The organism is Paraburkholderia sp. EG286B (assembly GCF_040965655.1).
Lineage (GTDB): Bacteria > Pseudomonadota > Gammaproteobacteria > Burkholderiales > Burkholderiaceae > Paraburkholderia.
The window spans coordinates 56,639-113,182 of the sequence record NZ_JBFRCF010000019.1 but is presented as its reverse complement, the minus strand read 5'-3'; the positions used below and the strand labels follow the sequence as shown (position 1 = coordinate 113,182).

The window sequence follows — 56,544 nt, the reverse complement described above, 5'->3', positions numbered from 1 at the left end:
GCCTACGCTGCCGCGCGAGCCGCCGTACAACGTGACCCTCACGCCGAGCCGCGCAAGCGCCTGGCCGAGTTCGAGACCGATCACGCCCGCGCCGACCACCGCCACGCTGCGCGGCAAGTCCTCCCAGGCGAACACGTCGTCGTTGACGATCAGCCGGTCGCCGAGTCCGCGGAGCGACTCGGGTACCGTGGGCGTCGAGCCCGTGGCGATCACGACGCTTTTCGCGCGCACCTGCGTGTGCTCGCCAACCTGAAGCAGGCCGTCGTCGATGAAGCGGGCGTGCCCAATGAGGCGGTCCGCTTCGGGCAAGGCGAGCGTGCTGTCCACGACGAAACCGACGAACCGGTCCCGCTCGCTGCGCACGCGCTCCATCACGGCCCGGCCGTCGATTTCCATGCCGAGAGGATTCACACCGAAACGCGGCGCCATGGTCACCGCGTGCGCCGCCTCGGCCGCCGCGATCAGCAGCTTCGAAGGCATACAACCCACGCGCGCACACGTCGTGCCGTAAGCGCCGCCTTCAATGATGATTGCGCTTGCACCTTCCGCCTTCGCGGCGCGGTAGGCGGAAAGTCCGGCCGTGCCGGCGCCGATGATGGCGACATCCGTTCGCAGGGTTTGCATCGCGTTTCCTTGAGGGGTTCATGCATTCGTTTCCACGAGCCAGTCTAGGAGGTCCACCCGCGCGGGGGAATGTCGGCGCTGCTCAAGTTCATGCCCGATCGTCTCACGGGCGGCGCGGCGCGCCACCGGTCACTCGGGCATGTGCTGCGCGAGCCAGTCGATCAACACGCGCACCTTCGGCGGCAAAAACCGGTTGGGCGGATAGAGCATCCACACGGGGCCGCTGTATGCGCGGGGCTCCAGCGACCACTCGGGGAGCACGCGCACGAGCAGGCCGTCGCGCAGCGCATCCGCCGCGGCGAATTCGGGCAGGCTCGCAATGCCCCAGTCCGCGAGCGCCGCATCGCGCCGCGCGCCCACGTCGTTGGCGATATAGCGGCCTTTCACCTCGACGGCATGCGTTTGCGCGCCGCGCCGGAAGGTCCAGCGGTTGTCGTCGGGCGTTTCGCCGAGATAGAGGCAGTCGTGGCTGGCGAGATCCTTCGGGTGCTTCGGCGTGCCGTGCGCGCGCAGATAGGCGGGGGACGCGCACGGCATCCACTGCAGCGTGCCGAGCCGCCGCGCCGCGAGCCCCGGCGGCGGCGTGGGCGTAGGGCGAATCACGATATCGACGCTGTCGCGCACGGGATCGACGTCGCGGTCGGTGAAGATGATCTGCACCGCGACCTCCTCATACGCGCGCAGGAAGCCGGAAATCAGCGGATGAATGACGCTTTGCGCAAACGAAATCGGCGCGCTGATGCTGACGCGGCCATGCGGGCGGCCGGTCAGGCGGCTGGCGGCTTGCGCCGCGCTCGCGGCGGCTTCGAGCATGTCGGTGCAGTGACGGTAGACCTCGGCACCGGATTCCGTGAGCCGCAGGCTGCGCGTGGAGCGCTCCAGCAGGCGTGTGCCGAGCGCGCGTTCGAGCCGCTGCATCTGGCGGCTCACGGTGGACGGCGTGCTGCCGAGCTGGCGCGCCGCGACCGAGAAATTACCGGCGTCGACCACGCGGGCGAAGGTGGCCAGATCGGGCAGCAGCGGCAGGAGGTCGGCGGGATTCATGGCAGGCAGGGCGAAGTCATCTGTGCATTTGGAGCATAAATGATGTTCCGTTGTAGCCGATTATCGCCGCGAAATCATTATCGGACAATGTGCCCGTTCCCGGCTCATCTGCAGGCTCGTTCCCCATGAATGCTCTGACCCGTTCTCGCACCGTCGATCTGCTGCTCGTGGCCGTCGCGCTCATCTGGGGCACGAGCTATGGCGTGGTGAAGGGCGCGTTGGTCGTCTACCCGGTGCTGGGTCTGCTCGCGCTGCGCTTTGGCATCACGTTCGTACTGTTGTCGCCCGCGTTGCGCGGTCTGCGTCATGTGACATGGCGCGAGCAGATCGGCGTGCTCATCGCGGGACTCCTGCTGCTCGGCATCTTTCTGGCCGAGACGTTTGGCGTGTCGCTCACGAACGCCTCGAGTGCCGCGTTTCTCATCAGCCTGTGCGTGGTCCTCACGCCGCTCGTGGAGTGGGCGTGGCTCAAGCGCGCGCCGCGTCCGGTGGAATGGGCAGCGGCCGGCGTGTCGCTGCTTGGCGCGCTGCTCCTGACGGGCGGCCATGTGGCGGCGAGCCCCGGCGATCTGCTGGTCGTGCTGGCCGCGCTGCTGCGCGCACTGGCGACCTGCGCGGTCAAGCGCGTGATGAAGTCGGGCGCCGTGCCGGCGCTCACGGTGACGGCGGTCCAGTCCGCCGTCGTGGCGATCGGCTGCGCCGCGCTCGCGATCACTGTCGCGCCCGAACAGTGGCAACTGCCGCCGCACTGGCAGGGGCACGGCGTGTTCTGGGGCAGCGTGATCTATCTCGTGGCGGGCTGCACGCTGTTCGCGTTCTTCGTGCAGAACTATGCCGTGAGCCGCAGCAGCCCCACGCGCGTGGCGTTGCTGATGGGCAGCGAGCCGGTGTTCGGCGCGCTCTTTGCGTGCGTGTGGCTGGGCGAGCGGCTCACTTTGCCCGCGTGGATCGGCGGCATGCTGATCGTTGCCGCTTCGCTTTTCGCGCTCAAGCGCGAACCCCAGGCCGAGGCGCAGGTTGAAGCGCAGGACGCCGTGAAAGCGTAGGTTCGGCTCACATCCGCAAAGCTGATATGCAATTGCGAATTAACTGGTAGGGGATCGAGACGCAGGCTGTTCCAATGGGCATTTGGACCTTCGATGCCGCAGGAGCGAGCCTTACGATGGCGAAGACGAACAAACCCATTTTGCTCAACGCGTTCAACATGAATTGCGTGGGGCACATCAATCACGGGCTGTGGACGCACCCGCGCGACCGCTCGACCGACTACCGCACGCTCGCGTACTGGACGAATCTCGCGCGCACGCTGGAGCGCGGGCTTTTCGACGGGCTTTTTCTAGCGGACATCGTGGGTGTCTACGACGTCTATCAGCGCAACGTGGATGTGACACTGCGCGAGTCGATCCAGTTGCCGGTGAACGACCCCACACTCGTCGTGCCGGCCATGGCCGCCGTGACCGGGCATCTCGGCTTTGGCGTGACGGTGAACCTCACTTACGAGCAGCCTTTTTTGCTGGCGCGGCGCTTTTCGACGCTCGATCACCTCACGCAAGGCCGCATCGGCTGGAACATCGTGACGGGCTATCTGGACAGCGCGGCGCGCGCCATGGGACTCGAGCAGCAGCTACCGCACGACGAGCGCTACGACCGTGCGGACGAGTACCTGGAAGTCCTCTATAAACTCTGGGAGGGTAGCTGGGAAGCGGACGCTGTGCGGCGGGACAAGGCCGCGCGTGTTTTCGCCGATCCTGCGAAACTGCATCGCGTGGAGCATGCCGGGCGTTACTACCGCGTCGACGGCTATCACCTGGCGGAGCCCTCGCCGCAGCGCACGCCGGTGCTGTTCCAGGCGGGCAGTTCGGGGCGCGGGCAGCGCTTTGCGGCACGTCACGCGGAATGCGTGTTCATTTCGCCGCCCGGACGCGCTGCTGCGCGCGAGACGGTGCGTGCGCTGCGCGAACAACTGGTGCAGGCGGGGCGCCGGCCCGACGACGTGAAAGTCTTCGTTGGCGCTGCGGTGGTGGTGGGCGCGACCGAGCGTGAAGCGCGCGAGAAGTATGCCGACTACCGCCAGTATGCGAGCCGCGAGGCGGGGTTGGCGCATTTCGCGTCGAGCACGGGCATCGATTACGCGCAATACGATCTCGACGCGCCCGTGGATTACGCGCCGGGCAACGCGATCGAATCTGCCACGCGCACGGCGAAGCAACATGGCTGGACGCGGCGCAAGCTGCTCGAGATGTTCGAACTGGGCGGGCGCTATCCGGCGATTGTTGGCAGCGCTTCGCAGGTGGCGGATGAGCTGCAGGCATGGATCGACGAGGCGGATGTGGATGGCTTCAACTTGAGCCGCACTGTCGTGCCCGAGAGCTATGAGGATTTCGTGGATCTCGTCGTGCCGGAGTTGCAGGCGCGCGGGCGGTATAAGACGGCTTATGCGCCGGGGACGTTGCGGGAGAAGTTGTTTGGTGGTGAGGCTACCTTGCCGCAGCGGCATGCTGGGGCGGGGTATCGGTGGGGGACCGAGGTGGTTTGATTGGGATTTTTTGTTGGAATCTTTGGTGCTTTTGGCCTTTCTTTGTGTTCGAGAAAACAAGGAAAGGCCAATGGGAGAGGCTAAAGCGCCGAGGAGCCGCGAACAAAAAACATGACGGCGCTCCGCGGCAAACCGCACCCACCCCCTTACTGCTGCGGAGCATCCTTCCAGGCAGGCAGCGTAGCCCCGTGATAGACAGCAATAATCTCGGAAGCGACATTAGGCTGCTGATAGCTCTCCACGAGCGCATGCACCCAAGCCGCGTTGGCATCCTTCTCATTCACGGCAATGAAGTTGCGGTAAGGATTGCCCGTCACCTTCTCCTGAGCAATCCGCTCCTGTGGAATCTTGATCCCCGATTTCACGGCCCAGTCCGTATTGACAACGGCCGCGTCCAGATCGCCAATCGCTCGCCCGACAATACCCGAATCGAGTTCCTTGATATGGATATTCTTCGGATTCTTCGCGATGTCGCGTGCGGTCGGCAGCAGGCCAACATTGTCGCGCAACGTAATGAGCCCCTGCGCCTGCAACAGCAGCAGCGAGCGGCCTTCGTTGCTCGGATCGTTCGGTACGCCAATGGTCGCGCCCTGCGGCAGGTCCGCCACCGACCTCACCTTGCGCGAATACAGCCCGATCGGCTGCACGTAGGTAAAGCCGACAGGCACGATCTTGTAGCCGCGCGCCTTGATCTGCGCGTCGAGATACGGCTTGTGCTGGAACGAATTGGCGTCGAGGTCGTGGCTCGAAAGCGCTTCGTTGGGCTGCGTGTATTCGGAGAACGTGGTCACCTTGATCGTGAGGCCGCGCTTCGCGGCGTTGGCGGCGACCACGCGCCAAACGTCCTCGTCTTCACCCGACATGATGCCCACGCGCAACGTCTGGTCGGCCGCGTGTGCGAGCGTCGCGCCCCCGAAACTTACGCCCAGCGCGAGCGAAGCCAGCATCGCGCCCAGCAATGTTCTTTTCTTCATAGGATCCATTATTCGAAGCGTTGTGGATAAGGCGATGCTAGAGAGCGCACGGCAAGCGGACAACCAATTTTCGGAGGATTGCTTAGCTATATTCGTCGTTTTGCGGCGCGCAGCGGCGTGGCTAGGATGCAGCGGTTCCATCCATCACGCGAGTCTCGTTCCATGTCCACTCTCGCCGTTCCCGCTTCTGAACTCGTCGAAGCCGCCGGGCTGGCGCAAGCCCCGCAACATGCCGTGATCCGTTCCGCTCGGGACGTCTCCCGCATCGTCAACGCCGGGGCCGCGCAGGGCAGCAACGCGCGCATCGTGATCGCCATCGCACTGGGCGGCGTGTTTCTCGATGCCTACGATCTCACCTCGCTCGCCTATGGCATCAAGGACATCGCGCGCGAATTCTCGCTGTCGCCCGTGCAGGTCGGCTTCGTTTCGGCGGCCATTACGTTCGGCGCGATTCTCGGCGCCCTGTTCGGCGGCTATCTCACGGACCGCATCGGACGCTACCGCGTATTCATGGCCGACATGCTGTTCTTCGTCGTGGCCGCGATCGCGGCCGGCCTCGCACCCAACGCCTGGGTGCTGGGCGGCGCCCGCTTTCTCATGGGCTTCGGGGTGGGGCTCGATCTGCCGGTCGCCATGGCGTTTCTCGCCGAGTTCTCGCGCGTGGCGGGCAAGGGCAACAAGGCGGCCAGCGTGGCGGCGTGGTGCCCCGCGTGGTACGCGGCCACGAGCACCTGCTATCTGCTCATTCTCGGCCTCTATGCGATCCTGCCCGAACATCAGCTTGGCTGGCTCTGGCGCATCACGCTCGCGTTCGGCGCGGTGCCGGCGCTCGTCATCATCGCTGTGCGCAGCCGCTATATCAGCGAATCGCCCGTGTGGGCCGCGAATCAGGGCGATCTGGAAGGCGCGGCGCGCATTCTCAAGCGCGCGTATGGCGTGGATGCCGTGGTCGAACGCGCTGACGCGCCCACGCGAGCGCCGCGTGCCGCCTCGTGGCGCAACTATGGCGTGCTTTTCAACGCCACGTATCGCCGCCGCACGATACTGGCCGCAACGATCGGCGCGGCGTCTTCGTTCGGCTACAACGCGATCATCTTCGGCCTGCCCGTGATCATCGCGAGCTTTCTCCAGCAGGGTCCGCTCACCACCATCGTCGCTTCGCTCACGCTCAACCTCTTGTTCGCATTCGTTGGCGGGTTGATCGGCGTGCGTACCGCGCCCACTGTCGGCGCGTGGAAAATGACCGTGCTCGGCCACACGCTGCAGTTCGTCTCGCTCATCGGTCTCGCACTGATCGGCCATCCGGGCAGCGGCGTTTTCGTCGTGCTCGCCATACTGCTGCTGGGCGGCTATCTGTTCGGGCAGGGGTTCGGTCCCGGTTCGCATTGCATGACCTATGCATCGCTCAGTTATCCGACCTCGCTGCGCGGCATTGGCGTGGGTTTCAATCAGACGCTCGTGCGCTCCGCCTCCACGGTGTCGCTATTCCTGTTTCCCGTGCTCGCCGCGGCGCTCGGCACGAAGGTCTTCTGGGTGATCGCCATCGCGCCGCTCGCTTCGCTGCTCGTGCTGCTCGCGATCCGGTGGGAACCCTCGGGCTACGACATCGATAGCGAAGACTACGCGGATGCGCCTGACGTTGCGGCTCAACGCAGCTCGGTATAACCCTGTTGGGCGGCGGTGTTTTCGAACGCCTCGATCTCGGCGTACGCCTCGCCAGTGAGCCTGGCGAACCCGCGCAGCCGCAGCTTGTGCGCACGTTCGGGGTCGGCCGCAAGTGCGGCGTCGAGCGCATTACGCAGCGCTTGCGCCTGATCCTCGCCGAGCGCGCGTGAGGCGATCAGCGGAAGGCCGGGGGCGCTGGCTGTCATGCCGATGGTTTGCACGCCGTCGAACCGTTCGGGGTGCGAATCGTGCAGCAATGCGAACGTGACGCAGTCGATGGCGCCCACGTCGGCCGCGCCGCTCGCCAGCGCGCGTAAGGTGGCCGCGTGCGAGCCTGTCCAGCGCACCGAGGCGAAGAAGCGGCCGTCGCGTGCGAGCGGCGCCACTGCGTGGCGAAACGCGTTCATGCCACTGTGCGAATCCGCGCTGTTGCATGCGGCGCGCAGGCCGCGGCACGCTTCGAGCATTTGCGCGCCGCGCTCCCACGCCTGCGCCGAAACGGCGAGCACGCTTCGATAGCGCGGGCCTTCGCAACCGGGTGCGTCGAATATCGGGGTCGCAATCAGACGGACGTCGTTGGCGAGTCCGAGCATGCGGTACGGATACCCGCAGGTCTGCGAGAGCAGCAAGTCCTCGCGGCGCCAGTGAGGCATGAGTTCGCCCTCCGGCGCGTTCTCGATCGCGATGTCGCCCATGTCGAACGAGCGCGCAACGATGGCCAGACTGTCGCTCAATAGCGAGCGCCATGCCGCCGCATGTTGCGGCGTCACGTTGTACATCGGCAGGGAGGCGATCCAGCGGGTCATCGGCGCATTCTACGCCGCACGCACGTGGCGCGTCGCGCAGCGCGGTGAGATAAGCAAATGGCAATTCGTTGGTTGGTGAAGCGCCGCGCGTTCGGTAGGGTGAGGACCTGCGTTGCTTTGCTCTCCGTATGGAGTGGCACCATCCTTCATCGCGGGAGCTGGCGAACATGGCCGAATACTTCGACGCAGACCACGCGCGGGAAGTCGCCGCGCTCGCCACCGGGTTCACAGCACGCACGGAATGGCCCACGTGGCTGCTGATCGCCGTGATCTACGGCGGCTGGTTCGCGTTGCTGGCGTTCGTGCGTGCAGGTCTGCTCACCCTCGTGGCCGCCACGCCATGCCTCATCGTGCTGTGCGCCTGGCATATGTCGCTCCAGCACGAATTGCTGCACGGTCATCCCACCCGGTTCGCCTGGCTGAACATGGCGCTGGGCTGGCCGCCGCTTGCTATATGGTTTCCCTATGCGGTGTACCGCGAGAGCCATATGGCGCATCATCGCGACGAAGCGTTGACCGTGCCCGGCATCGACCCCGAAACGAACTACGTGCAGCACGCGCAGTGGGCCCGCCTGCCGCGCTGGCATCGCGTGCTATGGCACGCACGCAAGAGCTTCGTGGGCCGGGTGGTGATCGGGCCGCCGATGAGCGTGGCCGCCATGCTCGCCGGCGCGGCGAAAGCGCTGCGAAGCGGCGACTGGCGAGACGTGCCGATGTGGCTCGCGCACTGCGCAGCTGCCGTGCTGCTGCTCGCGTGGGTGCAGCGTTACGCGGGCGTGCCCTGGTGGTGGTATCTCGTCGCTATCAGCTGGCCCGCGCTCGGGCTCGCGATGGTCCGCTCGCTGTACGAGCATCGCGCGGCGTCGCATCCCAAGGCGCGCATCGCCATCAACGAGGCCGGGCTCGTCATGCGCTTTCTGTATCTGAACAACAACTATCACCTCGTGCACCACGATCTGCCGCGCTTGCCGTGGTTTCAGCTGGCGCGCGCCTACCGCATGCGGCGCGACGACTATCGGCACAAATGCGGCGGTTTCGTGATCGAAGGCTACGCCGCGCTGCTCAGGCGTTACGCGTGGCGCGCGACGGATGCCCCCGCGCACCCGTTCGGCGACAACACCGCGCAGTGACGTTCACTCGCGGAACCGTTTGAAAAAGCGGCGAATGTCCGCCGCGAGCAGATCGGGCTCTTCCATGGCGGCGAAATGGCCGCCGCGCGGCATCTCGGTCCATTGCGCGACATCGAACACGCGCTCGAGCCACGACCGCGGCGGGTGATTGATCTCCCTGGGAAAGCGCGCGAAGGCGACGGGCGGCGCCACGCGTTGCCCGGCCGCGAAGCGAAACGGCTGGAGACGATTTTCCCAGTACATCTGCATGGACGTGCCGATGCTGCCCGTGAACCAGTACAGCGAAAGGTCCGTCAGCAAGGTGTCCTTCGAGAACCGGCGCTCGATGTCGCCGTCGCAGTCGCTCCATGCGCGAAACTTCTCGCCGATCCACGCGGCCAGCCCCGCGGGCGAGTCGTTGAGCGATGCTGCCGCCGTTTGCGGCTTCGTGCTGTGCATATGCGCGTAGCCGCCCTCCAGCGCTGCCCAGTCGGCCTTTTCGCGCAGATAGTCCTGTTCCGCCTCAGTGAGCGGGGCCTGCGCGGCATCGATTGCAGGCTCGTACGAGCTGGGCAGGAAGTTCAGGTGGATGCCCTCCACGGCCTGGCTGTGCCGCGCGGCGAGCGCGATGGACACGCCCGCGCCGAGGTCGCCGCCCTGCGCGCCGAAGCGCTCGTAGCCGAGACCGCGCATCAGCGCGGCCCACAGGTCTGCGATCTGGAACGCGGAGGTGCCGGGTGTCGCCGGCGCGGGTGAAAAGGCAAAGCCCGGTAGCGACGGGGCGACGACATCGAACGCATCGGCCGGGTCCGCGCCGAATGCGGCGGGGTCGCAGAGCCGGTCGAGCAGCGCATGGAATTCGACGAACGAGCCCGGCCAGCCATGCGTGACGACGAGCGGGTAGGGCTTCGGGCCCGCGCCGCGCCGATGCACGAAGTGCACGCGCTGGCCGCCTGCGCCACCCGCACCCCCCACTTCGGCCATGAACTGCGGCAACTGGTTCAGCGCGCGTTCCGCGGCGCGCCAGTCGTATTCATCTGCCCAATACGCGACGAGCTCGCGCAGCCACGCATTATCGGCCCCTTGTTGCCACGCCGGCGACGGCGTAGCGTTGGCCCAGCGTGTGGCGCGCAAACGCCGGCGCAGGTCGTCGAGTGCCTCTTCGGGTACGCGAATTTCAAATCGGTCGATATGCATGGTGGTTCATCCGCACGCTGGCAGGCCGGGGAGCTGACCATTATGAGCGAATTCGCCGCCGCGCATCGGCCGCCCCCAGCGACCCTTCGAATTCCATCCATCGCTTACCAGATGTTTATCGAGGCATCCATTTCATTTATCGGCGTTTGGGCAGCGCGGCGGGGCCGCGCGACGCCTCATCGGGGCGGCGCGGCGCGGCGTAAACCCCACGGCATCCGTGGTTTCCGCTATTTTCAGCCGTCGGCTGCCGCACCCGCTTATTGGCATGAGCGGTATTTTTTGCGCAATCTAGGTAATAGCCCTGGCTACTAGCGCGGTGGGGCCAATTCGTACCGTAGCGCAACGATTCGAATCAGCAGCAGAGGTCCCAATGATCATCGACATTCACGGCCACTACACGACGGCGCCCGCAGCGCTGGAAGCGTGGCGCAAACGCCAGATAGCGGGCATCGCCCATCCGTCGGAGATGCCGAAGGTATCGGAGCTGAAGATCAGCGACGACGAATTGCGCGCATCCATCGAACTCAATCAGCTCAAGCTGATGCGCGAGCGCGGTCTCGACCTGACGATTTTCAGCCCGCGTGCAAGTTTCATGGCCCATCACATTGGCGACTTCGAGGTGTCGAGCACCTGGGCGGCGATCTGCAACGAGTTGTGCCACCGCGTGAGCGAGCTTTTTCCCGACCATTTCGTGCCGGCCGCGATGCTGCCGCAAAGCCCGGGCGTCGATCCCGCCACGTGCGTGGCGGAACTCGTCAAATGCGTGGAGCAGTACGGCAACGTGGCGGTCAACCTGAATCCCGATCCCTCGGGCGGCCACTGGACGAGCCCGCCGCTTTCCGATCGCCACTGGTACCCGATCTACGAGAAGCTCGTCGAATACGACATTCCCGCGATGATCCACGTGAGCACGAGTTGCAACGCGTGCTTCCATACCACGGGCGCGCACTACCTGAACGCGGACACGACCGCATTCATGCAGTGCCTGACGTCGGACCTGTTCCGCGACTTCCCCACGCTGCGCTTCGTGATTCCGCACGGCGGCGGCGCGGTGCCTTACCATTGGGGGCGCTTCCGGGGCCTCGCGCAGGAGCTGAAGAAGCCGCCGCTCAGCGAGCATCTGCTGAACAACGTGTTCTTCGACACTTGCGTGTATCACCAGCCCGGCATCGACCTGCTCACGCGCGTGATTCCCGTGGACAACATTCTGTTCGCGAGCGAGATGATCGGTGCGGTGCGCGGCATCGATCCCGAGACGGGGCACAACTACGACGACACGAAACGCTATATCGAAGCTGCGCATGTCGATGCCGCGGATCGCTACAAGATCTACGAAGGCAACGCGCGCCGCGTGTATCCGCGCCTCGACGCGCGGCTGAAGGCAAAGGGGCTGTGAGCGCGCACGCTGCGGCTCGCAAGCCGTGCAATACCAGCGAAGCGCAAGACAAGGCAGCCTCGCTCACTCTCGACTGAAACGGAAGTCAATGACAAAGGACGATGTGAAAAGCAACGCCGCGCTGGCGGGGGTCGGGTCCATGGCGACGCGCCTCCTGCTCGCCGGTCTCGCCGAGCAATACGAGCGCGAAACGGGGCAGCGGCTGACTGTTGCCGCGATAGGCGGCGTGGAAGCCGCGCGGCGCGTGCAGGCCGGCGCGGCGTTCGATTTTGCCGTGCTGGCGTCGGCGGCGATCGACCGCCTGGCGGCGGGCGGGCACCTCATTGGCGCGCGCACGGACGTCGTGCGCTCCGGCATGGCGGCGGCCGTCGCCGCGGGTGCGGCGCACCCGGATATCGGCACTGAAGACGCACTGCGCGAGACGATGCTGCGCGCGGCGCGCATCGGCTACTCGACGGGGCCTAGCGGCGACCATCTGCTGCGGCTGCTCGATCGCTGGGGCGTGGCAGAAACGCTCGGCCCGCGCCTCGTGATGGCGCAGCCGGGCGTGCCGGTGGCCAGCCTGATCGCGCAAGGCGAGGTCGAGATCGGGTTTCAGCAATTGAGCGAGCTAAAGGATGTGCCGGGCGTTGACGTGATCGGGCCGCTGCCGGCCGGGGCGCAACTCGTCACGGTCTTTTCCGCGGCGATCTGTGCGGTGTCACAGCAGCGGCACGCGGCGGCGGATTTCCTCGCGTTCCTCGGTTCGGCACGGGCCGAGGCGACCAAGCGGGCGTTCGGCATGGAGCCGGCCGGCAACGCGGCGTACGGGCTGTAGCAGGGCAGCACGGCGCCAGCAGGACGGCAATAAGAGCAATAGAAGGAGCAATAAGGCGATTGGATTGGACATCTCATGTCGCACGGTCCACGTATCCAAATTAATTAGGCTTACTAATCAGAAAAAACAGAATCGGAGGCGTGAAAAGTGAATCAGAAGAACACCAGGACGGACAACCCCAGGAGGCAAGCATGAGAACCCTGCATACCCGGCGGCTCTTCACGAGCGTGCGCGCTCGTGCCGCCTCGCTGCTCTCGCTGTGCGCCCTCTTCGCGGCGGCCACGCTCGTGGCCGCGTGCGGCAGCGGTGGCAGTGGCAGCAGTAGCGCCGATGCCTCGAAAGCGCCGCTCGCGGTCGTCGCGCCCGTGGTGGATTGCTCGAAGCTGGCTTCGGTCGACATCACCGATATTGGCGGCACGGGCAGCGCGATTACTTCGGCCAGCGTGACCACGGCGACCATCAACGGCGCTTCGGTCAACTTCTGTACCGTGAAGGGCACGCTTGCGCCTTCGAATACGTTCGAAGTAGCGCTGCCGGTGAACACGTGGACGCAGCGCTTTGCGGCGCTGGGCTGCGGGGGCCTGTGCGGCAACCTGAGCAACCCGACGCAGCAGTCGTCGTTCAGCTTCAGCTACACGTGCCCGCTCGTGCAGGAAGGCGGCTTCGTGACCGCGGCGACCGACATGGGCCACTCGGGCAACGACACGACGTGGACCACGGACCCGCAAAAACAGGCCGATTTCGCCTATCGCGGGCAGCACATCACGACGCTCACGGCGGAGAAGCTCATCAAGGCCTATTACGGGCAGACGCAGAAGTACGCGTACTTCATCGGCTGCTCGGACGGCGGCCGCGAAGCGCTGATGGCCGCGCAACGCTACCCGAACGACTATAACGGCATCATCGCGGGCGCGCCGGCGGCGCACTTCCAGATCCAGAACTCGCTGTATCACGGCTGGAGCGTGGAGTCGCAAAGCACGACCGGCGACAGCACCGGCAACGCGACGCTCTACGCCGACAAGGCGCTCGTGCTGCACAAGGCCGTCGTCGCGGCATGCGGCGGCCAGGTGGGCGTGCCCGATGGCCTGATCGCCGATCCGCGCACCTGCAACTTCGATCCCGCCTCGATTCAGTGTGCGCAGGGCGCGACGAACACGAGCAGCTGCCTGACCGCAACCGAAGTCGCCACCGCGAGCAAGATCTATGGCGGACCGGTAGACGCGACAACGGGCGAGCGCATGCTGGCGGGCTCCCCGCAGATGGGTTCGGAGGAGAACTGGGTCGGCGTGGAAGTGCCGACGACGAATTCGACGGCCACGCCGGTTTCGGTGAAGAGCCTGTTCAGCTACATGATCGTGACGGGTGCCTACAACCTGATCTTCACGGGCTCGCCCAGCATGCCGACCATCGACACCTTCGGCTACACGGATGCGAGCTTCTACCGGACCTACCTGCAGGCCAACCATCCGCTGATGGACGCGACGAACCCCGACCTGTCGGCGTTCAGGAAAGCGGGCGGCAAGCTGATCCTGTGGCACGGCTGGGCGGATCAGCACATTTCGCCGCTCTTCACGATCCAGTACTACGAAGCGATGCAGAACACGATGGGCGCTTCGAACGTGAGCGATTTCGCGCGAATGTACCTCGTGCCCGGCGTGGCCCACTGCGGCGGCGGTGAAGGCTTCCCGAACATCGACCTCGTCTCGCAGATCACGGCGTGGGCCGAGCAGGGCACCGCGCCGAACGCGGTCATGACGTATCAGACCGATTCGTCGAACAACGTGACGGCCAGCCGCCCGGTTTATCCGTACCCGGCAGTCGCGCAGTTCACGGGCACCGGCGACTGGCACCTTGGCGCGAACTGGACGCAGGGTGCACCGCTGTACAACCAGCCTACGCATAGCTGGGCAGGTTCGAGCTTCTATGCGACGTACACGCCGACGACGCAGGGTGTTGCCGCGCCTTAACGGGCAAACTTCGGGCACACTCGCATGATTCATCGTCGAACCGGCCAGCCCTTCGGGGCTGGTTTCGTTTGCATCACGATAAATAAAATGCATGATAAGTGCGGAGCAGGCGCGGCGGCTCGAACGGCGCCGCCGCCTCGAAAAGCGGCGCGCACGAGAGCGCCGCCCGCCGATGTAGCGGCAACTGAATTCCGCACGATCGTCCAGTGCGTTTGCGAATCCTTTCGGAGAACATCGATTTTGCTTATCACGCTGGATTCGATTCCAGCCCCGGGCCGCGTTGGGCAAAGCGCCGGCCGAATGCGCCCGGCCTTTACGCGGCGCGGCTTCCCGGGCGGTATCGCGGGTCCGGGCGTGCCGAACTCGCCCATGCAGACGGGCGCAGATGTATCCAATATGTGGTTAACCCGCACTTTCAGGCGAGGGGTTGGCCACCTATCGTGCCCCCGACGGATAGCAGTTCGTTGAAATTCGACTCGGGCACGAGCGAGCGGCAGACCACAGAACGGACAGGAGACTACAGATGTCTGGCAGCAAAACAATCGATATCAAGGCGTTCATCGACGAACGCCACATTTCGGCCTACCAGTGGCTACTGGTGGCGCTGTGCTTCCTCGCGGTGACCGCCGACGGCATGGACGTGGCCATCATGGGCTTCGTCGCGCCCTCCATCATTCACGAGTGGGGCATTTCGCGCCCCGAGTTCGGGCTCGTCATGAGCGCGGCGCCCATCGGCCTCGTGATCGGCGCGCTGGCCGCCGGCCCGGCCTCGGACCGCGTTGGCCGCAAGTGGGTGCTGATCACCTCCGTGTTCCTGTTCGGCGTGTTCACGATCCTCACGGCGTTCACGCAGTCGCCGGTTTCGATGGCGGTGCTGCGCGTGCTGACCGGCATCGGTCTTGGCGCAGCCATGCCGAACTCCACGACGCTGCTCTCGGAGTACTCGCCGCAACGCCGCCGCGCGCTGCTCATCACGATCATGTTCACGGGCTTCAACCTCGGCTCCGCGTTGATCGGCTTCGCGGCTGGCTGGCTCGTGCCGAACCATGGCTGGCGCGCGGTGCTGATCTTCGGCGGCGCCATTCCGCTCGCACTCGTGCCGCTGCAGGCCTGGCTGCTGCCGGAATCGGCGCGTCTGCTCGCCGTGCGGGGCGCGACGAGCAAGCGTATTGCCGCGACGCTGAACCGTGTGACCGGCGCGAACTTCGCCGGCGACGAAAACTTCGTTTCGACGGAGCCGCCGTTGCCCACGCGCAAGCCGATCGGCGTGCTGTTCTCGGAAGGCTATGGCGTGATGACCATCGCGCTGTGGGTCACGTATTTCATGGGCCTGCTCGTCATCTATCTGCTGACCGGCTGGCTGCCCACGCTGATCAAGGACGCGGGCCTGTCCATCACGGTGGCGGCGAACGTCACGGCCATGTTCCAGATCGGCGGCACGATCGGCGCCGTGCTGGTGGGCTGGATCATGGACAAGGTGCGTCCGGCGCGCGTGATCAGCGCGGCGTATGTCGGCGGCGGAATTTGCGTGCTGGCGTTGGCCGGCGTGGGCGCGCTTTCCTCGTCGCTCGCCCTGCTGGTATTCGCCGCGGGCTTCTGCATGAGCGGTGCGCAAACCGGTTTGAACGCCTACGCACCGGGCCGCTATCCGACCGTTGCGCGTGCAACCGGTGTGAGCTGGATGCTGGGCATGGGCCGCTTTGGCAGCATCTTCGGTTCGGCCATCGGCGGTGCGTTGCTGGGCCTTGGCTGGGAATTCGCGGCGATTCTCGCGATGCTCGCCGTACCGGCCGTCCTCGCGGCGATTGCGATCCTGGTTTCGCAGCGTGCACGTCATTCGGAACCGGCTACGCAGGTGAGCGCGGCACACTGAGTCTGGTTTAGCAACAGCGCTGGATTGATCGGCGCGGCGGTGCGGATTGCACTGCCGCGCCGTTTTTTTGTTTGGCGTGAGAGCGGAGGCATCGTCTCCGCTTGACTGCGGCTCAGCCCATCAAATCCTGAACGCGTCCACCGTTTCGATCACGGTCTGCGCATTCCTGCCCAGCGTGTTGGCCGAAATCGAAAAGTGATTCACGAGTGCGCTGTCTTGCTGCGTGAGCGCCTCGATATGATCGAGAGCCTGCTTGATCTCGGCGATGCCGGCGCTTTGCTCGTCGCTCGCGGTATTGATTTCGTCGATCAGCACGTTCACGTCGCGCACGGCCTGAACCGCCTGCTGCATCTTTTCCCGCGCCGTTTCGGTGAGCTGGCAGCCTTCCTGAACCTTCTGCGTCGAGTCGACGATCAGCCCCGCGATTTCCTTGGCGGCCATCGCCGCGCGGCCCGCGAGATTGCGCACCTCGCTCGCCACCACGGCGAAACCGCGTCCGTGCTCGCCCGCGCGCGCCGCTTCCACGGCCGCGTTGAGAGCGAGAATATTGGTCTGGAAGGAAATCCCTTCGATCACCTGAATGATCTCGCCGATCTTGCGCGAGGCCTCGGTAATGCACTGCATCGTCACCGTCATGGCTTCCACGGCGCGGCCGCTGTCTTCGGTGATGGCGCGCGCCTGGCCCGCACTGGTGGCGGCCTGGCGGCGTTGTCAAGTTTAGGATAACGGCGCGTGACTTCCCGGATAATATGGATTGCTGATTACTTTGCATGGGGGAACTGCACGCCTGCGCAGTCGTACCATGCGAGCAAACGCGCCTTGAGCTGCGCGCGATGGCAGGCCGCCTTCACCCGGTGCCGGGGCAAGGCAAAGTGCTGGCGAATCGGGCCGAAGCGGGAGAGAAACGCCTGTGTGCGCTGTGGGTCGCGGAAGCCCTGCATCTGACGTTCACGCCGGCGTGTGGGCTGATGGCTGTTTTCAGCGCGGTTATTCACGCGGGCTGAGGCCTTGACGAAGACATGTTTCACGCCGACCAGCTCGGGCACCTCGGCCTTTGCCGCCGGATAGCTGCGTAGCTGGTCGGTGACGATCTTTCGGGGCACCGGGTGCGCACGCAGTAGCTTCCTGAAAAAGCGTCTGGCCGCGGCCCTGTCGCGCCGCTTTTGCAGCAGCACGTCCAGTTCGGCGCCGTGGTCGTCCACCGCGCGCCACAGCACATACGGCTCACCGCGCAGCCTCACGAACACTTCATCGAGATGCCAGGTGCTACCCGGCTTGCCGCGCACGGCTTTCGCGCAACGCGCACACTGCGCACCGAACCGGTCACATCAGTTGCGCACCGACTCGTAGGTGACCGTCACGCCGCGCTCGAGCAGCAACTCCTCGATGTCCCGCAGGCTCAGATTGAAGCGGTGGTGCCAGCGTACCGCGCAGCTGATGATCGCTGCCGGAAAACGGAAACCGTGGTAAGGCGACTTGATCTTCTTCATGCCGTCATTCTAGCCACCGCCGCCCTTAACTTGACATTGCCGTGTTCATGCAGCACACCACGAGCGAAGCGCCCGTTATCTTCGAAGGCGTCGATACGCTCGTGCGGTGTCACGGACACCACCCCGAGTCCGGGCTCGAAGCGGCATTGCAGCCGCTGGTCGAATTGCATGTGATTGGCGACTGCATGGCGCCGCGCACGGCAGAGGAAGCCGTGTACGAAGGGTTGAAGGCCGGCTGGCAAATTTAGGGCGAGACTAGCCGCGCCTCGCCTGGCGCTCGCGGCTGCGCCTGAGCGCCTCGCGCGCAATGGCTTGCATGTCTTGATCGCTCATGACGCTCGCAATGGCGTGGGCGTAGGCATGGTGCCGCGGCGTGAGCGGCACGGCCAGATCCCGCGCATCCATATAGCGCAGCAAGGCGATCCGCTTGTGGCCCGACACCATGCTTTGCTCATAGAGCGATAGCGCGGCGTGCGGATCGCCGTCTTGCGCCACCCGCCTGACCAGACTTCGCGTGTTCGTGCGGCTCATGATTTGGCGCGCTCCCGTAAGCGCCGGCGCCCCGCGATCACCCCACTGCGGTGCGTTTTTTCTTCTCCGGATCGTCGAAGGGAAGGGCGGCCGCCGTGGCGCGTGCTTCGATGCTGCCCCTCACCTCGAGCGGCACACCCTCGCGTGCCTGTTCGACACCCAGACGAGCGATGGCGAGCGAGCGGCCAGTCAGGCGCGAGTACATCCCGCAGGTGACGACGCCCACCTGCCGTCCGTTCTGCCATAACGTGTCGCCCGCCGCCGTGGCTCTCGATGCAGCGACATCGACGCCGTAGATCTTGAAGCGCTCCTTTCCGGCCAGCCGGAAATGCTCGCCGGCGCCGCAGAATTCGGTCTTGCCCGGCGACACCGTGAAGTCGAGACCCAACTCCCACAGCGTGTCGCCGGCCTTTTCGTCGCTGAACGGGTAGGTTTCCGAATTGTCGTAGGGATAGAACAGCAGGTAGCTCTCCACGCGCAGCCAGTCGAGCGCCGCGAACGCACAAGGAATAATGCCGAAGCCCGCGCCTTTCGCGAGGATCGTGTCCCAGATCAGCGGCGCATCCATTGCCTTGCAGAAGATTTCATAGCCACGCTCGCCCGTATAGCCCGTGCGCGAGATCGTGACTGGCCGGCCGAAGAGCCGCGTATGCATGTGGTGGAAGTAGGGCAGTTCGCGAATGCCCGCCACGTGCTCGGCAAGGAAGTCGACGGCGGCCGGCCCCTGCAACGAGAGATCGTGCAGGTCGTCGTCGAACAGCACGGCCACCTGGCGGCCGGTTGCGGAGCGCACGAGCCGCTCGTAGCCCGTGCCCGCACCATGCACCACCATGAATGCATTCGGCCCGTTGCGATAGATGATGCAGTCGTCGATAAACTTGCCGTCCTCGTTGAGGATCGAGGCGTAGGCCGACTTGCCCGGGTAGAGCTTGCCGATGTCGCGCGTGGTCGCCCAGTCGAGCAGGCTCTGCGCGTGCGGGCCCACATAGTGCACCTTCTTCAGGCCCGAGACGTCCATCAGGCCGGCCTTCGTGCGGATCGCCTCGTGATGGTCTGCGAGATCCGTCGCATAGCTCCACGCCATGCCCATGCCGTTCCAGTCTTCCAGGCGGGAGCCCAGCGCGCGGTGACGGTCCGCGAGTGCCGAAATGCGCCACGAATTTGCCATGGTTGACTCTCCGGTAGATTGTCGATGAGGAGGCGGCGAGACGCGCAGCGCGGGCATGTCCTAAAACCACCGCATGCCGGCGCTCGTGCGTGCCATCGCCCTGACTGCATCTTTTTCGATCTGCACCGCGGCCGCCATCCAGCAGAGGGGGTACGCCCATCGTGGTAGCGACTGGCGCCGCGGGCCTAGAAGCGGTGCGAGATGCCGAGCCGCACGACGGTCTGGTTTCCGCTCGAAGAAAGGTCCGCGGCGCCGACGATATGCGCGGAATCGAGGTCGGTACCGGTCTTGCCGTTGGTGTGCTGATAAGCCCCCTGAACGTAGACTTGCGTGCGCTTGCTCAACAAGTAGCCGAACATGAGCGAGACCTGATGCCAGTTCGGGCTCGTTCCCCCCAGGGTGTCTTTGAGGTCGCCATGCGTGTAGGTATACGCGCCGGCAACGTAGATCTGCGGATCAAAGTAGTACTGGCCGTTGATCTCGACATTGTCGAACTTCCACGAGGACCACGCCACGCTGCCGATGTCCGGGGCGTAGGCGTTGCCGGTGGGTTGATAAACGTCGACGTGCGAGTAGGCGAGGGCAACGTTGGCGCTGTCGCTGAAGGTCCACTTGATGCCGGCGTTGATGTTCTGCTGCCGCGCCGCGGTAAAGACACCATCGCCGCCCACGGCGCCCGTGGTGTTGAGGTTGCCGTTGCCAATGCGCATGTAGGCGAGCGCGGCCGAGAACGGCCCGATGCTGTAGCCGAGCGCGGCACTGTACGCGCGGTTGTCGGCGAAATTGGTGGCGTTGCTGAATCCGTAGCTGCCTTCGGCCTGGAACCCCTGGAAGGTCGGGCTCACATACTTCACGGCGTTATTGAAGCGGAAGTCCTGGTCGGCATTGTCGTTGTCGAACGGATGCGCCGCGAGGTCGCCAATCGAGCTGCCTGCCGCCGTGAAGGGGCTCCAGAGGTCGACGGTGGCGTCGTACTGGCGCCCGAGCGTGAGCGTGCCCCAGGACGAAGACTGGAGCCCGACGAACGCCTGACGGCCAAACAGCCTGCCGCCCTCGTTCAACGCGCCGCTGTTGAGGTTGAAGCCGCTTTCCAGGGTGAAAATGGCGGCGAGTCCTCCGCCCAGGTCTTCGTTGCCCTTGAAACCAAAGCTCGATTCGCCGGTGTCGCCGCTCACCATCGCCCAGGCGCTATGCCCTCGCGCGTTCGAGGTGTAGTTCAGGCCTTCGTCGAGTGTGCCGTACAAGGTGACACTGCTCTGGGCGTGGGCGTAGCAAGGGGGGAGGAGTGCCGCGACGGCGGCATAAAGAACGCGCTTTCTCATGGGGATAGCCTTCTTGTTGGGCGCGGACAGGATGATCCGCGCTGCTATTGAAATGCCATCGGGCCGATCAGGAGCCGTGCCGGACTGCGGCGACAGCCATTCAGGTATCCGAAACGTGAAGATGCCTTTTCACCACGAACCGATGATGCGGGATTTCCACTTGCATTCTTCCCACTCGCGCGCTGGGTCCGAGTCCATGACGATGCCGCCGCCCACGCAGTACACACCCTCTCCGCTTCGGTCGAGGACAAGCGTGCGTATGGCGACGTTCATGGAGAACCGGCCGTCTGGCGCGAGCCAGCCTACACTGCCGCAGTACACGCCGCGCGGCGCGACTTCGAGGCGCCGTATGTGGCGCATGGCCGCGATCTTCGGCGCGCCCGTGACCGAGCCACAGGGAAAGAGCGCGCGCAGGATGCGTTCGAGACTCGCCTCGCCAACGTCGGCCGTAACCGTCGACGTGAGCGTCCAGACCGTTGCGTACTGCTCGAGCGCGAACAGGTTCTCCACCGCGACCGAACCCGTCCGCGCAATGCGGCCAAGGTCGTTGCGAAGGAGATCGACGATCATCAGATTCTCGGCCCGGTCTTTCGTGCTCGCCTGCAACTGCGCGCCGAGTCGCAAGTCGCGATCGGGGTCGGCGTCGCGCGGCGCGGTGCCCTTCATTGGCCGCGTCGTGAGTTTGCCGCTGCCGTAGTGGAGAAAGAGTTCCGGCGAAAAGGAAAGAATCCGGCGTTCGCCGTCCTCAATATACGCCGCATGCGCGCTTGGATTCGCGCTTGCGAGGCGGCGGTACAGCGACAGGGCGTCTCCGCGCGTGCTGACGTCGAGCGGAAACGTATAGTTGATCTGATAGACCTCGCCCGCGGCGATCAGGTCGCGGATCTCCGAAATACGCTCGATATAGCGGTCTTTGTCGATGCGTGGCCGGATCGAAATGATGTCGCCATCCGATTTCATGCCGTCGTATTCGCACGGCGGCTCCTCGCCGGCATGGTCGTAGACGAGTGCGGTCAAGCGGGGGTGCTCACCGGCCATGACCTCGTCCTCGTCCTCTTCGTGGAGCGACGGCTCCAGCCAGTAACCGGCCTCGTAATCGACGATCAGGGCGACCCAGTAACCCTCCTTGCGTGCGGCGTCCACTTCGGCCATCGCGTGCGCAAGCTCGCTGCGGCGCCTGGCCGTGATCCGCGCGCGCAAGCCATGCATGGCAAGGGCGCGACCGGCAACGAAATCGTCGAAACGGCAAGTTTCCATAGCGGCGGGGCGACTGGAGCCACGATTCAATGCGGCCAGCATCAGTGAACAAAACTACGTCATCAATGATTCGTTGTGGGTAACCCCCAGGGGGTAGGGCGCGCAGCGCCGATATACGCTGGAATGTGCGGCGTAAGCCGCTCACGCCCGTCGATCCAGACGGCGCTGAAGGATCGTTGCCATGTCCACATCACCGCCGGAGCGTGCCCAATGCGTGCGAATCCAGAAACCGCTTGCCTGCAGACCGGATTGACCCGTTTGCTTGGGTGCCGTTATCCGATCGTGTCGGCCGGCATGGGCGGCCCGGCCCGGTCCGAACTCGCCGCGGCCGTCTCCGAAGCGGGCGGCTTTGGCCTGCTAGGCATGGTGCGCGAATCGCCGGAGCTGATCGAACGGGAGATCGCCGGCGTGCGCGCGGCGACTCAGCAGCCGTTCGGCGTCAACCTGATTCCGGCGGCCACCGAGCCCGCCTTGTTCGCGGCAGAGCTCGATGCCTGCCTCGCGGCCCGCGTGCCGGCGATGTGCTTCTTCTGGGACGTCGTGCCCGGGGCCGTGAAACGCGCGAAGGACGCCGGCGCCGTCGTGCTGTATCAGGTCGGCTCGCTCGAAGACGCATTGGCCGCGGAGCAGGCCGGTGCTGACGCCGTTATCGTGCAGGGCATCGAGGCGGGTGGACATGTGCGCGGGCGCACCGGCGTGCTCACGCTGGTGCAGGAGGTCGCTCAGCGCGTGTGCGTGCCGGTGGTCGCCTCGGGCGGCATTGCGACGGGCGGCGGCCTGGTCGCGGCCCTCGCGCTGGGCGCCTCGGGCGTGCATTGCGGCACCGCATTTCTTGCGACGCATGAATCCTGCGCGCACGACTATCACAAAGACCGCATTTGTGCGGCGCGCGCGGGGGAGACCGTCTACACGGACCTCTTCGCCATCAACTGGCCGCCGCATTCGCCCGTGCGCGTGCTGGCGAATAGCGTAACCGCGCAGGCGCGCGGGCAACGCCTCGGACATCACCCCGATCATTTGCCGCGCGAGGTGATCGGCCACGACGACGGGCGCCCTATTTACCTGTTCAGCACCGATTCGCCGCTGCGCAGCACAACGGGCGAACTGGAGCGCATGGCGCTCTTCGCGGGCGAGTCGTCGGCGCTCGTGAACGCGCGCATGTCGGCGGGCGACGTGATCGAGCGCATGGTGGCCGAGGCAATGAAGGCTCGACGCCGCGTGGGTGCGTGTGTGGCGGGGCTCGCCGGACACCGTGGGCAAACCGCCTGAGTGGGGAAATCGTGGATCAAAAACGTCAATCAGTATTCCAGACGATAGGAGGCGACGCCGGTCTGACATGCCTCGTCGAAACGTTTTACGACATCATCGAAACCGATCCCGCGGGCGCGGGCATTCATGCGCTGCATCTGCGGGGCTTTGGCCTCGCGCACGTGCGGCAGGCCCAGTTCGAATTCCTCTCGGGCTTCTTCGGCGGCCCGCAGTACTACCTTGAACGCATGGGGCACGCGAACCTGCGTGCGCTGCATGCGCACATCGAGATCGGACCCGAGCAGGTGCAAGCGTGGCTCGCGTGCATGCGAAAGGCCATTGCGGCGCTCGGCTACGACGCCGATGTCGAGGCGACGCTCATGCAGCATTTCACCCGCACGGCCCACGCCTTACGCAACATGGCCTAGCGCGCCTGGTTCGTGCTACTCTGCCGCGTCGGCGTTATAAAGTTGATAAGTCATGTATCTGGCTGGTGTGCGCGCGAAGACGAAATTATTGCACCGCGCCATGCTTGCGTGCGCGGCCCCGGCCGGACATGCCGCCGAACCCAGGGTCTTTATCTACCCACAAAAACAGTATTGACACCAGGCCGCCCATCCACAATAAATACCACGGTGAAAATTAGTTGCCGGTAAGGAAACTCGAAGCACCGCGTTGAACAACCCAATCGTGTCGCGTTACCTATGGAGGGTTTGAGCATGGATCATGGACTGCGCAAGCGCATCGACGGCATGTTTGCCCGGGACCGTTTGATGGCGGGCATCGCGTTGCTGGGACTATGGATTACCCTGGGGTACGTGTATTTTTCGGTGAGCATGGCAGCGGTGGACCCTGCGGTGCGTGTCGCACTCACGATCGGCGCCGTTGGCGTGGTCGTGTTCAACACCGCGTCGGTCACAGCGATGGTGCGGCATTACAAAGAGGACAAGGACCACATCTACGGCCTCGACATCCACCATCTCGACGAAAACCGCGCGCGCAAAGCCGCCCTCGACGACAACGAAGAGGAAGCGCTTGCGTAGCACGGTCACGAGGCGCGCTCGCGCCTCGCTGCAGTTTTCCCGCGACGCTGAACCACTCAACGCAATGCCACCTCAAGAGGTCGCTCGACATGGCATCCGAATACGTTCCTCCCGTACAGAAGGGCTTTGGTCAGCTGGTGGATAGCCTGTTTCTGCTCGTGCTCGTTTATTGCAGCCTGCTGGCCCCGTTGCTGCTCAAGGCGCCGGACACGCAGCCGGACGCCGCCCAGGCCGCGAAAACGCAGGTTTCATGGCAGACGCTAGGCCAGAACCCGACGATGCAGGCGCAATGGCAGAAGCTCGGCTTCGACGCCGCGCAGGCCAAGCCCATCATCACGACCAGGTTCGACTACGTCATCGATCCGGCTTCGTTGATCGTCACGGCGCTCGTGATCGTCGGCTATTTCGTGTTCGTGCTGCGTGTTTCCGACAAGCAATACCGGCAGGTGATCGCCGAAAAATTTCCGGAGTGATGCGATGAACTTCTGGCAACTGTTGAGTCAAGCCGCGTGGGCGCTAGCAATTCTGTTGTTCGTGTGGATCCTCGTCGACGCCTTTCGGGTCCACCGCGACTATGACGACGACTTCCTGATGAGCTCGACCGAGGGCACCGAATAGCACTGACCCCGGACGAACCCCGTATTGGCACGCCGTACTCAACCTCTTTGGCTTTGCGTCGGACAGGAGCATTCATGAGTAATCCAGCAGCGTCGGTACAGCAGGACCAGCGGATCGCGCTCTTGAAGGTGCTGGGCCCGATTCACGTGTGGGCGCTCGGCGTCGGCATCGTGCTGGTCGGCGAGTTCATGGGGTGGAATTTTTCGGTCGCCAAAGGCGGCGCGTATGGGTCGCTGATCGCCTGCTGGATCATCGGCCTGCTGTATACCTGCGTCGCGATGATCGATTCGGAGGTGACCTCGACAGTCGCCGCGGCCGGCGGGCAATATACGCAGGCCAAGCACATCATCGGGCCGCTCATGGCGTTCAACGTCGGCCTTTATCTCGTGATGGCCTATACGATGCTGGAGGCGGCCGATGCGCTGGTGGTCGGCGACCTGATCAAGGCGGTGGCCGCAGACTCGGGCTATCCGGGCCTCGACTCGCGTCCGTTCGCGCTCGTCACGATCGCCTTTCTCGCGTGGCTCAACTATCGCGGCGTGTTCGTCACGCTGACGGTCAACTTCGTGATCACAGCCGTGGCATTCCTCGCCATCGTGGTCCTGTTCCTCGGTGTGCAGCCGTGGAATCCGGGGCGCGTCCTGCTGCATCACGAGTTGCTCACGCAATTGCCGTATGGCTGGCTCGGCGTGGTTGCCGCGTTGCAGTTCGGAATGTGGTACTACCTCGGCATCGAGGGCACTTGCCAGGCCGCCGAAGAGGTGCGCTCGGCGGGGCGCTCGATTCCGCTCGGGACGATGAGCGGCATGATCACGCTGCTCATTGCCGCGGCGCTCACCTGGTATGTCGCCACGGGGCTCATGCCGTGGGAGTACCTCGGCCAGGCCGTGACGCCGCTCTACGACGCCGCGCGCCTCACGGGCAGCAAGGGGCTGCAGACGCTGCTCTTCGTCGGCACGCTGTTCTCCGCGGTGGCGTCGGCCAACGGCTGCATCAACGACGCTTCGCGCGCCTGGTTCTCCATGTCGCGCGACCGCTACATGCCGATGTTCTTCGGCGCGGTGCACCCGCGCTACCGCACGCCGTACCGCGCGATCATCTTCCTCGTGCCGATTGCGATCTCGTTCGCGTTCACGGGCCTGCTGGATCAGGTGATTACGTTCTCCATCCTGTCCGGCCTGCTCGGCTACACGTTCATGTCGATCAACATCGTGAAGTTCCGACGTATGTGGCCGCTCGGCAGTATCAATCGTGGCTACGTCCACCCGTTCCATCCGATCCCGGCCATCGTGCTGGTATGCCTGTGCGCGGCAACCTATTTCGCGACTTACCTCGGCTACGGCGCCTCGCTGCTCTCGATCATGGCGTTCTACATCGTCGCGTCGATCTGGTTCGCATTGCACCGCTACAAATACGTCAAGCGCGGCGACCAGTTCACGATGAACTGGCCCAGACCCAAGGATTACTGACATCACCGCGGTTCCATTGGGCGGCGGCGGCGCGGGCGGGTGGTCACACCGCCCGCGCCGTCTGCATAACCGGAGATTCCCGTCATGCCTTTCGCAGGTGCTGCTCTCGCCGCGGTGTTCGCCGTGGCGCTCGTCATCCTCTACCGTCGTGAGCACAGGTCCTGCAAGGCGCAGCGCCTGAGACTGTTCGACGGCTGCCTCGCGCTTTTCGATCATGCGCGGCTCACGCAGGACGACATTGCGTGGCCGGTGCTCACCGGCTCCTACCGCAAGCGCAGCGTGCGCATCGAGCCGGTCGTGGACCATGTCGTTTTCCGGCAGGTGCCTTCGCTTTGGCTCGTCGTGTCGGTGAAGCAGGACCTGCCGATCGCCGGGACAGTAGACCTGCTCGCGCGCAGGCGCAACGTCGAATTCTATTCGTCGGCGGGGGATCTGCCACGCAACATCCCGCTGCCTCGCGAGTGGCCCGATCACGCGACGCTCAAGTCAGACCGTGAGGGCTCCGAATTACCGCTGGGCGCACTCGACGCCCACGTGCGCACGCTCTTCGCCGACCCGCGCACGAAGGAGCTGGTTGTAGCGCCGCGCGGGGTCCGTATCGTCTACCAGGTGCAGGGTGCGGATCGCAGCGAGTACCTGTTGCTGCGCAACGCGACGTTTCGCGGTGCACAGGTGAGTGTGGCGCTGCTCGAGTCCCTGCTCGAGCGGGCAACGGCCGTTTGCGCCGATCTGATGCGAGGAGGTGAACATGTCAACGCCTGAAGCCGGTGCCGCAGCGGCCGCGATCGACGAAACGCGGGACGACCTGCCCGTGCCGCGCCCGCGCCGCCCCTGGCATCCTTACGTCGTGCTCGCCGCGGCGGTGTTGTTGCCGGGGGCGGGGCAGGTGCTCAACCGCATGCCCACGCGAGCGCTCACCATGGTCTTCTTCATGCTCTCGCTGGGTTTCCTCACCCTGCAACTGGCGGCGCCAGAGCGCTCGTTCGTCGGCCGCCACGCGGGGGGTATCTTCGTCTACGCGATCGCGGTGCTCGACGCCTACGGGACCGCGCGGTATCGCTGGGAAGCCTTCAATCGCACCCATCGCGCGGCTCGCGCGTAACCGTTCCACTGGCCTCGCGACACTCGGGGGAGGTAGCGCCTACCCCTCAGGAGGTACGGCCGAGTAGGTTCCTGACAGGAAAAAAAGTTTATCCCCATTGACAACAACAATTCCGCTGATTACTGTTAATCAACATCTAACCCTGTCGAGAACCAGGCGATGCCCATGTCCTCCACCCGTCGTTTTACCCTGACCCTGTCGTGTCCCGACCGGGTTGGCATCGTAGCTGCGGTGAGCGCGTTCATCGCCGAGCACCACGGCCTGATCATCGAGGCGACTCACCACGCCGACGAGATCGAGAAGCGCTTTTACATGCGCCACGAGATCGCGACCGACTCGCTGCCGGTGAGCCTCGAGACCTTCCGCGAGCGCTTTGCCCGCATTGGCCGCGAGTTCGACATGGACTGGAAGGTCACCGACCACGCCGTGAAAAAGCGCGTGGTGATCCTCGTCTCCAAGCTCGAGCATTGCCTGTACGACCTGCTCGCGCGCTGGAAGGCCGGCGAACTCGACATCGAGATTCCGTGCGTGATCTCGAACCACGAAATGTGGCGCAGCTTCGTCGAATGGCACGGCATCCCGTTCCACTACGTGCCGGTCACGCCGGAAACCAAGGTGCGGGCCTACGACGAGGTGCAGCGGCTGTTCGAGGACTCGCGCGCCGACACGATGGTGCTCGCCCGCTACATGCAGGTGCTCTCGCCCAAGCTGTGCGCGGCGTACCCGGGCCGCATCATCAACATTCACCACTCGTTCCTGCCGAGCTTCGTCGGCGCGAAGCCCTATCACCAGGCGTACACGCGGGGCGTCAAGCTCACGGGCGCGACCTGCCACTACGTGACGGAGGACCTCGACGAAGGGCCGATCATCGAGCAGGACGTGATCCGCGTGCGCCACTCTGACCGGCCCGACGACCTCGTGCGCCTTGGCCGCGACATCGAGAAGGCCGTGCTGGCCCGAGGCTTGCGTTATCACCTCGAAGACCGCGTGCTGATACACGGCAACAAGACGATCGTTCTTCGCTGAACCAGCGCCGCAGTCCAACCCGGATCGCCCGCGCGCCTGAGCGCGCGGGCGCGAACAAGGAGTGAAGCTATGCCGTGGCGTCTCGTGCGTTTTGCCGTGTCGAAGAAACACCCCGAGCCGAGGATGTTCACCCGGCATGACACTTTGCGTCGTTCTTATGACGTTGTGATCATCGGCGCGGGTGGCCACGGGCTCGCGAGCGCCTACTACCTGGCCCGCGAGCATGGCATCAAGAATGTGGCGGTGCTGGAAAAGGGTTATATCGGCGGCGGCAACACGGGCCGCAACACCACCATCATCCGCTCGAACTACCTGACGCCGGAAGGCGTGCAGTTCTACGACACCTCGGTCAAGCTCTGGGAGGACCTCTCGCAGGACTTCGACCTGAACCTGTTCTACTCGACGCGCGGCCATTACACGCTGGCCCACACCGATTCGGCAATGCGCACGATGCGCTGGCGCGCCGAGGTGAACAAGCACTACGGCGTCGACTCCGAAGTGGTCGGGCCGAAAGAGGTGAAAGCGGCGGCGCCGATGATCGATCTCTCGTGCGGCGGCGTGGCGCCCATCCTCGGCGCGCTCTATCACGCGCCAGGCTCGGTTGCGCGCCATGACGCCGTGGCCTGGGGCTATGGGCGCGGCGCCGACCAGCGCGGCGTCGAGATTCATCAGCAGACCGAAGTGCTCGGCATCGACGTGGTGGGCGGCAAGGTGAAGGGCGTGAATACCTCGCGTGGCTATATATCGACCAACAAGGTGCTGTGCGCCGTGGCGGGCTCCACGCCGCGCATGACCGACATGGTGGGGCTGCGCACCCCCATCTACATTCACCCGCTCCAGGCCATGGTGAGCGAGCCGCTCAAGCCCTGGCTCGACCCCATCCTGGTGTCGGGCAGCCTGCACGTGTATATCAGCCAGTCGGCGCGCGGCGAGCTCGTGATGGGCGCCTCGCTCGATCCCTACGAGCTGCACGCCACGCGCTCGACGCTCGATTTCGTGGAGGGCCTGACGGCCCACATGCTCGAAATGTTCCCATTCCTCTCGAACGCCAAGGTCATGCGCCAGTGGGCCGGGATGGCCGACATGACGCCGGACTTCGCGCCCATCATGGGCAAGACGCCGGTGGAAGGCTTCTATCTCGACTCCGGCTGGGGCACCTGGGGGTTCAAGGCCACGCCGGTGTGCGGCAAGACGATGTCGCACACCGTCGTGAACGACGAGAACCATCCGCTCATCAACGGCTTCACGCTCGATCGCTTCCGCCGCTACTCGCTCACGGGCGAGAAGGGCGCGGCTTCGGTTGGCCACTGACCCGGGGACACGACGATGAAGATCATGACCTGTCCCGTGAACGGCGCGCGCCCCGTATCCGAGTTCACCTACTGGGGCGAAATGCGCGACATGCCCGACCCGGCGAGCGCCACGGACGACGAATGGGCCGACTACGTGTTCTGCCGCAACGGCGCCGCGGGAGTGAAGAAAGAATGGTGGTGCCACACGCCGAGCAACACCTGGTTCATCGCCGAGCGTGACACCGCGAAGGATCGTGTCATCCGCACGTATCTGAATGACGAGGAGGCTTAAATGCGTCTGGCACCGCATGCAGGCGAATGGATCGATCGCAGCAAGCAGATCGAATTCGGCTTCGAGGGGCAGCGTTACACGGGCTTCGCCGGCGACACGATCACGAGCGCGCTCTGGGGCGCGAGCGTCCAGGTACTCGGGCGCAGCTTCAAGTATCACCGGCCGCGCGGCGTGCTCTCGCTCGCCAATCACGACATCAACGCGATGTTTCAGGACGGCGCGCGCCTGAACGTGCGCGCCGACGTCACCGAGCTGATCGCGGGCGCGAACTGGCATGCGGTCAACACCGCGGGCGGCGTGGCCGCCGACCGTGGGCGCTGGGTCGGCAAGCTCGCGCCGTTCCTGCCCGTGGGCTTCTACTACAAGGCGTTCTACAGCAAACGCTGGTTTCCGCGCTGGGAGCGCATGTTCCGCAAGATGGCCGGGCTCGGCAGCGTGGACCTCAGTGCGCCGCACGTGCGCACGCCCAAGCGCTACGGGTTCTGCGACGTGCTCGTGATCGGCGCTGGCCCGTCGGGCCTCGCGGCGGCGCTGGAGGCGGCGCAGCAGGGCGCCGACGTGGTGATCGTCGACGAGAACGCGCGCTCCGGCGGCAGCGGCACTTACCAGGCCGGCGGCGACGTGGCGCGCCTCGAAGAGGTCCGTGCGCTCGAAGCCGCAGTGCGTGCCCATCCGCGGGTGCGCATGCTCAACCGCACGCTCGCCGCGGCGTATTACGCGGACCATTGGGTGCCGCTCGTGGACGCCGGGCGCATCACGAAAATGCGCGCGAAGGCGGTGGTGCTGGCGAGCGGCGCGTTCGAACAGCCTGCAGTGTTCCGCAACAACGACTTGCCTGGCGTGATGCTCGCCTCGGCGGCGCAGCGCCTCGTCTGGCGGTATGGCGTGGCGCCCGGCAAGCGCGTGGCCGTGCTGGCCGCCAACGCCGACGGCTATCGCGCGGCCCTCGACATGCTCGAGCGCGGCATTGCCGTGACCACGCTGATCGAGTTGCGCGCCACGCATCGCTTCGGCGAACTCGCCCGCGAGCTCGAAGCGCGCGGCGTGGAGGTGCTGGACTCGAACTGCGTGATCGAAGCGGTGCCCAACGCAGCGGGCGACCGCCTCGCGGCGGTGCGCGTGGGCCCCACGCCGCCCGCGGGCATGAGCGCCGTGACGGGCCACACGCGGCAGATCGAATGCGACACGCTGCTGATGAGCGTGGGCTGGGCGCCGGCCGCCAACCTGCTGTATCAGGCGGGCACCGCAATGCGCTATGACACGGACGTTGAGCAGTTCGTTCCCGCGCGCCTGCCCGAAGGGGTGTTCGCGTGCGGCCGCGTGAACGGCGTGCATACGTTCGGGAGCAAGCTGATGGACGGCCGCCGCGCAGGGGCCGAGGCCGCCGCCCATGTGGGATTCGAAGCGTCCTCGGGCAGCGTGCCGTCCATCGCCATTCCTGCGGAGCCTGAGTCGCCGTCCCACGCCTGGCCGATCGTGCCGCATCCGGCGGGCAAGAACTTCGTCGACTTCGACGAGGATCTGCAACTGAAGGACTTCGAAAACGCCGTGCAGGAAGGTTTCGACAACATCGAACTGCTCAAGCGCTTTTCGACGAACGGCATGGGCCCGAGCCAGGGCAAGCACTCGAACATGAACGGCCTGCGCATTCTGGCCCGCCTGACCGGCAAGGCGCCGCAGGAAGTGGGCACGACCACGGCGCGGCCATTCTTCCATCCTGTGCCGATGGCGCTGCTCGCGGGCCGCGGCTTCAACCCCGAGCGCCGCACGCCGATGCACGCGCAGCATGAGCGCCTCGGCGCGAAGTGGATGCCCGCGGGCGTGTGGCAACGGCCTGAGTATTACGCGGTACAGGGGAAGGACCGCGCCCGCTGCATTCAGGAAGAAGTCCAGGCGGTGCGCAACGGCGTGGGCATGATCGACGTGGGCACGCTCGGCAAGCTCGAGGCGCGCGGGCCGCAGGCTGCGCAGTTTCTCGAACGCGTGTATGTGTCGAAGTATGCGGGGCTGAAGGCGGGCATGACGCGCTATGCGCTGATGTGCGACGAGGCGGGCGTGGTGATCGACGACGGCGTGATTGCGCGCCTCTCCGACGATCACTTTTACTTCACCACCACGACCTCGGGCGCGGCGGCCATCTACCGCGAGCTGTCCCGTCTCAACACGATCTGGCGGCTCGATTGCGGCATCGTCAACGTGACGGGCGCCTATGCCGCCATCAACCTTGCGGGTCCGTATTCGCGCGCCGTGCTCTCGAAGCTGGTCGATATCGATCTGTCCTCCGAAGCGTTTCCGTATCTCGGCATTCGCGTGACGGGCGTCGCCCTCGGTGCGAACCGGGTGCCGGCGCGGCTGATGCGCGTGGGCTTCGTCGGCGAATGGGGCTATGAGATTCACATTCCCGCCGAATATGGCCCCGCGTTGTGGAACGCGCTTTACGAAGCGGGCAAGGAATTCAACATCCGGCCGTTCGGCGTGGAGGCGCAGCGGCTCTTGCGCCTCGAGAAGGGGCACGTGATCGTGAGTCAGGACACCGATGGCCTCACGACGCCGCGCGACGCCGCGATGGACTGGGCGGTCAAGATGGACAAGCCGTTCTTCGTCGGCCAGCGCAGCCTGCAGGCGATCGACCAGCAGACGCAGCAGCAGCGCCTCGTGGGCTTCGCGCTCGACGACGGCGTGAAGAACCCGGCGCTGCGCGAGTGCCATCTCGCCATCGAGGGCAAGGAGATCGCGGGCCGTGTGACGAGCGTGTCATGGAGCGAGACGTTGCAAAAGACCATTGGCCTCGCGTTCGTGCGGCCCGCGATGGCACAGCCGGGCACGCACATACGCTTCCGTCTGAGCGATGGCGTCATGGTGCGCGCCACGGTGGTGTCACTGCCTTTCTATGACCCCGACAATCTGCGCCAGAAAGACGCCGCGCCCGCGCAGGCCACCGCACCGAGGAAGGAGACCGCATGAGCGCAACGAACGTAGCCAGCGCAGCGAATGTGTCGCTGCGCACGAGCCCGGTACGCGACGCCCTGCACGGCATCGATCCGCAGTGCAGTGTGGTCGAGAACATGCAGGTCGTGGAGCGCTTCGGTGCGAACGACGAAGCGCGCGCACGCAGCGCGGGAATTGCGGACGTCTCGCACCTGTACCGCATGGGCTTCAAGGGCCAGGGCGTGGCCGCCTGGCTGGCCGAGCAGGGTTTGCCGGTGCCGCCGCAGCCCAATAGCTGGGCGCCGCTTGGCAACGGCGGGCTGATCGCGCGCCTCGGCCTGAACGAGTACCTGATCGAGGACGGCATCAGCGGCAGGGCGTCGGCGAAGCTGGCCCATCGCGAGCCGGCATTGCGGGTCTACCCGGTGCTGCGCCAGGACCTCGCGATCGTGCTGTGCGGCGAGGCGATCGACGAGCTCTTGCTGCAGACCTGCAACGTGAATTTTCGCGCACTCGATCTTGCAGTCCGACCCGTCGTGCTGACTTCGATGGCGGGTGTCGCTGTGACCGTCCTGCCGGGCGAGCGGTTGGGGCGGCCGTACTACCGTCTTTGGGCCGACGGCACGTACGGCGTGTACTTGTGGGAAACCCTCGCCGGCATTGCCGCCGAACTGGGAGGCGGGCCGGTCGGTCTCGCCGTGATCGACGAAATCGACCAGGCACCATCGAGCTAGGCCCATCAGGCAGCAGGACGCTTCTTCGACACCGTATTCACGACGCTTGAGGACAATCGACATGACACCCGCAGAAGCCAAGCAGTTCCTTGCAGAGAACAACGTGAGGTACATCCTCGCGCAATTCGTCGACATTCACGGCGTCGCGAAGACGAAGTCCGTGCCGGCAGCGCATCTCGACCTGATCCTCACGGACGGCGCGGGCTTTGCCGGCTTCGCGGTGTGGGGTCTCGGCATCGATCCGCAGGGGCCGGACTTCATGGCGGTCGGCGATCTCGACACGCTCACGCTCGTGCCGTGGCAACCCGGTTATGCCCGCATCGCCTGCGACGGCTACGTGAAAAAGGAGCCGTGGCAGTTCGAGAGCCGCGTGACGCTCAAGAAGCAGGTGGACCGGCTGAAGGAGCACGGCTGGATTCTGAACACGGGCCTCGAACCGGAGTTCTCGCTGCTGCGCCGCACCGACGACGGCCGCATCGTGCCGTGCGACGAATCGGACGCGCTGCCCAAGCCGTGCTACGACTACAAAGGGCTCTCGCGCTCGCGCGAATTTCTGGAGCGCCTGACCGAGTCGCTGATCAAATGCGGTATCGACGTCTATCAGATCGACCACGAGGACGCGAACGGCCAGTTCGAAATCAACTACACGTATTCCGACTGCCTGAGATCGGCCGATTCGTACGTATTCTTCAAGATGGCGGCCGCCGAAATCGCCAACGAGCTTGGGCTGATCTGCTCCTTCATGCCCAAGCCGTTCTCGAACCGGCCCGGCAACGGCATGCATATGCACATGTCGATTTCGGATGGCGAGCGCAACCTGTTCGCCGACAAGCACGACGAGCGCGGCCTCGGCCTCTCGAAGCTCGCCTACCACTGGACGGCCGGCCTGCTCAAGCACGCGGCGGCGCTCTCGGCGATCTGCGCGCCCACGGTCAATTCGTACAAACGTCTCGTGGTGGGCCGCTCGCTCACCGGCGCGACGTGGGCGCCCGCCTATGTGAGCTACGGCGACAACAACCGTTCCTCGATGGTCCGCATTCCGGGCGGGCGCATCGAACTGCGCCTGCCCGACGCCGCCTGCAACGCGTATCTGGCAACCGCCGCCGTAATCGCAGCCGGCCTCGACGGCGTGAACAACAAGCTCGATCCAGGCGAGCCGTGCAACAAGAACCTGTACGAAATGAGCGCGGAGGACCTGCGCAAGCACGAGATCAGCATCCTGCCGCAGAACCTTCAGGAGGCGCTGCACGCGCTAGAGCGCGACGAGGTGATGCTGGAAGCGCTTGGCCCGGCGGGCGGCGAGTTTCTGCGCCTCAAGCACATGGAGTGGATCGAGTACATGCGCCATGTGTCGGACTGGGAGCAGAAGTCCTACCTCGAATTTTTCTGAGCGCGCATAGCGGCGCCGCGCGGGCGCCGCTATGCCAGTCACCCACAAAACGCAGGAAACACGTGTAGGAGAGCACTCATGTGTGGAATTGTAGGATTGCTTATCAAGCAGCCGTCGCTGCGTGAGCGGCTGGGCGAGCTGATGGTCCCCATGTTGCTCGGCATGACCGAGCGCGGGCCCGACTCGGCGGGGCTGGCCGTTTTCACCGAGCCGGTGGCCGCCGACGTGCGCAAGATCAGCCTCTACTCGGGCCTTACCGAAGAAGCCGAAGACTTCAACTGGCAAGGGCTCGCGCACGATATGAACGCGCATCTGGGCGCGGGCGCCTCGGTCCATGCACAGGGCAATCATGCGGTGCTGAGCGTCAATATCTCGCCAGAGACCGCGAAGCGCTGGATTGCCGAGCAGCATCCGCGCCTGCACATCCTTTCCACGGGGCGCGCGATCGACCTGTACAAGGATATCGGCACGCCCAAGGAAGTGTCCGACCGTTACGCGTTCCAGAAGCTCACCGGCACGCACCTGGTAGGCCACACGCGCATGGCGACCGAGTCGGCGGTCACGCCCGACCGCGCCCACCCGTTCACGGCGGGCGAGGACTTCTGCCTCGTGCACAACGGCTCGCTCTCGAACCCCTTCGGCGTGCGCCGCATGCTCGAACCGCACGGCATTCATTTCGATACGGACAACGACACGGAAGCCGCCTGCCGCTTCCTCGAATACCGGCTGCGCGAAGGCGATGACCTCGAATCCGCGCTGCAAAAGGGCTTCGAGCAGCTCGACGGCTTCTACACGTTCCTGATGGGCACGCCCGACAAGCTCGCGCTGATCCGCGACCCGTTCGCCTGCAAGCCGGCGGTCGTAGCCGAAACCGATGACTACGTGGCGATCGCTTCCGAGTTCCGCTCGCTGGCGCACCTGCCCGACATCAAGCATGCAAGCGTGTTCGAACCGGCTCCCGAGGAGATGTACGTATGGAAAGTGTGAACTTTGACCTGGCAAGCACGTCGGTGACCGAAGTCAACCGGTTCTTGCACAAGGACGCCGCCGGCAAGGGCGTGCAAATGGTGCGTATCGCCAACCCCGACGGCGCGCACAACATCGCGGTCGGTCTCGACCTGCCTGTCGAGGTGGAGATCGACGGCCACGCGGGCTACTACGCCGCCGGCATGAACAAGGAGGCGAAGGTCACCATTGCGGGCAGCGCCAGCACCGGCGTCGCCGAAAACATGATGAGCGGGCGCGTGCACGTGAAGGGCTTCGCGTCGAATGCGGCGGGCGCGTCGGCGCAGGGCGGCCTGCTCGTGATCGAGGGCGACGCGGGCCTGCGCTGCGGCATCTCGCTCAAGGGCGCCGATATCGTGGTGAAGGGGTCGGTGGGCAGCTTCTCGGCATTCATGGCGCAGGCCGGGCGGCTGGTGATCTGCGGCGACGCGGGCGACGCGCTCGGTGATTCGCTATACGAAGCGGTGCTGTACGTGCGCGGCAACATCAAGTCGCTGGGGGCCGACGCGCGCGAAGAGCCCATGACGGCCGCCGACATCGAAGGCATCGCGCAACTGCTGCGCGCGGCAGGCCCGGCGTTCGCCGGCATCGAGCCGAAGGAGTTCAAGCGCATTGCCTCGGCCCGCTCGCTCTATCACTGGAACGCGGACGCGAACCAGGAATATTGACCCAAGGACCCCGCCATGGAAATCAAGCCGATCCACCTGAAGCAAATCGCCACGGAAGAATCCTGGGGCTTCGACCGCAAGACGATCAACTATATCCAGAACGCCGCGGCGCATGGGCTGTACGAGATCCGCGGCCTGGGCGCGAAGCGCCACGTGCCGCACTTCGACGACCTGCTGTTCCTCGGCGCCTCGCTCTCGCGCTATCCGTTGGAAGGCTACCGCGAGAAATGCGCGACGAAGACCGTGCTCGGCACGCGCTTCGCGAAGAAGCCCATCGAGCTCGCGATCCCCATCACGGTCGCAGGCATGAGCTTTGGCGCGCTTTCGGCCAATGTGAAGGAGGCGCTCGGCCGCGCCGCGTCCGAGATGGGCACCTCCACCACGACCGGTGACGGCGGCATGACCCAGGAGGAGCGGCGCTCGTCGAAGACGCTGGTGTATCAATGCCTCCCGTCGCGCTACGGCTTCAATCCCGACGACCTGCGCAAGGCCGACGCGATCGAGGTCGTGATCGGTCAGGGCGCGAAGCCGGGCGGCGGCGGTATGCTGCTCGGCCAGAAGATCTCGCCGCGCGTCGCGAAAATGCGCACGCTGCCCGAAGGGATCGACCAGCGCTCGGCGAGCCGCCACCCCGACTGGACCGGCCCGGACGATCTGCTCATCAAGATCCAGGAGCTGCGCGAGATCACCGACTGGGAGAAGCCAATCTACGTGAAGGTGGGCGCAACGCGCACGTTCAACGACGTAAAGCTCGCGGTGCACGCGGGCGCGGACGTGATCGTGGTGGACGGCATGCAGGGCGGCACCGCGGCCACGCAAACCTGTTTCATCGAGAACGTCGGCATTCCGACGCTCGCCGCGCTGCGCCAGGCGGTGGACGCGCTCGAAGACCTCAACATGAAGGGCACGGTGCAGCTCATCATCTCGGGCGGCATCCGCAGCGGCGCGGACGTGGCGAAGGCGCTAGCGATGGGCGCGGACGCGGTGGCGATCGGCCAGGGCGTGCTGGTCTCGCTGGGCTGCAACAGCGCCTCGTATCTCGAGAAGGGCCAGCACGTTCCGGCGCTCGACGACTACGCGAACCTCGGCACCGCGCCCGGCTATTGCCACCATTGCCATACCGGCAAGTGCCCCGTTGGCATCACGACGCAGGATCCCGTGTTGCAGGAGCGCCTGCAGCCCGACGTGGGGGCGAAGCGTCTGCGCAACTATCTGAAGACGCTGAACATGGAGCTGACCACGATCGCGCGCGCCTGTGGCAAGCAGAACGTGCACCACCTGGAGCCCGAGGACCTCGTCGCGCTCACGGTGGAGGCGGCGGCAATGGCGCGCGTGCCGCTCGCGGGCACGAACTGGATCCCGGGCGTGGTCTGATTCGCGATGACGGCTCAGATCATCGATGGGAAGCACCTCGCGCGGCGGCTGCGCGCGCGATTTCGCGAGCGCGTCGCCGCGCTGTCCATGCGCGGCGTCGTGCCCGGGCTCGCCGTGGTGCTGGTGGGCGACAATCCCGCCTCGCAGGTCTATGTCGCGAACAAGGTGAAGGCGTGCGAGGAGAGCCGCGTGCGCTCGTTCATGCACCGGTTCCCCGCCACCTGCACGGAAACGGAACTGCTCGAGCGCATTGGCGAGCTGAATCTCGACCCGGCCACGCACGGCATTCTCGTGCAACTGCCGTTGCCGCCGCAGGTGAATGTGCGGCGCGTGCTGGAGAGCATCGTCGTCGACAAGGACGTGGACGGCTTTCACCTGTACAACGTGGGCGCGCTGGTGGTCGGCAATTCGATCTTTCCGCCTTGTACGCCCTATGGCGTGCAACTGCTGCTGGAGACCACGGGCATCGACGTGGCGGGCAAGAACGTGGTGGTGGTGGGGGCGAGCAACATCGTCGGCAAGCCAATGGCGCTCATGCTGCTGCAAAAGGAAGCGACCATCACGGTCTGCCACGCGAAGACGCGCGATCTCGCGCATCACACGATTCACGCGGACATTCTCGTCGTGGCGGCTGGCAAGCCCGGGCTCATCAAGGCGGAGATGGTGAAGGAAGGCGCGATCGTGATCGATGTGGGGATCAACCGGCTGGCCGACGGGCGCATTGTCGGCGACGTCGATTTCGAGGCCGTGCGTGAGCGCGCCGCGTGGATCACCCCGGTGCCCGGCGGCGTGGGGCCGATGACGGTGACGATGCTGATCGAGAATACGCTGCGTTCGGCGGAGCGGTTCGCACAAGGCGAGGCGTTTCATCCAGCGCAGCCGTTCTGGCAGATGACGGCACGCTAGTGGGTACGTGAGTGGCGCGCGAGGCGTGGGAAGGAGCGGGCGTGGCTGAAGGCACGATGGATGCGGACGATGGGCGCGCCGCGCTCGACGCGGCGTATCGTCACGCGCTCGCTTTTTATGGCGCGCGCCATTCGCAGCCGCCTGCCTCGACAGCCAGCTTTGCGACGCTGATGGAAGCATTCGGCGGCCCGACGCCCGAGACCGGCATGCCGGCGCACGAGACGATCGAGCAACTGGCGGAGGCGGCGGGCCCCGGCCTCATGGGCACGGCGGGGCCGCGCTTCTTCGGCTGGGTGGTGGGCGCTTCGCATCCGGCTGGCGTGGCGGCCGACTGGCTCACGAGCGTGTGGGGGCAGAATGCCGGCTGCTACGAGGGCGCACCGGCCGCCGCCGTGGCCGAGCAGGTGGCCGCACAATGGCTGGTCGACCTGCTGCGGCTCCCGCTGGAGTGTACCGTTGGCTTCACATCCGGCGCGACGATGGGCAACTTCGTCTGCCTCGCAGCGGCGCGCGGCGCACTGCTGCGGCGCGTGGGCTGGGACATCGAGGCCGACGGCCTGTTCGGCGCGCCACCCATTACCGTATTTATCGGCAACGAGGCGCATGCGAGTGTGTTCGCGGCATTGCGCTATCTCGGCTTCGGGGAACGCTCAATAGTCAGGATTGCGAATAATAGCGCAGGACGCATGCAGGCCGACGCGCTGCGGGCAGCGTTGGCTCGCAGCAACGGAGCGCCTGTCGTGATCGCGCAGGCGGGCCACATCATGACCGGCGCATTCGATCCGGTAGACGAAATCGCCAGGCTCACGCACGAGCGCGGCGGCTGGCTGCACGTGGACGGCGCCTTCGGCCTGTGGGCGAGGGCGTGTCCTTCGCGCGCGCCGCTCGCGGCCGGCGTCGAGCTGGCGGATTCGTGGGCGACGGATGTTCACAAGTGGCTGAATGCGCCTTATGAGTGCGGCTGCGCGTTCGTGCGCGATGCCGACGCGCATCGGCGCGCCATGACGATAGGCGCGGGCTACCTGCCGAGCGCCGCTGACGAGTCTATCCGCGATCCGCTTCATTACGCGCCGGAGCTCTCGCGCCGCGCTCGCGGCTTCGCGCTGTGGACGCTGCTGCGCACGTTCGGCAGACGCGGGATCGCGGCGATGGTCGAGCGGCACTGCGTATTCGCACAGCATCTCGCGCGCCGTCTTGCTGCTGAGCCTGGCGTCGCGGTGCTCAACGAAGTTCAGTTGAATCAGGTCGTCGTGCGGTTCGGCGCAGACGAGCCGGCAGCGCGCGGCGACGCGCTCACGGACTTGACGATCGCGCACCTCCAGCGAGCCGGTGTCTGCTTTGCAACGGGCGCGCATTGGCGGGGGCGCCGCGTCATGCGCGTCTCGGTGACGGCCTGGCCAACCAGCGGCGATGATATCGAGCGCAGCGCCACTTCGATGATCGAGTCATGGCGGGCGGTGCGGCTAGCGTACCGGAATGCGGCCGACACCCCGGCAGACGCGGCGCACGTATAGCGCCCGCAGACGAGCATGCGGGCACGCGCTCGCCATATGCCATCGGCGAGCGCGGCGGGCGTCAGCGCTTGCCCTCAGACGCCGCAATCGCCCGCGCCGAGGAAAGCAGCGCTTCGGCCATGCGGATGCTGGCCGCATCGATCAGTCGTCCATCGAGCGACACCGCACCCTTGCCGTCCTTCGCAGCCTGAGCCATCGCATCCATGATGCGCTGCGCGCGTGAGACTTCGGCGTCGCCTGGCGTGAATACGCGGTTCGCGAGCTCGATCTGCGAGGGATGGATCGCCCACTTGCCCTCGTAGCCCAGCACCGCCGCGCGCTTCGCGGCCGCATCATAGCCGTCCGGGTCGCTGAAGTCGCCGAACGGGCCGTCAACCGGCCTCAGTCCATACGCGCGGCAGGCCACCATCATGCGCGTCTGCGCCGCGTGCCACTGATCGCCCCAGAAGTACGCGCGCTTGCCGTGCTCGTCCTTGTCGCTCAGCACGCCATAGTCGCGGTTCACGCCGCCGATCACCGTGGTGCGCGCACGCGTGGAGGCCGCGTAGTCGGCCACCCCGAAGGACATCGCTTCGAGCCGCCGGCTCGATTGCGCGATCGCCTCGACGTTGGCCATGCCGAGCGCCGTTTCGATCAGCACCTCGAAGCCAATGCGCCGCGTGCGCCGCTTCGCCGTCTCGATCTGCGTGACGAGCATGTCGATCGCATAGACGTCCGCCGCCACGCCCACCTTGGGAATCAGGATCATGTCGAGCCGGGGGCAGGCCTCGACGATGTCCATGACGTCGCGGTACATGTAATGCGTATCTAGCCCATTGATACGCACCATCATCGTTTTCGCGCCCCAGTCGATATCGTTGAGGCCTTCGATGATGTGTTTGCGCGCCTGCTCCTTGTCGTCGGGGGCGACCGCGTCTTCGCAGTCGAGAAAAACGATGTCGGCGGCGGAGCGCGCGGCTTTTTCGAACATGGCCGGATTGGAGCCGGGCACGGCGAGCTCCGAGCGGTGCAGGCGCGGCGTGGCGGGTTCGATCGCGGTAAAGCTCATGGGTCATCTCCTCGATGATGGGACTCGCGCGGCTTAGCCCGTCGCGCCGAATCCCGATGCGATGCAGTTGATGGACAAGAGCAGCGGCACCAGATAGCCGCGGCGTTCCTGATCGGTGCTGGCCGCGCGGTAGAGGCGCAGCAGCTCGATCTGCTGGCGGCTCACCTGGTTGATGGCCGGCAGCCGCCGCGTGAGCCGTTCGCGAAACTGCGGGAAGCGCTCCGCAAGCTCGGCGCTGCTGCTCACCTTGAGCACCATCTCCACGGTGAGCCGGTACTCCGCCTCGATCTGCGTAAACACCGCCTCGCGCAGGCGCGCGTCCGGCACGAGGCTCGCGTAGTCGCGCGCAATCTCCAGATCGACCTGGGCGAGCGTCTTTTCGACCTCGTCGACGATCAGCCTGAACAAGCGCGATTCGCTGAACATCCGGCGCAGCAGGTCGAGTCCGCGCTCCTGGCGGACCGCGATAAACGCGCTTATCGCGCTGCCCACCCCATACCAGCCCGTGAGCGCGTGGCGGTTCTGCGACCACGCGAACACCCACGGAATCGCACGCAGATCGTGCAGGCTGCGGGCGCCGAAACGCCGCGCGGGACGCGAGCCCATATTCAGCATCGAGAGCTCTTCGAGCGGGCTCGCCGACTGGAAATAAGCGATCAGCTCGGGCTGCTCCATGAGCTTGACGTAGGCCGCGCGCGACGCGCCCGACAGCGCCTCCATCGCGTCGTCGAATTCGCCTCGCGGCCGCAGTTCGTCTTCGCGCTCGGACTTGAACGTGTGCTCGAGCACGCTCGAGGCGAGCAGCTCCACGTGATACTGCGCGGTGCCGCGGTTCGCGTACTTGTACGAGACGACTTCGCCCTGCTCGGTCACACGAAAACGCCCGTTCACGGAGCCCGCGGGCAGCGCCGCGATGGCACGGCCCGCGGGCACACCGCCACGGCTCACCGAGCCGCCGCGGCCGTGGAAGAAGGAGATCGCGATGCCTAGTTCGCGGCCCACGCGCGCGATCTTCGTTTGCGCCTTCGAGAGCTCCCAGTTGCTCGCGAAAAACCCGCCGTCCTTGTTGGAGTCCGAGTAGCCGATCATGATTTCCAGCACGCCGCCCTGCGCGCGAATGCTGCGCTTGACCATCGGCACGGCCAGCAGTTCGCGCAGGATCTCGGGCGCGCGGCGCAAGTCGTCGATAGTTTCGAGCAGCGGAACGACCGGCAGCGTGCAGCTTTCCACGCAAGCGGCATCACTGAAGAGGCCCGCCTCCTTCGCAAGCAGATAGACGCCAAGCACGTCGGTGGCGTGGTGCGTCATGCTCAGGATGAACGCGCCGAAGGCGTTGCGGTCCACCTGCTCGCGCATCGTGCGGACCATGCGGAAGATCTGCAGCGTTTCCGCTTCGACCTCGGGCAGTGCGAGGGTGGCGTCGTCGCCTTCCTCGCCTGGCTGACGATCCTGCGCGTGCGGACGCGCCAGCTCCGCGAGCAGCCACGCTTTCCAGGCCGCGGACTGCAAGTCGGGCGGCTCGGCGCCAGGCGCGGCGCGTGCGTGCCAGAGCGCGAGCAGCGTCTTGTTGATGATCGTGGAGTTCTCGCGCAAATCGAGCTGCACCGTGCAGAAGCGGAACGTCTCCACCTCGTGGCGTAGCGGCCGCATATACGCGACGCAGAGCCCGTCGCTGCCCGTTGCGAGCAGCGCCTGCTCCATTGCCCGCAACTCGGCGGCCAGTTCATCCGCGCTGGCATAGCCGCCCGGCACGGGCGTGCCGGCGCCGCGCCGCTGCGCGTCGGCGAGCGTCGCGTCGAGCTTGCGCAGCATGCAGGTCAGATACTGGCGGAACACCTCGCCGGGATTGCGCGTGGCGATGGCCGCGCCGTCGCCGCTGTGTTCCAGTGCGCGCGCCAGTTCCGTGCCGAACGCCTCGGGCACGGGCAGGGCCTCGGCGGTGATGCTGAGCGTTTGCGCCAGTTCGGCGATGCGTTGCCGGTAGCGCTTGAGACACGCAAGGCGGTTCTCGTGCAGCGTCGCGCGCGTGACGTCGTTGTTGACGAACGGATTGCCGTCGCGGTCGCCGCCTATCCACGAGCCGAACTGGAAGAAGCGCGGCATCTCGAAGGGCTCGCCCGGGTAGAACTGGCGCAGTGCGTCTTCGAGGCGCTCGAACAACAGCGGCACCGCCTCGAACAGCGTTTCGCCGAAGAAGTGCAGCCCCCATGCCACTTCCTGCGCGACCGTGGGCTTCTCGCGGCGCAGCTCGCCGCTCATCCAGAGCAGTTCGATCTCGTTGCCAAGCTGCGCGACGAGCGCGCGGCGCTCGCGCGGCGTCCAGCGCGGCGACTCCAGATCCATCAGCTTGCGATAGATGCGCCGGTGGATTTCGAGCACCGTGACGCGCTTGGCCTCGGTCGGGTGCGCGGTGATGACCGGGCGGATCTTCAGGTGCTGAAGCACCGTGCGCACTTCGTCGGCGGGCACGCCCGCCGCAGCCGCGTCGGCCACCACGCGCGCGAACGATGCCGAAAGCCGCGCATAGCCGCTCTCGATCTCGATTTCGCGGCGCCGGCGCATGGCGGTGCTCTGCTCGGCGACGCTCAACAGCTGGAACCAGATGCCCTGGGCCTGCAGGCTGCGCCGCCACACGGCGCGTGATACGTCGGGAGGCAGCGGCTCGCCGCGCAGCGCCCGCTCGACTTGCGGCTGGCGGCGCCGCGCCACGTCGCACAGCAGGCCGAAGAGTAGGTCGACCACACAGGGTTCGTAGGACTGGGCATCGAGCGCGGGCAGCGCCGCAGAAGACGCGGCGAGGCGCTCGAGCGCAGAGGAGGGAGGGGACGCGGCGGCTGGGGCGTGGCGCGGCGCCTCCACGCCGCGCGGCGTCACAGCCGGCGTATCGTGCCGCGCTTCGGCACGTGCTTCGCCCCGGGCGGCCTCTGCCGGCTCAAGCGACGCGGCGGGCATCATGATGAGCCAACGCGAGCGCGACCGTGGAACCCAGCTCGGAGGCGCTGGGTGCGACAAGGAGGCCGTGCGACTTCATGATCTCGGCCTTTTCCGCGGCGCTGTCGCCCGCAGCCGAGATGATGGCCCCCGCATGGCCCATGCGCCGCCCCTTGGGCGCGGTGAGCCCGGCGACATAGCCGACCACGGGTTTCGTCATGTTCTCCTGCACCCAGCGCGAGGCCTCCGCTTCCTGCGGGCCGCCGATCTCGCCGATCATGATCACCGCCTCGGTTTCGGGGTCGTTCTCGAAGAGCCGCAGATGGTCGAGGAACGAGCTGCCGTTGATCGGATCGCCGCCTATGCCGACGCTCGTCGTCACCCCGAGCCCGAGGTCGTTGAGCTGCGCGGCGGCTTCGTAGCCGAGCGTGCCCGAGCGCGAGACGATGCCGACCGACCCGCGCCGGTAGATGTTGCCCGGCATGATGCCGAGCATCGCCTTGCCCGCGCTGATGATGCCCGCGCAGTTCGGCCCGACCAGCATCGTGCGCGTCTCTTTCGGATAGCGCAGAAGGTAGCGCTTCACGCGCATCATGTCCTGGGCCGGAATGCCGTCGGTGATGCAGCAGACGAGCTGCAATCCCGCATCGGCGGCCTCCATGATGGAGTCGCCGCAGAAGGGCGGCGGCACGAACACGAGGCTCGCGGTGGCGCCCGTGGCCTGCACGGCTTCCTTCACCGTGTTGAAAACTGGGCGCTCGAGGTGGCGCTGGCCGCCCTTGCCGGGCGTGACGCCGCCCACCACGTTGGTGCCGTACGCGATCATTTCCTTCGCGTGAAAGGTGGCCTTGTCGCCGGTGAAGCCCTGCACGATCACGCGGGTGTTTTCGTCGATCAAGATGCTCATGGTTGCGCTCCTATTTGCTCTTTCTGGCGCGATGCGCCTTCGACGCCTCGACGGCCTTCTGGGCCGCTTCGAGCAGCGATTCGGCCGCGATGATCGGCAGCCCGCTCTCGCGGATGATGCGGCGCCCCTCTTCGACATGCGTGCCCGCGAGCCGGACCACGAGCGGCACGCGCAGGTTCTTTGCGGCCTGCACGACGCCCTCGGCCACCCAGTCGCAGCGGTTGATGCCCGCGAAGATATTCACGAGGATGGCCGAGACGTTGGTGTCCGAGAGCACGAGGCGAAAGGCTGCGGCCACGCGCTCGGGCGATGCGCCGCCCCCCACGTCGAGAAAATTCGCGGGCTCGCCGCCGGCGTACTTGATGGTGTCCATCGTGGCCATCGCGAGCCCGGCGCCGTTGATGATGCAGCCGATGTCGCCCTCGAGGCCCACGTAGTTGAGCCCGAACTGCGCCGCCTCCGATTCGCGCGGGTCCTCCTGCGAGGCGTCGCGCATCTCCGATACATGCGAGTGGCGGAACAGGCCGTTGTCGTCGAACGTGACCTTGGCGTCCAGCGCGATCACGCGGTCGTCGGCGGTCACGACGAGCGGGTTGATCTCCACCATCGTCGCGTCGAGGTCGCGAAACGCCCGGTACGCGCCCATGATCGCCGCGACGGCGCGGCTCACCTGCTTGATGTTCAGGCCGAGACCGAAGGCCAGCTCGCGTGCCTGGAACGGCTGCAGGCCCACCGCCGGTTCGGCGATCGTCTGCAGAATGGCCTCGGGGTTCGTGCTGGCCACCTCCTCGATATCCATGCCGCCCTGTGCGGAGACGATCACGCGCACGCGCTCGGTCTTGCGGTCGAGCACGATGGCCAGATAAATCTCGCGCTCGAACTTCTCGGCCACTTCGATATACACGCGTTCGACGACCTTGCCTTCCGGGCCCGTCTGCGCGGTCGCAAGGCGCTTGCCGAACAGCGAAGCCGCCGCCTCGTGCACGTCGTGATACGTTTCGCACAACTTGATGCCGCCCGCCTTGCCGCGCGCGCCCGAGTGGATCTGCGCTTTCACGGCCCAGTGCCAGCCGCCCAGCTCGGTGGCGCAATACACGGCCTGGTCCGGCGTATAAGCAACGAGCCCGCGCTGGATGGGCACGCCGAAACCGGACAGCAGTTCCTTCGCCTGATATTCGTGAATGTCCATGATGGTCGTTCCATACCGATGAGAAAAGGGATGCCGCCGAGTGCTCAGGCGACCAGATGCTGCGGTTCGCCACTCACGTAGGCCTCCACGTTGTCGATCAACTGGTCGGCGAGAAACTGCATCGCGCCGTCCGACGCCCAGGCCACGTGCGGTGTGAGGATGAAGTTCGGCAGATCGAGTTCGAGGAGCGGATTGCCGGCTTTCGGCGGCTCGGTGCTCAGCACGTCGAAGCCCGCACCCGCGATCAGTCCTTCGTGCAGCGCCGTGGCAAGCGATGCCTCGCAAACCAGGCCGCCGCGCGCGGTGTTGATGAGGAGCGCGCTGCGCTTCATCGTCTTGATCTGATCGAGCCCGATCAGGTTGCGCGTTTCGGGCCGAAGCGGCGTGTGCAGCGAGACGATGTCCGCTTCGCGCAGCAACTGATCGAGCGGCACGAACGCGACATCGCGCGGCTTGTCCTTCGTCGACGCATGCTCCGCGAACAGCACACGCATGCCGAAGCCGCGTGCAATGGCGGCGGTGCCCCGGCCGAGCGCGCCGTCGCCGACGATGCCGAGCGTCGCGCCGTGCAGGTCGCGAATCGGGTGATCGAAGAAGCAGAACTGGTTCGACGCCTGCCAGCGGCCACGCCGCACGTCGTTGCCATAGGCGAGCAGATTGCGCCGCAGCGCGAGGATCAGAGCGAAGGTGTGCTCGGGGACCGTATGCGTGGCGTAGTTGCGGATGTTCGCCACCGCGATGCCGTGCGCGCGGCAGTACGCCGTGTCGATCACGTCGTAGCCCGTCGCGGCCACCGCGATCATCGCGAGGCGCGGCAACTGCGCGAGTGTTTCGGCGCGCAGCGGCACCTTGTTGGTGATCGCGATGGTCGCGCCTTCGAGCCGCCGCACGACATCGTGCGGCGCGGTCACGTCGTACTGCGCCCAGCAATGCTCGAAGGCGGGACGGCGCAGTTTGGCCTTCAATGTGGAGCGGTCGAGAAAGACGATGTCGTGTCGCATGATTTCGGTGTCCTTCCGGTTTGCAGTGTGCGTGGGAAGAAAGCGCTCAGGCCGCGGCCACGCGGCGCAGTGGCTCGACCGACTCCGCGTGCCCGGCTTCCTCGCGTTGCGCCTTGCGTGTGCGGTCGTGGGTGCGCCAGTACTGCGTGGCCGCGCCGGTGCCGCTGCCCGGGCGGACGTCGATGCCCACATCGAGCATGGCCATTTCCGCGCCCGCGATCGCGCTCGTGAGCATCAGCTCGTTGAGGTCGCCGAGGTGGCCAATGCGGAACACTTTGCCTGCCACCTTCGAGAGCCCCGCGCCGAGCGCGAGGTTGTAGCGCCGGAAGGCCACGTCGATCACGTGCGCCGCGTTGAAGCCCTGCGGCACGACAATGGCGCTCACGGTGTCCGAGTGCCACTTCGGCGCCTTCGCGCAGAGTTCGAGCCCCCAGCCTTCGGTGACCGCGGCGCGCACGCCCTGTGCGAGGTAGTGATGGCGCGCGAACACGTTGTCGAGCCCTTCCTCGAAGATCAGTTCGAGCGAGGCGCGCAGGCCGTAGAGCAGCGAGAGGGCCGGCGTGTACGGGAAATAGCCGGTCGCGTTGGCCTTGATCATGTCGCCGAGATCGAAGTAGCAGCGCTTCGACTTCGCATGCTCCATTGCCTTGAGCGCCTTCGGGCTCACGCAGAGAATGCCGAGGCCCGCGGGCAGCATCAGCCCCTTTTGCGAGCCCGTCACGGCGAGATCGACGCGCCAGTCGTCCATGCGGAAGTCGATGCAGCCAATCGAGCTCACGCCGTCCACGAACAGCAGCGCCGGGTGATGGGCGTTGTCCATCGCGTGACGCAGCGCGCCGATGTCGCTCGTCACGCCAGTGGCCGTTTCGTTGTGGCACGCGAGGATGCCCTTGATCTGATGCTTCTTGTCGGCGCGCAGCACCTCTTCGATGCGCTCGACGGGCACGCCTTCGCCCCAGTCCACGTCGACGATCTCGACCTCGAAGCCAAGGCGCTGCGCCATGTCCGCCCACAAGTGGCTGAATTGCCCGAAGCGCGCGACCAGCACGCGGTCGCCCGGCGAGAGCGTATTGGTCAGCGCGGCCTCCCAGGCGCCCGTGCCCGAAGAGGGGAAGATGAACGGCTGCCCGCTCGTGGTCTTGTAGAGGCGCTTGAGGTCGCACAGCAGGCCGTTGGCAAGCTCGGGGAAGCGTGACGAGCGATGATCCTCCATCGACACGACCATGGCGCGCAGCACGGCGTCGGGAATGTTCGTGGGGCCGGGAACAGCGAGGATGTTGCGGCCCGGGATGCGCGTTCCAGTGGTATTCGACATGTCTGTACTCCTATGTAATGAAGAACGGTATCGGTCGGATGATGGCAGTGGCGAATCAGGTTGCGGAGTGGCTCGCCGCCGTGCTGTGGCGCTCTTTGGGCGCATCGCCGTAAACCGGGAAGCGCGTGGTGAGGGAATGCACGGCGTCGGCCACGCGGCGGATCACGAGATCGTTGGCTGGCGCTTCGAGCACGTCGGCGATCAGATGAGAGAGCTGGCGTGCTTCGACCGCGCCAAAGCCGCGCGTGGTCATCGCGGGCGAGCCCACGCGAATGCCGCTAGTGACGAACGGCTTTTGCGGGTCGTTCGGAATGGCATTCTTGTTCACGGTGATGCCTGCACGGCCCAGCGCGGCCTCGGCGTCCTTGCCCGTGATGTTTTTCGCGCGCAGGTCGACGAGAAAGAGATGCGACTCCGTGCGGCCCGAGACGATCCGCAGCCCGCGCTCCTGGAGTGTTTCGGCCATCGCGCTCGCGTTGATCATCACCTGCTGCTGGTACTGCTTGAATTCGTCGCTCATCGCTTCACGGAATGCGACCGCCTTCGCCGCGATCACGTGCATGAGCGGGCCGCCCTGAATGCCGGGGAAAATCGTGGAGTTGAGCGCCTTCTCATGCTCGGCGCTGGAGAGGATCAGGCCGCCGCGCGGGCCGCGCAGCGTCTTGTGCGTCGTCGAGGTGACAAAGTCGGCGATGCCGACCGGGCTCGGGTAGAGGCCCGCCGCGATCAGGCCCGCGTAATGCGCCATGTCGACGAAGAGCCACGCGCCTACGCTGTCCGCGATCGCGCGAAAACGCTGCCAGTCGATCACGAGCGAATACGCGGAAGCGCCCGCGACGATCATGCGCGGCTTGTGCTCGCGCGCGAGGCGCTCGACCTCGTCGTAGTCGATCACCTCGGTTTGCGGATGCAGGCCGTAGGCCACGGCGTTGAAGAGCTTGCCGCTCGCGTTCACCGAAGCACCGTGGGTCAGGTGCCCGCCGTGGGCGAGCGACATACCGAGGATAGTGTCGCCGGGCTTGAGCACGGACAGATACACGGCCTGATTCGCTTGCGAGCCGGAGTGCGGCTGCACGTTCGCATACTCGGCGCCGAAAAGCGTTTTCGCGCGGTCGATAGCGAGCTGCTCGGCCACGTCCACATGTTCGCAGCCGCCGTAGTAGCGTTTGCCCGGATAGCCTTCGGCATACTTGTTGGTGAGCAGCGAGCCCTGCGCCTCCATCACGGCGGGGGACGTATAGTTCTCCGATGCGATCAGCTCGATGTGGTCCTGCTGCCGCACGGACTCCGCTACGATGGCCTGACGCAATTCCGGATCGGTCGCTGCAATGGTCTGCTGGAAGCTGAACATGGGGCACCCTTGTGTGGATGGTCGATGTGGGAAACTTGAGAATGATGGTAGTGGCGCGAGGCCGAAAAGACTCATTCCGGTTTCTTATCCAACCCATAACCAGCCGCGCAAGCCAATAGCCGCGGGCCTCGCGCCTGCGAGGAATACCCCGTCGTAGGCATTGCCGCACTAGCCGCCGCTGGTACAGTGAAGGCATGGTGCGGGCGCTTTTCTGCGCGGCCGCGAGGGGGGGCTGAAGGTTGGCGACGAATAGAGGAAGCGCATGCTTAACCTGACATTGCGGCAATTGCGGGTTTTCGAGGCGGCGGCGCGTCACCTGAGCTTCTCGCGCGCGGCCGAAGAGCTGCACCTCACCCAGCCGGGCGTATCGGCACAACTTAAGCACCTCGAAGAAGCCATCGGCATGCCGGTGTTCGAGCAGATCGGGCGGCGCATCTTCCTCACCGAGGCGGGCCGCGAGGTGTATAGCCATACGCGCTCGATCCAGCAGCAGCTCAAGATACTCGAAGAGTCGCTCGACCAGATGCGCGAAACGAAGCAGGGGAAGATCCGCGTGTGCGCCGTGACGGGCACGGCGGGCCATCTCGCGCTCGAGTGCGTTTCACGCTTTACGAAGGCGTTTCCCGGCGTGCGTGTGCGCCTGAAGTTCGCGAACCGCGAGGCCGTGCTGGGCGCACTGGCCAGCAATGAAACCGATCTGGCGATCATGGGCCAGCCGCCCGAAGGGCAGGGGCTCGTTGCGCAGCCGTTCATGAAGAACCCGCTGGTGGCGATCGCGCCGCCCGATCACCCGCTCGCGCGGCAGCGCGCCATACCGCTGGCTGCGCTGGAGGACGAAATCTTCGTCGTGCGCGAGCCGGGCTCGGGCACGCGGCGCGTCATGGAGCGTTTTTTTGCGGAGCACCGCATCCGTTTTCGCCCCGGGCTCGAGGTGAGCAGCAACGACGCGGTCAAGTGCTGCGTCCACGCCGGCATGGGGCTATCGATCGTGCCGTTGCAGACCATCCTGCCGGAGCTGGAGACGCTGCGCCTGAAGGTGCTGGACGTGGAGCGTTTTCCGATCGTCCGCTACCTGTATATCGTGCATCGCGAGAACAAGCATCTTTCGGCGGCGATCGAGGCGTTCAAGCGGACGTTGATCGACGAGGCGCAGAAGGTAGCCGACACGGCGTAGCGCGTCTCGGTAAGGTGACGCGCACGCGCTGCTTCGCCAAACCGTCTAGCGCGCGAAGAGGAGTTCCCCCTTGCCGTCCACGGAAATGTCGCCCAGGAAACGCCTCGGCGCCTCGCTCGCCAGCTCGCCGAACACGCCCCCTTCGCGCGCGAGGCTGCGCGTGAGCAGGCGCCAGAAGACGCTCGCTTCGGCATGGTTTTCGACGAAGCGGTTGGTGCCCGGCGCCTGCCGCTGGCCGGGCAGCAGCAGCGAGCCGCGCCGCATGCCATAGGCGAGGTGCTCGCCCACGCTGCCCGAAATGCCGATCGTGCCCGCCACCATGCGCGAGGCCGCGAACGCACCCGCGTTGCCGAACACGAGCGCCGTGCCGCGCCGCATACGGTCGCCGAAGCGCTCGCCGGCGTGGCCGCGCACGATGAGGATGCCGCCGCGCATGCCGTCCATGCTGCCCGGCAACGGCGCCGCCGCGAAATCGCCGGTGTCGCCGCCAATCTCGATGCGCCCGCCCGCCATCTCACAGGCCGCGAAGCTGCCGGCGCCCGCGCTCACGACGATCGATCCGGCGCTCATCTGCGCGCCCACGAGGTCACCTACGCCGCCTTCCACGATGATCGTGCCGCCGCTCATCGCGCAGCCAATGCGGTCGAAGCGGCGCAAGTCGCCTTCGAAGGCGATGCACGGCGGCGCGTCGGGCGTCGCGTGCGCGCGGACGTCGAACAGGTCTGCGAGCGCGATGCGCTCCGTCCCATGCCAGAGCCCCACGCGTTCGATCTCCGCTTCGCTCGAAGCGGCCAGCGCCGCGGGCAGCAGGGTGCGCGCGTCGATGCGCAGCGCGGGCGGCTGCTTGATGCGCAGCGTGATGCGCTTCATGGCGTCTCTCCGTGGCCGCACAGCCGGTGCAGATGAAAGTGGAAGGGGCCGAGCTTGCCGCCATAATTGCCCGCTGCGATACGCGTGACGCCCGCTTGCGCGCCGCGCGCGGTCACGGCTTCGATGCCGGCGCGCATCGCATTCGCGACGTCCGTCTCGCTGAGCCCGTCGATCACGATCTCCAGCACGCAGCGAGTCTCGCCGTTCAACGCGGTGCGCGGCGCGAGGCCCGCAAGCGTGGGGCAATACGCGTCGTTGGTCGAGGCGGGCAGCGCCGCATACTTCGAACCGACCTTCGAGCCCGAGCGCACCACGCCGCCTGGAAACGGCATGATGGCGTTGGGCACGCGCCGCATCGCCTCGACCGCGGCCTCGGCGGCGGCGAGCGCCGCGTCGGTGTCGCGTGCGAGCAGCAGCAGGTTGCCGCCGCCCACCCCCTTGATGACGGCAGTCGTTTCCTGCGCAACGAACTCGCCGTCCATGACGGGCACGCGCCAGTAGCGCACGCCGTCGATCATCTTCGAGACTTGCCAGCCGTCGCCGAAAAAGCGCAGGTTCTTGCCGAGCGCGATGGCCTCGCCCTCTGCGATCCCCGCATAAACGGCCGTGGTCGGGCAGGTGAGCACGCACTGGCCGACACGGCGCTCGACCTGTTTGGCCAGTTCCTTGCCCGACATCGAGAAAAGCAGGATCGCGATGCCAGGCCGGCCGTCAGGCGAGGCGTCTGGCGCGAATTCGCGCTCGATGGCGGCTTCGCAGCCGCAGGCGATCACCGAGGTCGCGAAGCCCGTGGCCGCCACCGCCGCGTGGCGCGCCCAAACGGCATTGTGCGCGGTGATGACGAGCCGCGTGGCCTTCATCGGAAAGGCTTCTGCGAAGGTGTCGTCGATCGTCACGCCGTTGATCGTGAGCGGCGGCTTTTCCGCGGTGCCCGGGGTTGCGCTCATGCCGGCTGTCCTCCGGTCGTCTCGTGGTGCACGCCGCACGCTGTTGGCAGCAGGCGCCCGCCGTTGCAGCACGAACACAGCTCGTCGCGGCTTATCGCGGCGTGGCGGATGTTGTACGCGAGGTGGCGCTCGCCATACTCGCTCAGCGTGCGCTCGATCGAGCGGTCGAACTCCGGCTCGACGAAATGCGTGCCGCCCACGGGAGTCGCGACGATGCGGCCAAGGCGCGCAACCAGTTCGCCGTCCTTGAAGACATACTCCGGTGTGCTGAACATGGCTTCACGGTCGGCGTTCTCGCGATACACGGCAATGTCGGCGGCGGCGCCGGGGCTCAGCCGGCCGCGCTCGCGCAGGCCGAGCAAGCGGGCCGGCGCGGCGCGCGTGAGGACCGCGATCTCGTCGAGGCTCAGTTCGCGCGTCATGCCCGCGAGCGCCGACTGCTGCACCACCTCGGGATGCAGCTTCGCGAGCTGCTCGTCGCGGAACGACTTGTCCATCAGCAGCCGGATCAGATGCGGATAGCTGGTGAACGGGCCGCCGTTCGGGTGGTCGGTGGTCAGCGTGATTTGCCAGGGGTTCTTCACCATCAGAAAGAGCTCGAGACCAATCGTCCATTGCAGCGCATTCACATAGCTCGCTTCGCGATAGCGGAACGGCACCACGCCGCAGCCCGCGTCGCACTCGATATCCCCCGCGATCCACTTGCGCGGCGAGGCGAACTCGGCCTGCTTCACCTGCTTCATGATGTCGCCGGAGGCCGTGACGGTCTGTCCGAACATGATCTGGCCAACGTCGATGGAGATGTGCGGATTCGCGTTGACGGCCTCGGCAATGCGCTCGGCGGCCGACGAGAACTTGCGTGGCCCCTCGGCGCCGTAGCTATGGAACTGGATGTGCGTGATGTGGCCTGGCAGCCCTTCGAGCGCGTCAATGGTCGCGAGCGTGGACTCGACGTTGCCGGGCACGCCCAGATTGCTCGCGTGAATGTGCAGCGGATGCGGAATGCCCAGTTCGGTCAGCGCGCGCGCGAGCGTATGGAGGACCTGGCGCGGCGTGATCGCGTAGTGCGTGTGCGCTTCATCGACGTCGAGGCTGCGCTGGTTGAATTTGAACGCGGAAATGCCGCCCGGGTTCACGACCTTCACGCCCAGCGCCTTCGTCGCGTTGATGGACCACCCCACGTAATCGCGTAGCCGCTCGAAGTCCGCGTCCTGCGCAAGCAGGCGCAGGAATAGCTCGTCGTTGCCCAGCATCACGTAGGCGCCGTGGTCGATGATCGGCGTGTCGCCCATCTCCAGATGCGTGTGCCGCGCGTTCGACGCGATCATCGCCGGCTCGAACGCGGCGGTGTAGCCCATCTCGGCGTAGCGGTAACCGGTCGCCAGCGTGCCGGGCGTGCAGACGCCGCACGAGGCCAGCTCCAGCGCATTTTCGGCTTCCTCGCGCTGCATGCGCAGCCGGTGGTCCTCGGGTAGCAGCATGCGGGCGAGATTGACCTTGCCGCCGCCGATATGCGAATGCATGTCGATGCCGCCCGCCATCACGGCCATGCCGGTGGCGTCGTATTCGCGATCCACGGGTTCGTTGGCGGGAAGCTCGACGATGCGGCCATCGCGCACGCAGATATCGGCGATCTGCCCATTGACCCGGCTTGCGGGATCGAATACGCGGCCGCCGCGCAGACGAAACGTGCTCATGCGGCGTTCTCCCTTCGGGATGCGAGCTTTTCGCCGAGCGTGGCGGCGAAAGCGGCGACAGTGGGCAGCGTGTCTTCGTAGACCGGCGTGAGCGGCAACACGACCCCGCCGTCGGCGCGGAACAGGTGCCCCGGCGAGCCGATGCCCGGCGTGGAGACGGGCACGAAGAGCGTGGGACCGGCACGGTCCGCGCACGCCGCGGCGAGGCCCGGATGGCCGAGCACGATCGTTGGGACCGCGGTGCGCGGCGGCGGGAGGTCCGCGCCGAAGCTCGCGACCCAAACGAGCGCGTCCACGGCATGGTCGGCGAGCAGGCGCGCCGTGTCGTAGCGCTGCGGCGCATGCTCGAGGCCGCTGCGATGCACACCCGTGCGCAGCGGCAGGCCGGAGAGCCAGGTGAGCGTCTGGTTGACGCTCGCGCCGCCGTCGTCGTCGCCGAGCGCGAGGCCGCCCGCGCGGCGGGTGCGGTTGAGCGTTTTCAGCAGACGATCGAAGCCTTCAACGAGCAGCGCGGCGTGCGGCCCTGGCAAATCGGCGGGAGTCCATACGATCGCGGTGTAGTCGGCCGCGCGCATGCGCTCGATCAGCGAGGTCAGGGCGGCCATGCTGGATACGGACGTCTCGCGCGGCGACTTGCCGTTGAGCAGCGCGTTGGTGGTGGCGAGGGCGTCGTAGAGGTCGCCCTGCAGCGGCACGGTCAACGCCTCGACATCGGCCCGGCTTGCCAGCGCCGGGTCGGCCTCGCAGCCGAAGAAGACTACGGTGCGGTGCGCCGGTCCCACGCCAGCCGCATCGGCGCCGACTGCGCAGCGCGCGAAGAATTCCGGATACCGCACCGAAGGCGACGCGCCGATGCAGACGATGAGGTCGGCGCGATTGCGGATCTCGGCGAGCGTCGTCGTGAAGGCGCCGCGGTCCTGCAGGGCAGTCAGGCCGTGCATCAGCGAGCGGCCATGCGCGTGATCGACGATGGCTCCGCACGCGTTGGCCAGCCGATAGAGAGCGCGCGCGCCGGCGACGTCGGTGGCCATGCCGCCGAAGAGCGGCTGGCGCGCACGGGCCAGCCATTGCGCCGCCGTGTCGAGCGCGGTTGGCGCATCGGCGGGCTGACCGTTCAGCATGGGCGTGGCCGACGAAGGCGTGGCGCCGAACTGGGCGAGCCCGCGCGCGGCGCGTGGGCAGCTCGTGCCTGCCGGGGTCAGCGTCTCGCCGCGCGCGACGCTGAAGCGGTCGCACAGCAATGCGCAGAACGGGCAGGTCCAGGGTGGGGAGTGAAGAGTCGCATCCATGCCTGCCGATTTGCAAGGCGTGTGCCATGCGCGCTGCGGCGGGCGGCTGGGCGTTTGCCGTGCGATTCGCGGCTGCATACGCGCACGGCGCGCGCCGTGCACGGCACACAATGCGCACGGCGTGCCGCGCCTGCGTCACACAGTGTCACGCAGGCATCACGCCTGGTTCACATGCGCCCGCGCGCCGGGGCCCGCCGCTGCCATTACACCCGTGAGCGATTGCGTGCGCACGCCACTGGCATGAAACGTGATTGCTGGGATGTGGCTTGCGCCATGCGCGCAATCAGGATGCGGAAGAAGGAGGGGGTGCAGGGAACGCAGCGGGAATACGCCGCTCGTGCAATGCGGAGGCCACGAGCCACGCACTCGCGCCCGATGCCGCCGCCGCTTGCAGATCGTCTGCATTGCGAATGCCGCCGGCGCCGATGATCTGCCGTTGC

Annotated in this window: 50 protein-coding genes and 2 pseudogenes (2 of these 52 only partly in view); 29 read left to right on the top strand and 23 right to left on the bottom strand. The window is 66.0% G+C overall.

Annotated elements, in window-relative coordinates; genetic code table 11:
- Both AB4Y42_RS32525 and AB4Y42_RS32520 read right to left on the bottom strand, forming a co-directional pair.
- Window positions 1-624 carry the start of a dihydrolipoyl dehydrogenase gene (locus AB4Y42_RS32525; RefSeq protein WP_368696457.1) on the bottom strand. 774 nt of this gene lie to the left of the window's left edge, so 624 of the gene's 1,398 nt are visible here — the first part of the coding sequence; the start codon lies at window positions 622-624; its stop codon lies beyond the left edge, outside the window.
- A 129-nt stretch (window positions 625-753) separates the two neighbouring features.
- Window positions 754-1,668, bottom strand: coding sequence for a LysR family transcriptional regulator (locus tag AB4Y42_RS32520; protein WP_368690069.1), 915 nt, complete (start codon window positions 1,666-1,668; stop codon window positions 754-756).
- A gap of 125 nt (window positions 1,669-1,793) precedes the next feature.
- Here AB4Y42_RS32520 and AB4Y42_RS32515 point away from each other — a divergent pair, with 125 nt between their 5' ends.
- Together AB4Y42_RS32515 and AB4Y42_RS32510 are read left to right on the top strand one after the other, a co-directional pair.
- Window positions 1,794-2,714: a DMT family transporter gene (locus AB4Y42_RS32515; protein WP_368696456.1), complete on the top strand. Its 921-nt coding sequence runs from the start codon at window positions 1,794-1,796 to the stop codon at window positions 2,712-2,714.
- Window positions 2,715-2,830: 116 nt separating this feature from the next.
- Window positions 2,831-4,204, top strand: coding sequence for an LLM class flavin-dependent oxidoreductase (locus AB4Y42_RS32510; protein WP_368696455.1), 1,374 nt, complete (start codon window positions 2,831-2,833; stop codon window positions 4,202-4,204).
- Between the two features lie 146 nt (window positions 4,205-4,350).
- On the opposite strand, the gene AB4Y42_RS32505 is transcribed toward AB4Y42_RS32510, so the two are convergent.
- On the bottom strand, window positions 4,351-5,151 hold the full coding sequence (locus AB4Y42_RS32505; RefSeq protein WP_368690172.1) for a MetQ/NlpA family lipoprotein: 801 nt from the start codon (window positions 5,149-5,151) through the stop codon (window positions 4,351-4,353).
- Window positions 5,152-5,340: 189 nt separating this feature from the next.
- Here AB4Y42_RS32505 and AB4Y42_RS32500 point away from each other — a divergent pair, with 189 nt between their 5' ends.
- Entirely contained in the window at window positions 5,341-6,843 is a 1,503-nt protein-coding gene (locus tag AB4Y42_RS32500; protein WP_368690072.1) for an MFS transporter, read from the top strand.
- On the opposite strand, the gene AB4Y42_RS32495 is transcribed toward AB4Y42_RS32500, so the two are convergent.
- Window positions 6,825-7,649, bottom strand: coding sequence for a phosphate/phosphite/phosphonate ABC transporter substrate-binding protein (locus AB4Y42_RS32495; protein WP_368696454.1), 825 nt, complete (start codon window positions 7,647-7,649; stop codon window positions 6,825-6,827). The two genes, AB4Y42_RS32500 and AB4Y42_RS32495, sit on opposite strands and share 19 nt — an antisense overlap.
- 167 nt (window positions 7,650-7,816) lie before the next feature.
- On the opposite strand from AB4Y42_RS32495, the gene AB4Y42_RS32490 reads away from it, so the two are divergent.
- Window positions 7,817-8,779, top strand: a complete 963-nt coding sequence (locus tag AB4Y42_RS32490) for a fatty acid desaturase (protein WP_368696453.1) — start codon at window positions 7,817-7,819, stop codon at window positions 8,777-8,779.
- A 3-nt stretch (window positions 8,780-8,782) separates the two neighbouring features.
- Here the strand turns inward: AB4Y42_RS32490 and AB4Y42_RS32485 are convergent, their stop codons facing one another.
- On the bottom strand, window positions 8,783-9,955 hold the full coding sequence (locus tag AB4Y42_RS32485) for an epoxide hydrolase family protein (protein ID WP_368690075.1): 1,173 nt from the start codon (window positions 9,953-9,955) through the stop codon (window positions 8,783-8,785).
- A gap of 370 nt (window positions 9,956-10,325) precedes the next feature.
- Here AB4Y42_RS32485 and AB4Y42_RS32480 point away from each other — a divergent pair, with 370 nt between their 5' ends.
- The 4 genes from AB4Y42_RS32480 (at window position 10,326) to AB4Y42_RS32465 (ending at window position 16,008) form a co-directional block, all read left to right on the top strand.
- Window positions 10,326-11,351 carry an amidohydrolase family protein gene (locus tag AB4Y42_RS32480; protein WP_368696452.1) on the top strand — a complete coding sequence of 342 codons (1,026 nt, stop codon included), beginning with the start codon at window positions 10,326-10,328 and terminating at the stop codon, window positions 11,349-11,351.
- Window positions 11,352-11,439: 88 nt separating this feature from the next.
- Window positions 11,440-12,168, top strand: a complete 729-nt coding sequence (locus AB4Y42_RS32475) for a substrate-binding domain-containing protein (protein WP_368696451.1) — start codon at window positions 11,440-11,442, stop codon at window positions 12,166-12,168.
- Between the two features lie 191 nt (window positions 12,169-12,359).
- Window positions 12,360-14,135, top strand: coding sequence for a tannase/feruloyl esterase family alpha/beta hydrolase (locus AB4Y42_RS32470; RefSeq protein WP_368696450.1), 1,776 nt, complete (start codon window positions 12,360-12,362; stop codon window positions 14,133-14,135).
- Between the two features lie 523 nt (window positions 14,136-14,658).
- Window positions 14,659-16,008: an aromatic acid/H+ symport family MFS transporter gene (locus AB4Y42_RS32465; protein ID WP_342923110.1), complete on the top strand. Its 1,350-nt coding sequence runs from the start codon at window positions 14,659-14,661 to the stop codon at window positions 16,006-16,008.
- Window positions 16,009-16,128: 120 nt separating this feature from the next.
- On the opposite strand, the pseudogene AB4Y42_RS32460 reads toward AB4Y42_RS32465, so the two are convergent.
- Both AB4Y42_RS32460 and AB4Y42_RS32455 read right to left on the bottom strand, forming a co-directional pair.
- Window positions 16,129-16,686, bottom strand: a pseudogene (locus AB4Y42_RS32460) (methyl-accepting chemotaxis protein); the annotation flags it as partial.
- Window positions 16,687-16,769: 83 nt separating this feature from the next.
- Window positions 16,770-17,498: pseudogene (locus AB4Y42_RS32455) on the bottom strand (IS6 family transposase).
- 47 nt (window positions 17,499-17,545) lie between these two features.
- On the opposite strand from AB4Y42_RS32455, the gene AB4Y42_RS32450 reads away from it, so the two are divergent.
- Window positions 17,546-17,746 carry a hypothetical protein gene (locus AB4Y42_RS32450; RefSeq protein ID WP_368690079.1) on the top strand — a complete coding sequence of 67 codons (201 nt, stop codon included), beginning with the start codon at window positions 17,546-17,548 and terminating at the stop codon, window positions 17,744-17,746.
- A 7-nt stretch (window positions 17,747-17,753) separates the two neighbouring features.
- On the opposite strand, the gene AB4Y42_RS32445 is transcribed toward AB4Y42_RS32450, so the two are convergent.
- The 4 genes from AB4Y42_RS32445 to AB4Y42_RS32430 all read right to left on the bottom strand — a co-directional run bounded on the left by AB4Y42_RS32445 (window position 17,754) and on the right by AB4Y42_RS32430 (window position 21,776).
- Window positions 17,754-18,029 carry a hypothetical protein gene (locus AB4Y42_RS32445; RefSeq protein WP_368696449.1) on the bottom strand — a complete coding sequence of 92 codons (276 nt, stop codon included), beginning with the start codon at window positions 18,027-18,029 and terminating at the stop codon, window positions 17,754-17,756.
- A 37-nt stretch (window positions 18,030-18,066) separates the two neighbouring features.
- Window positions 18,067-19,197 carry an aminomethyltransferase family protein gene (locus AB4Y42_RS32440; RefSeq protein WP_368690081.1) on the bottom strand — a complete coding sequence of 377 codons (1,131 nt, stop codon included), beginning with the start codon at window positions 19,195-19,197 and terminating at the stop codon, window positions 18,067-18,069.
- Window positions 19,198-19,382: 185 nt separating this feature from the next.
- Complete coding sequence (locus AB4Y42_RS32435; protein WP_368696448.1) at window positions 19,383-20,519, bottom strand: porin; 1,137 nt, start codon at window positions 20,517-20,519, stop codon at window positions 19,383-19,385.
- A 129-nt stretch (window positions 20,520-20,648) separates the two neighbouring features.
- Complete coding sequence (locus AB4Y42_RS32430) at window positions 20,649-21,776, bottom strand: aminodeoxychorismate synthase component I (protein WP_368696447.1); 1,128 nt, start codon at window positions 21,774-21,776, stop codon at window positions 20,649-20,651.
- 210 nt (window positions 21,777-21,986) lie between these two features.
- On the opposite strand from AB4Y42_RS32430, the gene AB4Y42_RS32425 reads away from it, so the two are divergent.
- From AB4Y42_RS32425 to AB4Y42_RS32335, 19 genes are all read left to right on the top strand, one after another.
- The gene (locus AB4Y42_RS32425; RefSeq protein ID WP_368690084.1) at window positions 21,987-23,045 is read left to right on the top strand and encodes an NAD(P)H-dependent flavin oxidoreductase; all 1,059 of its coding nucleotides are present in this window, start codon (window positions 21,987-21,989) and stop codon (window positions 23,043-23,045) included.
- A gap of 11 nt (window positions 23,046-23,056) precedes the next feature.
- Window positions 23,057-23,452: a group II truncated hemoglobin gene (locus AB4Y42_RS32420; RefSeq protein ID WP_368690085.1), complete on the top strand. Its 396-nt coding sequence runs from the start codon at window positions 23,057-23,059 to the stop codon at window positions 23,450-23,452.
- A gap of 291 nt (window positions 23,453-23,743) precedes the next feature.
- Window positions 23,744-24,067, top strand: a complete 324-nt coding sequence (locus AB4Y42_RS32415) for a hypothetical protein (RefSeq protein ID WP_368690086.1) — start codon at window positions 23,744-23,746, stop codon at window positions 24,065-24,067.
- Window positions 24,068-24,156: 89 nt separating this feature from the next.
- Window positions 24,157-24,540: a hypothetical protein gene (locus AB4Y42_RS32410; protein ID WP_368696446.1), complete on the top strand. Its 384-nt coding sequence runs from the start codon at window positions 24,157-24,159 to the stop codon at window positions 24,538-24,540.
- 4 nt (window positions 24,541-24,544) lie between these two features.
- Window positions 24,545-24,685, top strand: coding sequence for a hypothetical protein (locus AB4Y42_RS32405; RefSeq protein WP_368690088.1), 141 nt, complete (start codon window positions 24,545-24,547; stop codon window positions 24,683-24,685).
- A gap of 74 nt (window positions 24,686-24,759) precedes the next feature.
- A complete protein-coding gene (locus AB4Y42_RS32400; protein ID WP_368690089.1) occupies window positions 24,760-26,154 on the top strand; it encodes an APC family permease in 1,395 nt (464 codons plus the stop codon).
- Between the two features lie 84 nt (window positions 26,155-26,238).
- Complete coding sequence (locus tag AB4Y42_RS32395; RefSeq protein ID WP_368690090.1) at window positions 26,239-26,916, top strand: hypothetical protein; 678 nt, start codon at window positions 26,239-26,241, stop codon at window positions 26,914-26,916.
- Complete coding sequence (locus AB4Y42_RS32390) at window positions 26,903-27,256, top strand: hypothetical protein (protein WP_368690091.1); 354 nt, start codon at window positions 26,903-26,905, stop codon at window positions 27,254-27,256. Before AB4Y42_RS32395 ends, AB4Y42_RS32390 begins: the two co-directional genes overlap by 14 nt.
- A 165-nt stretch (window positions 27,257-27,421) precedes the next feature.
- Complete coding sequence (gene purU / locus AB4Y42_RS32385; protein WP_368696445.1) at window positions 27,422-28,282, top strand: formyltetrahydrofolate deformylase; 861 nt, start codon at window positions 27,422-27,424, stop codon at window positions 28,280-28,282.
- 69 nt (window positions 28,283-28,351) lie between these two features.
- Entirely contained in the window at window positions 28,352-29,593 is a 1,242-nt protein-coding gene (locus AB4Y42_RS32380; RefSeq protein ID WP_368690093.1) for an FAD-dependent oxidoreductase, read from the top strand.
- Window positions 29,594-29,608: 15 nt separating this feature from the next.
- Window positions 29,609-29,866: a sarcosine oxidase subunit delta gene (locus AB4Y42_RS32375; RefSeq protein WP_368690094.1), complete on the top strand. Its 258-nt coding sequence runs from the start codon at window positions 29,609-29,611 to the stop codon at window positions 29,864-29,866.
- Window positions 29,867-32,830 (top strand): glycine cleavage T C-terminal barrel domain-containing protein, encoded by a 2,964-nt coding sequence (locus AB4Y42_RS32370; RefSeq protein WP_368696444.1) that lies wholly within the window; start codon window positions 29,867-29,869, stop codon window positions 32,828-32,830.
- Window positions 32,827-33,528: a hypothetical protein gene (locus tag AB4Y42_RS32365; RefSeq protein WP_368690096.1), complete on the top strand. Its 702-nt coding sequence runs from the start codon at window positions 32,827-32,829 to the stop codon at window positions 33,526-33,528. Before AB4Y42_RS32370 ends, AB4Y42_RS32365 begins: the two co-directional genes overlap by 4 nt.
- Window positions 33,529-33,589: 61 nt before the next feature.
- On the top strand, window positions 33,590-34,918 hold the full coding sequence (glnT, locus tag AB4Y42_RS32360; RefSeq protein WP_368690097.1) for a type III glutamate--ammonia ligase: 1,329 nt from the start codon (window positions 33,590-33,592) through the stop codon (window positions 34,916-34,918).
- 78 nt (window positions 34,919-34,996) lie between these two features.
- Window positions 34,997-35,905, top strand: coding sequence for an amidophosphoribosyltransferase (locus AB4Y42_RS32355; RefSeq protein WP_368690098.1), 909 nt, complete (start codon window positions 34,997-34,999; stop codon window positions 35,903-35,905).
- Window positions 35,893-36,591 (top strand): protein glxC, encoded by a 699-nt coding sequence (locus AB4Y42_RS32350; RefSeq protein ID WP_368690099.1) that lies wholly within the window; start codon window positions 35,893-35,895, stop codon window positions 36,589-36,591. The genes AB4Y42_RS32355 and AB4Y42_RS32350 overlap by 13 nt, the downstream gene beginning before the upstream one ends.
- Before the next feature lie 15 nt (window positions 36,592-36,606).
- Window positions 36,607-37,965, top strand: coding sequence for an FMN-binding glutamate synthase family protein (locus AB4Y42_RS32345; protein WP_368690100.1), 1,359 nt, complete (start codon window positions 36,607-36,609; stop codon window positions 37,963-37,965).
- A 6-nt stretch (window positions 37,966-37,971) separates the two neighbouring features.
- Window positions 37,972-38,871 (top strand): bifunctional methylenetetrahydrofolate dehydrogenase/methenyltetrahydrofolate cyclohydrolase FolD, encoded by a 900-nt coding sequence (folD, locus tag AB4Y42_RS32340; RefSeq protein ID WP_368690101.1) that lies wholly within the window; start codon window positions 37,972-37,974, stop codon window positions 38,869-38,871.
- Between the two features lie 41 nt (window positions 38,872-38,912).
- Complete coding sequence (locus AB4Y42_RS32335) at window positions 38,913-40,385, top strand: aspartate aminotransferase family protein (RefSeq protein ID WP_368690102.1); 1,473 nt, start codon at window positions 38,913-38,915, stop codon at window positions 40,383-40,385.
- A 61-nt stretch (window positions 40,386-40,446) separates the two neighbouring features.
- Here AB4Y42_RS32335 and AB4Y42_RS32330 read toward each other — a convergent pair whose 3' ends face one another.
- The 7 genes from AB4Y42_RS32330 to glyA are packed head-to-tail and all read right to left on the bottom strand — an operon-like array spanning window position 40,447 to window position 50,127.
- Window positions 40,447-41,433 carry a CoA ester lyase gene (locus AB4Y42_RS32330; RefSeq protein WP_368690103.1) on the bottom strand — a complete coding sequence of 329 codons (987 nt, stop codon included), beginning with the start codon at window positions 41,431-41,433 and terminating at the stop codon, window positions 40,447-40,449.
- Window positions 41,434-41,466: 33 nt separating this feature from the next.
- The gene (locus AB4Y42_RS32325; protein ID WP_368696443.1) at window positions 41,467-44,388 is read right to left on the bottom strand and encodes a phosphoenolpyruvate carboxylase; all 2,922 of its coding nucleotides are present in this window, start codon (window positions 44,386-44,388) and stop codon (window positions 41,467-41,469) included.
- The gene (sucD, locus tag AB4Y42_RS32320; RefSeq protein ID WP_368690105.1) at window positions 44,366-45,271 is read right to left on the bottom strand and encodes a succinate--CoA ligase subunit alpha; all 906 of its coding nucleotides are present in this window, start codon (window positions 45,269-45,271) and stop codon (window positions 44,366-44,368) included. Before sucD ends, AB4Y42_RS32325 begins: the two co-directional genes overlap by 23 nt.
- 10 nt (window positions 45,272-45,281) lie before the next feature.
- On the bottom strand, window positions 45,282-46,460 hold the full coding sequence (locus AB4Y42_RS32315; protein WP_368690106.1) for a malate--CoA ligase subunit beta: 1,179 nt from the start codon (window positions 46,458-46,460) through the stop codon (window positions 45,282-45,284).
- A 44-nt stretch (window positions 46,461-46,504) separates the two neighbouring features.
- Window positions 46,505-47,461, bottom strand: a complete 957-nt coding sequence (locus AB4Y42_RS32310) for a D-2-hydroxyacid dehydrogenase (RefSeq protein ID WP_368696442.1) — start codon at window positions 47,459-47,461, stop codon at window positions 46,505-46,507.
- Window positions 47,462-47,507: 46 nt separating this feature from the next.
- Window positions 47,508-48,776 (bottom strand): aminotransferase class V-fold PLP-dependent enzyme, encoded by a 1,269-nt coding sequence (locus AB4Y42_RS32305; protein WP_368696441.1) that lies wholly within the window; start codon window positions 48,774-48,776, stop codon window positions 47,508-47,510.
- A 55-nt stretch (window positions 48,777-48,831) separates the two neighbouring features.
- Window positions 48,832-50,127 (bottom strand): serine hydroxymethyltransferase, encoded by a 1,296-nt coding sequence (gene glyA, locus AB4Y42_RS32300; RefSeq protein WP_368696440.1) that lies wholly within the window; start codon window positions 50,125-50,127, stop codon window positions 48,832-48,834.
- A gap of 262 nt (window positions 50,128-50,389) precedes the next feature.
- Here glyA and AB4Y42_RS32295 point away from each other — a divergent pair, with 262 nt between their 5' ends.
- On the top strand, window positions 50,390-51,301 hold the full coding sequence (locus AB4Y42_RS32295; protein ID WP_368690110.1) for a LysR family transcriptional regulator: 912 nt from the start codon (window positions 50,390-50,392) through the stop codon (window positions 51,299-51,301).
- Between the two features lie 45 nt (window positions 51,302-51,346).
- Here AB4Y42_RS32295 and AB4Y42_RS32290 read toward each other — a convergent pair whose 3' ends face one another.
- The 5 genes from AB4Y42_RS32290 to AB4Y42_RS32270 form a co-directional block, all read right to left on the bottom strand.
- On the bottom strand, window positions 51,347-52,171 hold the full coding sequence (locus AB4Y42_RS32290) for a formylmethanofuran dehydrogenase subunit C (RefSeq protein ID WP_368690111.1): 825 nt from the start codon (window positions 52,169-52,171) through the stop codon (window positions 51,347-51,349).
- Window positions 52,168-53,118 carry a formylmethanofuran--tetrahydromethanopterin N-formyltransferase gene (fhcD, locus tag AB4Y42_RS32285; RefSeq protein ID WP_368690112.1) on the bottom strand — a complete coding sequence of 317 codons (951 nt, stop codon included), beginning with the start codon at window positions 53,116-53,118 and terminating at the stop codon, window positions 52,168-52,170. The genes AB4Y42_RS32290 and fhcD overlap by 4 nt, the downstream gene beginning before the upstream one ends.
- Entirely contained in the window at window positions 53,115-54,815 is a 1,701-nt protein-coding gene (locus AB4Y42_RS32280) for a formylmethanofuran dehydrogenase subunit A (protein ID WP_368696439.1), read from the bottom strand. The genes fhcD and AB4Y42_RS32280 overlap by 4 nt, the downstream gene beginning before the upstream one ends.
- A complete protein-coding gene (locus AB4Y42_RS32275) occupies window positions 54,812-56,104 on the bottom strand; it encodes a formylmethanofuran dehydrogenase (protein ID WP_368696438.1) in 1,293 nt (430 codons plus the stop codon). The genes AB4Y42_RS32280 and AB4Y42_RS32275 overlap by 4 nt, the downstream gene beginning before the upstream one ends.
- 283 nt (window positions 56,105-56,387) lie before the next feature.
- Window positions 56,388-56,544, bottom strand: the final stretch of a protein-coding gene (locus tag AB4Y42_RS32270; protein WP_368690115.1) for a HisA/HisF-related TIM barrel protein. 557 nt of this gene lie beyond the right edge of the window; the window shows 157 of its 714 coding nt (coding positions 558-714); its start codon lies beyond the right edge, outside the window; its stop codon occupies window positions 56,388-56,390.

Coding starts and splice junctions, on each gene's coding strand:
- AB4Y42_RS32520 (WP_368690069.1), bottom strand. CDS start 1,668: ATGAATCCCGCCGACCTCCTGCCGCTGCTGCCCGATCTGGCCACCTTC.
- AB4Y42_RS32515 (WP_368696456.1), top strand. CDS start 1,794: ATGAATGCTCTGACCCGTTCTCGCACCGTCGATCTGCTGCTCGTGGCC.
- AB4Y42_RS32510 (WP_368696455.1), top strand. CDS start 2,831: ATGGCGAAGACGAACAAACCCATTTTGCTCAACGCGTTCAACATGAAT.
- AB4Y42_RS32505 (WP_368690172.1), bottom strand. CDS start 5,151: ATGCTGGCTTCGCTCGCGCTGGGCGTAAGTTTCGGGGGCGCGACGCTC.
- AB4Y42_RS32500 (WP_368690072.1), top strand. CDS start 5,341: ATGTCCACTCTCGCCGTTCCCGCTTCTGAACTCGTCGAAGCCGCCGGG.
- AB4Y42_RS32495 (WP_368696454.1), bottom strand. CDS start 7,649: ATGACCCGCTGGATCGCCTCCCTGCCGATGTACAACGTGACGCCGCAA.
- AB4Y42_RS32490 (WP_368696453.1), top strand. CDS start 7,817: ATGGCCGAATACTTCGACGCAGACCACGCGCGGGAAGTCGCCGCGCTC.
- AB4Y42_RS32485 (WP_368690075.1), bottom strand. CDS start 9,955: ATGCATATCGACCGATTTGAAATTCGCGTACCCGAAGAGGCACTCGAC.
- AB4Y42_RS32480 (WP_368696452.1), top strand. CDS start 10,326: ATGATCATCGACATTCACGGCCACTACACGACGGCGCCCGCAGCGCTG.
- AB4Y42_RS32475 (WP_368696451.1), top strand. CDS start 11,440: ATGACAAAGGACGATGTGAAAAGCAACGCCGCGCTGGCGGGGGTCGGG.
- AB4Y42_RS32470 (WP_368696450.1), top strand. CDS start 12,360: ATGAGAACCCTGCATACCCGGCGGCTCTTCACGAGCGTGCGCGCTCGT.
- AB4Y42_RS32465 (WP_342923110.1), top strand. CDS start 14,659: ATGTCTGGCAGCAAAACAATCGATATCAAGGCGTTCATCGACGAACGC.
- AB4Y42_RS32450 (WP_368690079.1), top strand. CDS start 17,546: ATGCAGCACACCACGAGCGAAGCGCCCGTTATCTTCGAAGGCGTCGAT.
- AB4Y42_RS32445 (WP_368696449.1), bottom strand. CDS start 18,029: ATGAGCCGCACGAACACGCGAAGTCTGGTCAGGCGGGTGGCGCAAGAC.
- AB4Y42_RS32440 (WP_368690081.1), bottom strand. CDS start 19,197: ATGGCAAATTCGTGGCGCATTTCGGCACTCGCGGACCGTCACCGCGCG.
- AB4Y42_RS32435 (WP_368696448.1), bottom strand. CDS start 20,519: ATGAGAAAGCGCGTTCTTTATGCCGCCGTCGCGGCACTCCTCCCCCCT.
- AB4Y42_RS32430 (WP_368696447.1), bottom strand. CDS start 21,776: ATGGAAACTTGCCGTTTCGACGATTTCGTTGCCGGTCGCGCCCTTGCC.
- AB4Y42_RS32425 (WP_368690084.1), top strand. CDS start 21,987: ATGCGTGCGAATCCAGAAACCGCTTGCCTGCAGACCGGATTGACCCGT.
- AB4Y42_RS32415 (WP_368690086.1), top strand. CDS start 23,744: ATGGATCATGGACTGCGCAAGCGCATCGACGGCATGTTTGCCCGGGAC.
- AB4Y42_RS32410 (WP_368696446.1), top strand. CDS start 24,157: ATGGCATCCGAATACGTTCCTCCCGTACAGAAGGGCTTTGGTCAGCTG.
- AB4Y42_RS32405 (WP_368690088.1), top strand. CDS start 24,545: ATGAACTTCTGGCAACTGTTGAGTCAAGCCGCGTGGGCGCTAGCAATT.
- AB4Y42_RS32400 (WP_368690089.1), top strand. CDS start 24,760: ATGAGTAATCCAGCAGCGTCGGTACAGCAGGACCAGCGGATCGCGCTC.
- AB4Y42_RS32395 (WP_368690090.1), top strand. CDS start 26,239: ATGCCTTTCGCAGGTGCTGCTCTCGCCGCGGTGTTCGCCGTGGCGCTC.
- AB4Y42_RS32390 (WP_368690091.1), top strand. CDS start 26,903: ATGTCAACGCCTGAAGCCGGTGCCGCAGCGGCCGCGATCGACGAAACG.
- purU (WP_368696445.1), top strand. CDS start 27,422: ATGTCCTCCACCCGTCGTTTTACCCTGACCCTGTCGTGTCCCGACCGG.
- AB4Y42_RS32380 (WP_368690093.1), top strand. CDS start 28,352: ATGCCGTGGCGTCTCGTGCGTTTTGCCGTGTCGAAGAAACACCCCGAG.
- AB4Y42_RS32375 (WP_368690094.1), top strand. CDS start 29,609: ATGAAGATCATGACCTGTCCCGTGAACGGCGCGCGCCCCGTATCCGAG.
- AB4Y42_RS32370 (WP_368696444.1), top strand. CDS start 29,867: ATGCGTCTGGCACCGCATGCAGGCGAATGGATCGATCGCAGCAAGCAG.
- AB4Y42_RS32365 (WP_368690096.1), top strand. CDS start 32,827: ATGAGCGCAACGAACGTAGCCAGCGCAGCGAATGTGTCGCTGCGCACG.
- glnT (WP_368690097.1), top strand. CDS start 33,590: ATGACACCCGCAGAAGCCAAGCAGTTCCTTGCAGAGAACAACGTGAGG.
- AB4Y42_RS32355 (WP_368690098.1), top strand. CDS start 34,997: ATGTGTGGAATTGTAGGATTGCTTATCAAGCAGCCGTCGCTGCGTGAG.
- AB4Y42_RS32350 (WP_368690099.1), top strand. CDS start 35,893: ATGGAAAGTGTGAACTTTGACCTGGCAAGCACGTCGGTGACCGAAGTC.
- AB4Y42_RS32345 (WP_368690100.1), top strand. CDS start 36,607: ATGGAAATCAAGCCGATCCACCTGAAGCAAATCGCCACGGAAGAATCC.
- folD (WP_368690101.1), top strand. CDS start 37,972: ATGACGGCTCAGATCATCGATGGGAAGCACCTCGCGCGGCGGCTGCGC.
- AB4Y42_RS32330 (WP_368690103.1), bottom strand. CDS start 41,433: ATGAGCTTTACCGCGATCGAACCCGCCACGCCGCGCCTGCACCGCTCG.
- AB4Y42_RS32325 (WP_368696443.1), bottom strand. CDS start 44,388: ATGATGCCCGCCGCGTCGCTTGAGCCGGCAGAGGCCGCCCGGGGCGAA.
- sucD (WP_368690105.1), bottom strand. CDS start 45,271: ATGAGCATCTTGATCGACGAAAACACCCGCGTGATCGTGCAGGGCTTC.
- AB4Y42_RS32315 (WP_368690106.1), bottom strand. CDS start 46,460: ATGGACATTCACGAATATCAGGCGAAGGAACTGCTGTCCGGTTTCGGC.
- AB4Y42_RS32310 (WP_368696442.1), bottom strand. CDS start 47,461: ATGCGACACGACATCGTCTTTCTCGACCGCTCCACATTGAAGGCCAAA.
- AB4Y42_RS32305 (WP_368696441.1), bottom strand. CDS start 48,776: ATGTCGAATACCACTGGAACGCGCATCCCGGGCCGCAACATCCTCGCT.
- glyA (WP_368696440.1), bottom strand. CDS start 50,127: ATGTTCAGCTTCCAGCAGACCATTGCAGCGACCGATCCGGAATTGCGT.
- AB4Y42_RS32295 (WP_368690110.1), top strand. CDS start 50,390: ATGCTTAACCTGACATTGCGGCAATTGCGGGTTTTCGAGGCGGCGGCG.
- AB4Y42_RS32290 (WP_368690111.1), bottom strand. CDS start 52,171: ATGAAGCGCATCACGCTGCGCATCAAGCAGCCGCCCGCGCTGCGCATC.
- fhcD (WP_368690112.1), bottom strand. CDS start 53,118: ATGAGCGCAACCCCGGGCACCGCGGAAAAGCCGCCGCTCACGATCAAC.
- AB4Y42_RS32280 (WP_368696439.1), bottom strand. CDS start 54,815: ATGAGCACGTTTCGTCTGCGCGGCGGCCGCGTATTCGATCCCGCAAGC.
- AB4Y42_RS32275 (WP_368696438.1), bottom strand. CDS start 56,104: ATGGATGCGACTCTTCACTCCCCACCCTGGACCTGCCCGTTCTGCGCA.